General features: G+C 54.9%; 46 protein-coding genes and 1 pseudogene. 34 read left to right on the forward strand and 13 right to left on the reverse strand.

Annotated elements, in window-relative coordinates; translation table 11 throughout:
* Both QMX98_RS10825 and QMX98_RS10830 read right to left on the reverse strand, forming a co-directional pair.
* Positions 1-299 (reverse strand): DUF692 family multinuclear iron-containing protein (locus QMX98_RS10825; protein WP_282410753.1); only part of this gene is annotated, 299 nt, incomplete at its 3' end.
* Between the two features lie 18 nt (positions 300-317).
* Complete coding sequence (locus tag QMX98_RS10830; RefSeq protein WP_021703078.1) at positions 318-590, reverse strand: DUF2282 domain-containing protein; 273 nt, start codon at positions 588-590, stop codon at positions 318-320.
* A 342-nt stretch (positions 591-932) separates the two neighbouring features.
* Between QMX98_RS10830 and QMX98_RS10835 the strand changes: the two genes are divergently transcribed.
* From QMX98_RS10835 to QMX98_RS10855, 5 genes are all read left to right on the forward strand, one after another.
* Positions 933-1346: a DUF1109 domain-containing protein gene (locus QMX98_RS10835; RefSeq protein WP_282410754.1), complete on the forward strand. Its 414-nt coding sequence runs from the start codon at positions 933-935 to the stop codon at positions 1344-1346.
* 99 nt (positions 1347-1445) lie between these two features.
* Positions 1446-2921 (forward strand): site-specific integrase, encoded by a 1476-nt coding sequence (locus QMX98_RS10840; RefSeq protein ID WP_282410755.1) that lies wholly within the window; start codon positions 1446-1448, stop codon positions 2919-2921.
* Positions 2914-4848: a hypothetical protein gene (locus QMX98_RS10845; protein WP_143519838.1), complete on the forward strand. Its 1935-nt coding sequence runs from the start codon at positions 2914-2916 to the stop codon at positions 4846-4848. The genes QMX98_RS10840 and QMX98_RS10845 overlap by 8 nt, the downstream gene beginning before the upstream one ends.
* Entirely contained in the window at positions 4845-6887 is a 2043-nt protein-coding gene (locus tag QMX98_RS10850; protein WP_235378426.1) for an integrase, read from the forward strand. Before QMX98_RS10845 ends, QMX98_RS10850 begins: the two co-directional genes overlap by 4 nt.
* Positions 6888-6889: 2 nt before the next feature.
* Positions 6890-7318, forward strand: a complete 429-nt coding sequence (locus tag QMX98_RS10855) for a hypothetical protein (protein ID WP_033896464.1) — start codon at positions 6890-6892, stop codon at positions 7316-7318.
* Positions 7319-7373: 55 nt separating this feature from the next.
* Here the strand turns inward: QMX98_RS10855 and QMX98_RS10860 are convergent, their stop codons facing one another.
* Complete coding sequence (locus QMX98_RS10860) at positions 7374-7601, reverse strand: helix-turn-helix transcriptional regulator (RefSeq protein ID WP_033896465.1); 228 nt, start codon at positions 7599-7601, stop codon at positions 7374-7376.
* Between the two features lie 101 nt (positions 7602-7702).
* On the opposite strand from QMX98_RS10860, the gene QMX98_RS10865 reads away from it, so the two are divergent.
* The 18 genes from QMX98_RS10865 (at position 7703) to QMX98_RS10950 (ending at position 25412) form a co-directional block, all read left to right on the forward strand.
* Positions 7703-8296: a hypothetical protein gene (locus QMX98_RS10865; protein ID WP_282410756.1), complete on the forward strand. Its 594-nt coding sequence runs from the start codon at positions 7703-7705 to the stop codon at positions 8294-8296.
* Positions 8293-9687 carry a DEAD/DEAH box helicase family protein gene (locus QMX98_RS10870; protein ID WP_149415257.1) on the forward strand — a complete coding sequence of 465 codons (1395 nt, stop codon included), beginning with the start codon at positions 8293-8295 and terminating at the stop codon, positions 9685-9687. Before QMX98_RS10865 ends, QMX98_RS10870 begins: the two co-directional genes overlap by 4 nt.
* Positions 9688-10313: 626 nt before the next feature.
* Positions 10314-11312: an ATP-grasp domain-containing protein gene (locus tag QMX98_RS10875; RefSeq protein WP_033896469.1), complete on the forward strand. Its 999-nt coding sequence runs from the start codon at positions 10314-10316 to the stop codon at positions 11310-11312.
* A gap of 78 nt (positions 11313-11390) precedes the next feature.
* Positions 11391-12530: a trypsin-like peptidase domain-containing protein gene (locus QMX98_RS10880; protein WP_042561217.1), complete on the forward strand. Its 1140-nt coding sequence runs from the start codon at positions 11391-11393 to the stop codon at positions 12528-12530.
* 73 nt (positions 12531-12603) lie between these two features.
* Positions 12604-13731, forward strand: coding sequence for a phosphoribosyltransferase domain-containing protein (locus tag QMX98_RS10885; protein ID WP_042561216.1), 1128 nt, complete (start codon positions 12604-12606; stop codon positions 13729-13731).
* Positions 13721-14479, forward strand: coding sequence for a hypothetical protein (locus QMX98_RS10890; RefSeq protein WP_033896472.1), 759 nt, complete (start codon positions 13721-13723; stop codon positions 14477-14479). The genes QMX98_RS10885 and QMX98_RS10890 overlap by 11 nt, the downstream gene beginning before the upstream one ends.
* A complete protein-coding gene (locus QMX98_RS10895) occupies positions 14472-15566 on the forward strand; it encodes a cysteine protease StiP family protein (protein ID WP_042561215.1) in 1095 nt (364 codons plus the stop codon). Before QMX98_RS10890 ends, QMX98_RS10895 begins: the two co-directional genes overlap by 8 nt.
* On the forward strand, positions 15566-16516 hold the full coding sequence (locus tag QMX98_RS10900) for an HpcH/HpaI aldolase/citrate lyase family protein (protein ID WP_042561214.1): 951 nt from the start codon (positions 15566-15568) through the stop codon (positions 16514-16516). The genes QMX98_RS10895 and QMX98_RS10900 overlap by 1 nt, the downstream gene beginning before the upstream one ends.
* Entirely contained in the window at positions 16513-17271 is a 759-nt protein-coding gene (locus tag QMX98_RS10905; protein WP_042561213.1) for an HAD family hydrolase, read from the forward strand. The genes QMX98_RS10900 and QMX98_RS10905 overlap by 4 nt, the downstream gene beginning before the upstream one ends.
* 2 nt (positions 17272-17273) lie before the next feature.
* Entirely contained in the window at positions 17274-17861 is a 588-nt protein-coding gene (locus tag QMX98_RS10910; protein ID WP_033896476.1) for a TerD family protein, read from the forward strand.
* Positions 17861-19042 carry a TerD family protein gene (locus QMX98_RS10915; RefSeq protein WP_033896477.1) on the forward strand — a complete coding sequence of 394 codons (1182 nt, stop codon included), beginning with the start codon at positions 17861-17863 and terminating at the stop codon, positions 19040-19042. The genes QMX98_RS10910 and QMX98_RS10915 overlap by 1 nt, the downstream gene beginning before the upstream one ends.
* A gap of 45 nt (positions 19043-19087) precedes the next feature.
* Positions 19088-19537, forward strand: a complete 450-nt coding sequence (locus QMX98_RS10920; RefSeq protein ID WP_033896478.1) for a tellurite resistance TerB family protein — start codon at positions 19088-19090, stop codon at positions 19535-19537.
* Between the two features lie 44 nt (positions 19538-19581).
* Entirely contained in the window at positions 19582-20583 is a 1002-nt protein-coding gene (locus QMX98_RS10925; RefSeq protein ID WP_042562209.1) for a TerC/Alx family metal homeostasis membrane protein, read from the forward strand.
* A gap of 27 nt (positions 20584-20610) precedes the next feature.
* Positions 20611-21186 carry a TerD family protein gene (locus tag QMX98_RS10930; protein WP_042561212.1) on the forward strand — a complete coding sequence of 192 codons (576 nt, stop codon included), beginning with the start codon at positions 20611-20613 and terminating at the stop codon, positions 21184-21186.
* Positions 21187-21270: 84 nt separating this feature from the next.
* Complete coding sequence (locus QMX98_RS10935; protein WP_033896483.1) at positions 21271-21849, forward strand: TerD family protein; 579 nt, start codon at positions 21271-21273, stop codon at positions 21847-21849.
* Between the two features lie 166 nt (positions 21850-22015).
* On the forward strand, positions 22016-23023 hold the full coding sequence (locus QMX98_RS10940) for a hypothetical protein (protein WP_095668235.1): 1008 nt from the start codon (positions 22016-22018) through the stop codon (positions 23021-23023).
* A gap of 101 nt (positions 23024-23124) precedes the next feature.
* Positions 23125-24081 carry a lysozyme inhibitor LprI family protein gene (locus tag QMX98_RS10945; RefSeq protein ID WP_162184592.1) on the forward strand — a complete coding sequence of 319 codons (957 nt, stop codon included), beginning with the start codon at positions 23125-23127 and terminating at the stop codon, positions 24079-24081.
* 137 nt (positions 24082-24218) lie between these two features.
* On the forward strand, positions 24219-25412 hold the full coding sequence (locus QMX98_RS10950; protein WP_080896062.1) for a DUF4236 domain-containing protein: 1194 nt from the start codon (positions 24219-24221) through the stop codon (positions 25410-25412).
* Between the two features lie 57 nt (positions 25413-25469).
* On the opposite strand, the gene QMX98_RS10955 is transcribed toward QMX98_RS10950, so the two are convergent.
* The gene (locus tag QMX98_RS10955; protein WP_042561210.1) at positions 25470-26726 is read right to left on the reverse strand and encodes a VWA domain-containing protein; all 1257 of its coding nucleotides are present in this window, start codon (positions 26724-26726) and stop codon (positions 25470-25472) included.
* 327 nt (positions 26727-27053) lie between these two features.
* Entirely contained in the window at positions 27054-28307 is a 1254-nt protein-coding gene (locus QMX98_RS10960) for a TerD family protein (RefSeq protein WP_042561209.1), read from the reverse strand.
* A 418-nt stretch (positions 28308-28725) separates the two neighbouring features.
* Here QMX98_RS10960 and QMX98_RS10965 point away from each other — a divergent pair, with 418 nt between their 5' ends.
* The 6 genes from QMX98_RS10965 (at position 28726) to QMX98_RS10990 (ending at position 35160) form a co-directional block, all read left to right on the forward strand.
* Positions 28726-29985 (forward strand): hypothetical protein, encoded by a 1260-nt coding sequence (locus QMX98_RS10965; protein WP_042561208.1) that lies wholly within the window; start codon positions 28726-28728, stop codon positions 29983-29985.
* A 22-nt stretch (positions 29986-30007) separates the two neighbouring features.
* Positions 30008-30865, forward strand: a complete 858-nt coding sequence (locus QMX98_RS10970) for an SH3 domain-containing protein (protein WP_033896491.1) — start codon at positions 30008-30010, stop codon at positions 30863-30865.
* Positions 30866-30874: 9 nt separating this feature from the next.
* Positions 30875-32857 carry a hypothetical protein gene (locus tag QMX98_RS10975; protein ID WP_042561207.1) on the forward strand — a complete coding sequence of 661 codons (1983 nt, stop codon included), beginning with the start codon at positions 30875-30877 and terminating at the stop codon, positions 32855-32857.
* Positions 32858-32868: 11 nt separating this feature from the next.
* Positions 32869-34080, forward strand: a complete 1212-nt coding sequence (locus QMX98_RS10980) for a hypothetical protein (RefSeq protein ID WP_033896493.1) — start codon at positions 32869-32871, stop codon at positions 34078-34080.
* Positions 34081-34164: 84 nt separating this feature from the next.
* A complete protein-coding gene (locus QMX98_RS10985) occupies positions 34165-34641 on the forward strand; it encodes a hypothetical protein (RefSeq protein WP_042561206.1) in 477 nt (158 codons plus the stop codon).
* Between the two features lie 93 nt (positions 34642-34734).
* Entirely contained in the window at positions 34735-35160 is a 426-nt protein-coding gene (locus tag QMX98_RS10990; protein ID WP_042561205.1) for a hypothetical protein, read from the forward strand.
* A 127-nt stretch (positions 35161-35287) separates the two neighbouring features.
* Here the strand turns inward: QMX98_RS10990 and QMX98_RS10995 are convergent, their stop codons facing one another.
* On the reverse strand, positions 35288-35830 hold the full coding sequence (locus QMX98_RS10995; protein WP_033896496.1) for a DUF1523 family protein: 543 nt from the start codon (positions 35828-35830) through the stop codon (positions 35288-35290).
* 198 nt (positions 35831-36028) lie between these two features.
* A complete protein-coding gene (locus QMX98_RS11000) occupies positions 36029-37198 on the reverse strand; it encodes a lysozyme inhibitor LprI family protein (protein WP_179294960.1) in 1170 nt (389 codons plus the stop codon).
* Positions 37199-37435: 237 nt separating this feature from the next.
* Between QMX98_RS11000 and QMX98_RS11005 the strand changes: the two genes are divergently transcribed.
* Both QMX98_RS11005 and QMX98_RS11010 read left to right on the forward strand, forming a co-directional pair.
* Entirely contained in the window at positions 37436-37984 is a 549-nt protein-coding gene (locus QMX98_RS11005; RefSeq protein ID WP_017849609.1) for an antitoxin Xre/MbcA/ParS toxin-binding domain-containing protein, read from the forward strand.
* A 588-nt stretch (positions 37985-38572) separates the two neighbouring features.
* A pseudogene (locus QMX98_RS11010) lies at positions 38573-38815 on the forward strand (NrsF family protein); the annotation flags it as partial.
* Between the two features lie 11 nt (positions 38816-38826).
* On the opposite strand, the gene QMX98_RS11015 reads toward QMX98_RS11010, so the two are convergent.
* From QMX98_RS11015 to QMX98_RS11025, 3 genes are all read right to left on the reverse strand, one after another.
* On the reverse strand, positions 38827-39717 hold the full coding sequence (locus QMX98_RS11015) for an HD domain-containing phosphohydrolase (RefSeq protein WP_282410757.1): 891 nt from the start codon (positions 39715-39717) through the stop codon (positions 38827-38829).
* Positions 39718-39757: 40 nt separating this feature from the next.
* Positions 39758-41689, reverse strand: coding sequence for a methyl-accepting chemotaxis protein (locus QMX98_RS11020; protein WP_021703081.1), 1932 nt, complete (start codon positions 41687-41689; stop codon positions 39758-39760).
* Positions 41690-41895: 206 nt separating this feature from the next.
* A complete protein-coding gene (locus QMX98_RS11025) occupies positions 41896-42168 on the reverse strand; it encodes a DUF2282 domain-containing protein (RefSeq protein WP_021703082.1) in 273 nt (90 codons plus the stop codon).
* 215 nt (positions 42169-42383) lie between these two features.
* On the opposite strand from QMX98_RS11025, the gene QMX98_RS11030 reads away from it, so the two are divergent.
* Together QMX98_RS11030 and QMX98_RS11035 are read left to right on the forward strand one after the other, a co-directional pair.
* On the forward strand, positions 42384-42965 hold the full coding sequence (locus QMX98_RS11030) for a sigma-70 family RNA polymerase sigma factor (RefSeq protein ID WP_034011917.1): 582 nt from the start codon (positions 42384-42386) through the stop codon (positions 42963-42965).
* Entirely contained in the window at positions 42952-43086 is a 135-nt protein-coding gene (locus tag QMX98_RS11035; protein ID WP_282410758.1) for a hypothetical protein, read from the forward strand. The genes QMX98_RS11030 and QMX98_RS11035 overlap by 14 nt, the downstream gene beginning before the upstream one ends.
* A 504-nt stretch (positions 43087-43590) precedes the next feature.
* On the opposite strand, the gene QMX98_RS11040 is transcribed toward QMX98_RS11035, so the two are convergent.
* From QMX98_RS11040 to QMX98_RS11050, 3 genes are read right to left on the reverse strand one after another with little or no spacing between them, the layout of a single operon-like run.
* Positions 43591-44070 (reverse strand): hypothetical protein, encoded by a 480-nt coding sequence (locus QMX98_RS11040; RefSeq protein WP_003117290.1) that lies wholly within the window; start codon positions 44068-44070, stop codon positions 43591-43593.
* The gene (locus QMX98_RS11045; protein ID WP_003117289.1) at positions 44051-44695 is read right to left on the reverse strand and encodes a DUF6036 family nucleotidyltransferase; all 645 of its coding nucleotides are present in this window, start codon (positions 44693-44695) and stop codon (positions 44051-44053) included. Before QMX98_RS11045 ends, QMX98_RS11040 begins: the two co-directional genes overlap by 20 nt.
* Before the next feature lie 38 nt (positions 44696-44733).
* Entirely contained in the window at positions 44734-45732 is a 999-nt protein-coding gene (locus tag QMX98_RS11050) for a DNA-binding protein (protein ID WP_282410759.1), read from the reverse strand.
* Between the two features lie 183 nt (positions 45733-45915).
* Here QMX98_RS11050 and QMX98_RS11055 point away from each other — a divergent pair, with 183 nt between their 5' ends.
* Complete coding sequence (locus tag QMX98_RS11055) at positions 45916-46278, forward strand: hypothetical protein (protein ID WP_282410760.1); 363 nt, start codon at positions 45916-45918, stop codon at positions 46276-46278.
* Positions 46279-46393: the final 115 nt, after the last annotated feature.

A 46393-nucleotide genomic window follows, 5' to 3' on the forward strand; every position in this document is an offset into this window, starting at 1 on the left:
GTGGACCAGGCGAGGGGTGCGGATACCAGCGCCGATCGCACGTGGTCTGCCAGCCTGCGCAGGCGCTGGAGGTGCGGCGGGGCGGGGGCGGCGTCCGCCGCCAGGGACAGGGAGACCCCGTGCAGCGACAGCGGATGCCGTTCGCCCACCGCTTCCAGGTGGGCCAGGCGAGCACCGCCAACCATGTAGTTCTCTGGGTGGACCTCAAACCACAGCCCGGCTGCGCTGCAGTCCCGGGCGGCGTCGTAGTGCTCGGCCTTCAAACCAAGGCCGGCACCCAGTGGCATAGGAGCGTGCATGATCGGCGGCGCCTGCGCTCAGGACTTGATCGGCGTGAGCGAGCCCATGCCCTTGGGGGTCTTGATCGAGGTGCAGGTGCCTGCCGGGACGTTCTTCCAGGCATTGCCCTGGTAGTCGACCTTGGAGGTGCCGGCGCAGCTGGTGCCGGCACCGGCGGCGCAGTCGTTCTTGCCGGCCAGGGAGACGCCGTAGCATTTTTCCACGCTTGGCGTGGCCTGGTTGTCGGCCATGGCGGTGGATGCAATGGAGGCGAGGGCGAGTGCGGCGGTAGCGAGGGCGAAGCTTTTCATGGTGTATCTCCGTGAGAGGCTCAATGGCCGCCAGCGCAACGTGACGGTCCGACCAGTAATTCGCTCTGGCGGCGCACTTGGTTACAGCACATCGAATATTTCCTTCGACGTGCTCACGCTCGCCGCCTTGACGCCTGCCCATGCCCCGGGGGCGCGACCACCTGGTGCTACAGCGCGGGAAAATTCACCCAGGCTGTAACCGTTACCCCCTTGGCAGCGAACTACCTCCACAGGGCCTGGCCGGTGCCAACGGCACCGCGCTCGGCCGCACATGGCTTCGATGGCCGGGCGCCCGCTGGTGCCAAGGCCCGCTTGGCATCGGGTAGCAGAGGTAGTTGGACGATGAGGACTGACGAGCTGATTACCCTGCTGGCGACCGGTGTGCCGGCGGTCGACAAGCACCTGTTCGGCAAGCGCTTTGCCCTGGCGCTGGTGGTCAGTGTCCTGGGGGCCGCGTTGCTGATGACCCTGCTGTTCGGGGTACGTCCCGATCTGGCGCAGGTGGCTCGCTTGCCGCTTTTCTACGCCAAGCTGGCGTTGCCGGTCGCGTTGCTGCCGGGGGCGCTGTACCTGACGCGGCGCACCGCGTGTCCGGGCGGGCGGGTCGGCGGCGCCTGGGTCATGCTGTGCATACCGTTGCTGGTGCTGTGGTTGGCCAGTGCCTATACCCTGCTGGAGGCACCGCTGGCCGCCCGCTTGCCATTGACCCTGGGTAGAACCTGGAAGGGTTGCCCGTTCAAGTATTCCATAAGTTAGACCCTTGGGTCGAATCGCTTAACAAGAAAGACATTGACAAGAAGCCTTGATTTTTAGCGCTTAACATCTAGGGTTGACTCAGTCCTTTGAGGGTGAGTCATGTCCTACTCAAATCGGCGTTACGAAGGTCGCCTCGTTCTCATCCCTCACGCGCAGAGCGCCTTCGCGACCCTGCATGTCGGTATCCAGCCCGTTGACTCAATTAAATCGGTACTTGAAGGGGCTGAAACCAAACAGCTCTACCAGGTTGAGGAAATCGGCTCTTCGTTTACCTCGGGAGATATCTACAATCTCCCGTTTCTGTTTCATAAGGAAGGTGAGCCTTGGCATGAAGCCAATTCATACCTTTTATCCTTGATTGAAAATAAAACGTTAAGCAATAGGCCTACCGATGATCTGCGCCGTCGAGCCAGCAAATTATTAGACTACTTGATCTACTGTGAAAGCGAAGGACTTAACTGGCTCGACTTTTCGGGGCGTCGCCCTGTGTTGAGACCTACATATAAGTATTTTGCTCATTTGATAAATCATAGTGGGCGTAGTTCGGCAGTCGTAAATCAATACACAGGCGTGGTATTTGATTTCTATAGATTTGTTTGTGCCAATTGGCATGACATTGACTTGCAGCGAGTAGATACAGTCAAGGAGGTAAAATTTTTAATTAAAAATGCTTACGGGGCCGCTAGGGTGATTACGGCTGAAAAGCGTAGTCAAACTAAATCAACGGTTCCAGGAAGGCTGGTATCAATAGGGTATGTGCGAGAGGACAACGAAGATCTTCGTCCTTTGTCTAATGTTGAGCTGGCTGAGTTTTTGAAGGTTATTGAAGGTGAGGAGTGGTCAGCACTAGAACGTCTTATACTGTTGACGGCTTTGATGACTGGCGCCCGTAAGCAGACCGTGCTTACGATGCGGTTAAAGCATCTAAAAGGGTTCATTTCAGAAAAGCTGCAGTTAGATGGCACCTATCTGTTACATGCCGGTCCAGGCACAGGGATGGATACCAAGAAAGACCGTAGCCAACGTTTGCACGTGCCAAAGCAACTTGCTGAGGAGTTACGGGTGCTTGGAGATAGTCCGATGATGAGGCAACGGCGAGATAAGTTTAGAACCGCTCTGTCTTTATATTACCCAAATATACAGATAAAAGACGAGGATATGTACGTCTTTTTATCTGATCAGGGAGGGTGTTATTACATGGCAAAAGATGATCCGCGCTACCCTATTGTCAAATCTAGACCCATTGGCCAAGTCACAGACACAATAAAGCGAAAAATATTGCAAAAGACATCTGATAAGTACCCTCAGGACTTTTCGTATCACTGGTTGCGTGCGACTTTTGGGTTTCAGCTCTATCAAAGATTGCAGGCCCTTATTGTTGTGGGGCTTATGCGTCCAGGAGATGATATTGATTTTATAATGGAGCGAATGCACCACGCCACACGAGAGATGACAGAGCATTACCTTCAACTATTCAAGATGCTTCCTCAGAAAACTGTCGCGCAGGAAAAGTTTGAGGCTAGTCTATTTTTAGGTAGTTATTCAAGTTTTATACTGAGTGCTCAAGATGAATAGTCATGTTGATTGGTCATTTCGTGAAACAAAAGTCATCACGGTAGATGAAATCAGTCAGGAGCATGTGTTTCCGGAGCGCTTGCGTCTAAAGCTTGCCAATGCAAAGGGGTATAAGTCGCCTATCGATATTGGGAGTATCGCATATGCAACGCGAGGCGAAGCTAGATCGAGGGAGTTTGACAATGCCGGTACTATATCGGTTGTCGAGTCATCTCTTGTGGAAAGTAGGCGTGAGCTAGTGGTGAAGCTCCTCGATTCTCTAATAGGTTTGCGCGATAATTCGATAGTAACCCAGTTTAGAGTGTTGCACATTGTCGTGAATTGGTTAAATGCCAATGGTTATGTGGAGGTTTTTACTGATGTAAGTTGTGCATCTAGAGCATACGCTGACTACACATCTTATCTTAATGATTCAATCAGAAAAGGGGATTTTGCTCCTCAGCATGCCGCTAAATGTCAGAAGACCTTACAGTTCATAATTGGACTCCAGTTTTCATCAGTAGTGGATTATGTAGTTCGTAGTGCCGTGCCAATTGCTAGGCAAAGAAAAGCAATAAAGCCGCCTAGAGAATCCGATGTACACTTTTTTACGGACGTATGTATTGCCATTGCGCGTGATTACAGTAATTTTATTCTTGAGCAAGAGCCATTTCCATGCGTAGTCCGGATAAGAAATTATGAAGTTGTTAAGTTTCCCTCTAATGGTGGAATGAATAGTCCTTTTCGACAGGGGCATGATTGTTATAACGTGGCAGAAAGACGTGTTGCAACAGTCGAAGAATACATGTCCAAATATGCTGGAAGAGGTCAGACAATTAGGCTTTGTGAAGCAGAGCGTGCTATAGCAGATGCGCAGGCTAGCGTAGAATTTGCTAATTCTGAATCTCGTAATTATGTCCGGTTGCAAATGGCCGCCTTTGCTGTAAAAGCATATATTTCTCTTTTTATGTTGATGACAGGTGCATCACCTACTGAACTGGAACAGTTTAGTTATGAGGATGCTCTGGGGATTGATAAGTCAGTATTGAAGAAAGAATTAACGGCTGTAAAATTTCGTGCTAGAGGAAAGATGACCGGATATGTCTTAGGGCGAAAAAAAGGGTTAACACTGCTTCGAGAGTATTTTAAGTTGCGTGATTGGATTCTCAATGGAGAATATGTTGATAGATTGTTTTTCAAGATAAAGATTTCTAAAGGCGCTGTTTGTCTATCATTTTCTGATCTTGATGCCGGGGCTGCGGCAACTAGGTTTTACTCATCGATTTCGGGCGTTTTTGTAGATGGCAAATATCCAAAAATAACCTATAACAAGGCGCGTAAGCATAAAAGTTCCGCTCATCACGCGGCTAAGTACTCCCTGGAAACAGTTGCGCGGGCGTTAAATCATTCCAGTGGGGTGAATATTTCGTCGTACTCAGAAGCCACTGTTGAACAGCAGGAAAGTGAGTTTGGTACTTACTGGGATTCAGTGCGTAAAGCTGCTCAAATGGTACGTGAGCGAAGTGTTACAGCGTCAGATAAACTTGACTCAATTGCCGTTGGTCATTGTGACTCGTTCAGGTTTCCAGTTCCCGTCAGCGATACCGAAGCACCGGTGATTCAGCCGAATTGTCGTAATCAGTACGGCTGTTTGTATTGCACTCATTATTTCTGTCACGCCGATGAAGATGATATTCATAAGTTATTAAGTCTCCATTATGTGGTTAACGCTGTACGCAATACTGCTCAGGATAGTGGTCACGCAGAAGTACTCTATAAGGACTTATCCATTCGGGTCGAGTTTATCTTAGAGGCAATTGCAAATCGCTCGGAGTCTGTTTCGCAGTTAGTATCTGCCATGAGGAATAAAGTATTTAATCTTGGGGTGCTAACGCCATTTTGGGAGCGACGCCTGCAACGCTATGAAGCAATGGGGGTTGTATTTTGAGTGCCTCTGCGGTAAGTGGTTTATATGCCGCCATGGGTAATTTGGGTGCCGTTGCTCCTGATGCTGCAATGCTGGATATAAACTTTAAACCCTCATCTGAGTTTGTTCTGTGTCGAAATAAACATGGTACGCCAACGGCAATATATAAAGAGTGGATATGGGACTTTAATCCATATCGACTTGGAGCGACGAGGGTCACGAAGTTTAGATTTGATAAGATTTTAAAGTCGATTGGTCCCGAAAACAAAGCGTTGATCGATGAGGTGAAATACATTATCTATTGTCTTGCATATTTCGCAGGAGGTGGTCGTCTGGGGCGGTTGAGTGCAAAGACATTAGAGCAGCGCTGGGTGGTTTTGCGGAGCGCGGTGTTGTTTTGTTATGAGCAAATCCAAAAGCCTTTAGTTGGTGTGTTGTCCTTGCAACAACTTTTCAGTACCCCGGTCTATTTGGCAGCGTTTATTGCTGAGAGGGCGCAGCCACATTTTCCGCAAATGCTATCAGCTTTGCTTGCCAATTTAATTTCTGTTGGTGATGATCGATTGGGTTATCGCGTTATTAGTTCGCGTGATATTGAATTGCGTCGACATGAGCCTAATCAACATCCGGTTATTCCAACTAGGATCTATTTGGAGCTAATAAACGTTCTCCAAGATATGCTTGATCAGATTCACCGAGGCGTAGAAAGCCTGGAGTGCTTTGTATCTAAGTTTTGCGATGAATTCTATGGGCTCGCTCATGATGTTCAGAAAAGTCTGTTGCCTGGCGGAAAGGCTAATTACAGACCAATTATGACTGAGGTGCTTCAGGCTCATTGTCTGAATGAGGTTTTTTCTGGAGTTTTTTCTTGTTCTCATAAAAGAGGGTTGAGCCCTGCGCTATTGAAAATGCAATACATTGTAAAAAACGTAATTCACTTATACACAGGCATGAGAGAGCAAGAGGTGCTGCGCATGCAGTATGATTGTTTGTCTGATGAGATCTATTTAAAGGAGGTCGTTGATGATAATGGAGTGACTCGCGACTTGGCGAGATCAGTCTCAGTTCTGTCGACGACCACAAAATTTACAGGGTACAAAAAATCAGAATCGTGGTTCGCGCCGAGCGAAGTTGTCAAGGCTGTAAAAATTGCGCAGGCAATTTGTCGAGGACTAGCAAGTATCTATAAAATTGATGTGGATAATGACTGTCCATTATTTCTAAATCCCGCAGTCCTTCGAAAACGCAATACCGATGTTGGTGTGGGGAAGTTAGGGAATTTTTATAATAAAATTCCTCTAATAGAAGGTGTCAGGATTGAGCTTTCTGACATACAGGAGTTGGCGCAAACTGATACGAAGCGTGACTTTTACAGTGAGCCAGAGTTTGCGGTAGGTCGTTCTTGGCCGCTGACAGGTCACCAGTTTCGCCGTTCATTAGCTTTCTATGGTAGCAATAGTGGATTTATTTCGTTGCCCAGTTTGAAGTCGCAATACAAACAAGTGACTCTCGAAATGGCTCGCTATTACAGTAATGGGTTTCAAAATCTAAAGACTATTTTTGGATACTACGATCCGAAAAGTAATGGCTTTGTCTTGCCCAACTCGCATGTTGCGTTGGAGTTTCAGATGGGGATGCCGATGGCTGTTGCGAATCAACTGCTGTCCGATGTGCTGTTCAGGGAAGCACCATTGTTCGGAGGCACGGGGTCTTATATTGAGAAACAGAAAGCTCGTTTGAAGAATGGTGAAGTATGCATTGAGGATGTTAGGGCAGACACTTTGATTCGTGTGAAGAATTGCGAGATTAGCTATCGGCCAACTTTTTTAGGTGGTTGTTCTAAGGTTGGTCGATGTGATTATTTTTTGCTTGGTGATTTCACAGAATGTTTGATATGTGAAGGCGCAATAATACAGCCTGAAAAAGTTGGCCATGCCATTGAGGCTATGACTGAAGAGTTAACGCTATATTCTTATGGTTCGGGAGAATATCAAGTAGCCAATGGGGATCTTGAACGACTCCTGAGCTTTAAGGCGCGCTTTATTGATAAGGATGTGTAGCTATGCGTTCTAATAAAGTAGTTGGTCGTGGTTTGCTTGAGTGTGAAGAGGCGTTGCAGCGCCTTCTCGAAGGCAGGCCAGTTGTGGCGGAGCATGTAGGCTTATCTCGTTCGAAAATCACCGCGAGCATTGTAAGTTTCGAAGCCGGATTTGATCGTGGCTACCTCAAGAAATCTCGTAACGCACATTTGCCCATATTAGCCAGGATTGAGGCTTTTCGTGCAGAGGCAAATCGGGGGGGCAGTCATTCAAACACTAAAAAAATTGACAGTTTGGAAGATAAGCTTGATGCCTTGGCGACTGAATTAGCAACTGTTCGTGCGCAGCGCGACCGGGTCCTCACACAAAATCTACAGCTATGGGAACGCGTAAGGGAGTTAGAGTTGGCGGAGCGCCAAATCAAGCCTTTTCAGGTTAGGTTGCATCCTTAAAGTCAAGGTTTGTCTCTACCTCAATGAGGTTGCTAGGGGGCAATTCCTGACCTTATCAATCGCTAGCATCTTTGGCTGTCGGCAGAAGTGACCCTGGTTCACACCCTAGGCTCAAAGCAATCTGATAAAGCTTCTCGACCGTTATGTTTACCTCTCCACGTTCGATGCGCCCCATATAGCTACGATCAACCTTGCAGACGAGAGCTAGGACGTCTTGGGACAAGCCCTTAGCCTTCCTTGCTTCCCGTATCTTCGTTCCCAAGGCCTTCGCCAATTTCCCCATAGCTGCCTCAACCTGCTTGAGGCAGCACTATCGGGCGTTTGCGGACGAATCAGCCACGGACTATAATCCGTATTTTTGTTCGCGGAACTCTGGGTGCCTGCATGAAACATGATTCATTCGAATTCGACAGGCAGTTGTACGACTTGCTTTGCCAAGAAATACATCAGCGGTTCACGACTCGCCAGCTTCGAGATGCCTATGCAGCGACTCTAGACTTCCCTGGCTATGAGCTGGGCGCAGTTCGGATTTACGTTTATGAGCAAATCCGTCGACTGATTCGTGCCGGCTGGGTTGTGAAGTCGCCGAAACTCAGTAAGCGTGGACAGCTCTTCCATCTGTTGGAAAGGCCGGCCCATATAAACCTTGTGCTGGTTGCTTCCCGATTTCAAAGACCTGACAACTCATCCCCTTTTCACTCTGAAAGCGTTGAAGGTCCGTTGGTCGAGCTGCCAACACGATCAGCACAAAATGAATCGGACGACCAAGGCCGTCTTCAAGAAATGCTAAAAGAGACTCGCCTAGACCTCCTGTCCTCAATGGGGGAAACGGAGCGTTACAAACAGCTCTTTGAGGAGATCCCTGTTTTAAGAGCCCGGCTTCAAGGCGAATACCATGAGGTTCGAGACCGCAGCTCTCGGTTGCTGGGGCATCTTCGTGCGCTTGAAAACTCGCTCAAGGCAATTGCCGCGGCATGACAAAATCTCTTCGAGAGTGGCAAAGGGAATGTATAGAAACCGCGCTTGAGCACTATCGCGGTAACCCTCACTTCTTCTGCCAAGCAACACCAGGTTCGGGAAAAACGCGAATGGCAGCAGAGCTAGCCAAGGTGCTGCTCGAGCGCAATGAAATTGATTTGATCCTTTGTTTCGCTCCATCTCGACAAGTGGTAGATGGCTTCCGTCGGACGTTTGCCGAAGTGCTCGGGAGACGGCTTGATGGGTTAATCGGCGCTGTGGGTGCTGTGTGTACCTATCAAGGTATGGAGTATCGGGATGAGGCGTTTTGGAGGCTCTTCGATGAGCATCGTATATTCGCCGTATTTGATGAGATACATCACTGTGCAGGCCACGATGCGCTGTTAAGCAATGCTTGGGGCCAACAGATCATTCAGAGAGTTCAAGATCGCGCAGCATGCACGCTTGCACTTTCGGGTACTCCTTGGCGATCTGATCAAAAGGCAATCGCCTTGGCACGCTATTCCACGCCTGAGGCAAATCTTATCTGCGATTATCGATATGGATTGCCAGAGGCAATCGCGGACCAAGTTTGTCGATCGCCTCGGATAGTCATTCTTGACAATCAAATGGTTAGGTTTTCTGAGGCCGTTGCAAGCGAGAATACGGTCACGATTTTCCCAAACATAGCCAGGCTTTTGGCCGACTCTCCTGTGTCCTACGAAGATCTTTTATGTCATGAGGATATTCTCAAGCAGCTACTGCTCTTGGGGTGTAACAAGCTTAATTCGATTCGCGAGGTGAAGCCTGACGCCGGCGGCCTAGTGGTAGCAACGAACATTGAACATGCCCATCAGATCGCGGCTATGCTCCGGCACCAAGGTGAGATGTGCCAAGTCGTAACCAACAAGACTCCCAATGCTCAGCAGGTAATCAACGACTTTCGCTACAGCAGTTGTCCTTGGATAGTCGCTGTTGGGATGATCAGTGAAGGGACGGATATCCCTAGGTTACAGGTGTGCTGTCACCTGAGTCGGATCAGGACCGAATTATACTACCGACAAGTTCTAGGACGGATCCTGCGTCGTTCAACTACGACTGACAACGAAGCATGGCTTTACGTCCTGGCGGAACCAACGCTTCAGCAGTTTTCTGAGCGGGTAGCTGATGACTTGCCAGATTCCCATGCTGTGCTCAGCTTGGTACGGGGGGCGCCGAGTGACTCCGTCAGCTACGAGTTTGGAAGTGGCGATGCTGAGTCGAGGAGCGATCTGGAGATCGGGTTCGGCCTTATGCATCCAGATCAAGCTGGTCATAGCTCTTCAGCGTCTCTTAAAGACTTCGTGATTGGACCTGCATACGAGCTTAGTTTTTCGCAACACTACCGCACGCAGTTACTTCGAGTTTGTTAATCCCCGGCCACTCATCTGGTGCGCGCGAGCGGGTTTTGGCTTATGCGGAAATGGACCTTCACGGGTGTCCTCGTTTCATGGAATGTGGATACGCGGAATTTTGCCCAATCGCGTAGTTGTTGACCCTTTAGTCGCCGGACTCCAGGTGGTGGTATAGATTATCCCGGGGTCGATACTGGTTCAAAACTTGAGGACGGTACGGGGTGAGCTTCAGTTGCCCTGCAGCTTCATACGCTGAAATAGAATGTCTGTGGACGATTTACTTGATGTCGCTGCAGAATTGTTAGAAAAATGTTGCGATCGGTGCCCATTCTTAACTGGACTCGACTCGAAAATGACGATGCTGTTTGTTTTTCTCCGGCTGACCTCGCCTAGTTTTGCCTCACCACCACCGTCCCGAATTATTTTACGAGCGCAGGAACCGCATGCAAGCGGTCCAGTTTAAAAGCTGAAAACCGAAATTGTGGATGGGAGCTTGTCTCGTGATGACGCTCTCCTGGAACAACGCGCTGCATTGCCTTGACGCTACGGCCGGACTCGTTATGTTCCGGTTGAACTTATCGGATGCTGTCAGTCCCCGTCATCGGGTTTGACTGTCAGTGCACATCTACAAGTGAGGTTAAAACATGATTTGGTTTCTCGAAGGGCAGTCTAGCCAGCGCGACATTATTCAAGGTGCGCGTGATGCGCTGCCACCTGAGGTGAAGATTTTCGCCTCGCATCGCGACGATCGCCCTGAAATCACGGCCGGTGCAGATATTAGTTTCACCGAGCCTCGTGGTGCTGAAGAGCGGATCTCGTGGGTGATTTCGACTGCACGCACCTATGGCATCAAAGTAATCCTGGCAGGTCGATTGGGGGGTGTATTTGAGCAGGCCCGGGCTCGATTCGAGGAAGCTGGCCTGGTGCTGGTAACCGGTGGGACATCGATGCGAACCTTCGACCTCGTTGATGACAAGAGCAGGTTTACTGCTGAGGCAGAGCGTGCTGGCTTGGCTTGCGTGCCGGCGATCACTGCTACGAATGCTGAGGATATGTTTGCTGCTTACGAAACTCTTTCGGCGTCGGGTGAGGTCTGCGTAAAACCTGCAGTCGGCATCTATGGCCAAGGCTTTTGGCGTTTCAAAGAGGGTGCTGATCCCTTTCGCTGCTTTGCTGATCCCGATGCACGGGTTGCGAATTTCGCTACATACATGCGTGCTTACAGCGAAAGAGCAACGCCGCCAGCGATGCTTGTGATGCCTTACATGCCCGGGAGCGAGTGTTCGGTCGATATGGTCTGCGAGGCTGGCCGAGCGATCGCGTTCGTGGCCCGGAGGAAGACCGGCGTCCATCAGATTTTTGAAAACGATGGTGCAGCGGTTGAGCTTGCACTCAAAGCGGCCGAGCATTTCCAGTGTGACGGCATTGTGAACGTTCAGACAAAGGATGATGCGCAGGGTATACCCCACTTGTTGGAAATCAACCCGCGCTACTCTGGTGGCGTTGGTTATACCCGGGAGGCTGGCGTCAATTTGGCGGGCATATTTGCTACTCGCCGCCTGAATCTCCCTGAGCCAGCTACCGTTTGGCGGCCAGACGTACGTGTGAAAGGGGTCACCGTTGCAGCTGTAGTGCCAAAATGACATCCTGAGGCATCGAGAAACCTGAAGTTTGGTACCATTGCAGCGCGGTGGTTTTAGCACTCAAGGAGTAATCAAGGAATGATGGTGCTCGCGCCAGGCGTAAACACCGCGGTATCAGGTGCACGGAGTGAATGGACTCTGGAATGCGGAAACTCCTCGGCTTTCGGGGAGTACGCGGCGATTGCCATACTGCCGGTAAATGACAAACGCCAACCCACTGGTGAGGCTGCACTATTCCAGACTACACAGTCATGGATGGAGTGGAGCGGCGACCAAGCGAAGGTTGGTTGTAAGTTGAACCTGTCAGCCCTCCCGCCCGGCAGCGATCGGGTGCTTCTTATCGCGTACACATTTTCCGCAGCCGGCCCGGTAAGCGAGCTTCGTTCGTTGCATTTGCTTGTGGACGAACAGATCGAATACCGATTGGACCTTCACGATAACGGTGAAGCGGCGATCATCATCGGCGAGTTCTACATCCGTAATCAGCAATGGAAGTTTCGTGCCCTAGCTGAGGGTTCGGCTTATGGGTTGGCAGCCCTTGGGCGTCGGATTGGCATCGATATCAATGACGCTCATCCCAAAGGGCGCAGTCGTACAGGTGATCCTGATCGATCGCGCACGGGAGCAACCGGTACCGGCTTCGCTGTTTCGCAGAACCATGTGCTCACCTGTGCCCACGTAATCGAGGGTATGAGTGAGATATCTATTTCCTCCTTTGAGGGTCGTTATCGTGCGGAGCCAGTCGTAATCGATCAGCGTAACGACATCGCTCTCCTCAGAGTCATGGAATCCCCCACATTGAAACCAGTGTCCTTCAAAAAGGGCTTTGGCTGTGACCTAGGCGAATCTGTTGTTGCTTTGGGTTTCCCGTTGTCAGGTTTTGCCGGCGGCGGTGTGCACGTTACCCAGGGTGGTGTGTCGGCGTTGTTTGGCCTCCACAACGATTCAAGCCTTTTGCAATTTACCGCGGCCATTCAACCAGGCTCTAGCGGATCTCCCTTGTTTGATTCATCAGGTGCCGTAGTCGGTTTGGTCACGTCGACAATGCCTGATGCTCAAAATATGAATTTTGCGGTTAAGGCGTCGTTGCTCCTCTCCTTTCTGGATGCGTGCCGCGTCGATGCACCTCAAACATCCAACAGCAAGACGTTCACCACTGCTGAATTAGCTCGCTCGGCCCAAGCATCTATGTGGCGCGTCGAAGCCAAGAATTTTTAGCCCCTATTTTGACTTGAAAGCTGCGGACGAGACGTTAGGTTATCGACCTCACGCTAACCTAGGAATTTGTTTCATGGAAAGTAACGCAGTAACAAAAGCGCTAAGCGCACAACTGATGCGCGGGCGTCTCGATGTCACCGTCGATGCCTCACAGATCGACCCGGGCTCATTGTTCGGTTTCGCCGAGCGCCGTAATCCCAAGCGTGCGTTTCTATTCGTGTCCAAAGTACTGGGCCGCCATATCCCTGTGCGTCCTTCGATCATGAACGCGAGCTTTCACAGTCTCGCGGCGCAAATACCTGAAGATCTGCCAGGGCCTGTGCTCGTTATCGGCATGGCGGAAACAGCAGTTGGCTTGGGTGCCGGCGTACATCGTGCCTTCAGCGCGACCCGCCCTGACACCGTCTACATGGTCAGCACACGTCACCCGACGGGCAATGAATTGTTCGCCCGTTTTGAAGAAGAGCATAGCCACGCCAGCGCTCATCTCATTCATCTGCCTGTCGATCCCGATGTTCGGGAAATGATGTTGAATGCCCGTTCGCTGGTGCTGGTCGACGACGAAGCCTCCACCGGCAAAACTTTCATCAATCTTCACCGTGCGCTGGTCGATGCCGGCCTGACCCAGGTCGAGCGCGTGGTGACGTGCGTACTGACGGATTGGTCCGGCGATGCTGTTCGCAAAACCATTGGGGACTCGGCACATCAGGTATCGCTGTTGCAGGGTTCGTACACCTTCCACGAGGACGCTGAGGCGCCGCTACCGGAAATGCCGGCCGTTGGTACCATCGAGCCTGGTGAGTGGCCGTTGATGGCGGAGAGTGACTGGGGGCGTCATGGTATTCGCGTCGTAGAAGACACCCTGGCTCTGGACCTGAACGTCAAAGCAGGTGAGCGCGTACTTGTGGTCGGTACCAGTGAATTCGTCTGGCGTCCATTTCTGCTCGCTGAACGCTTAGAGCGTGCTGGCGCAGATGTGCATTTCAGTTCAACCAGTCGCTCGCCAATCGCTCTGGGCCATGCCATCGGTCACGTGTTGTCGTTCGCGGACAACTACGGTCTCGGTATCCCCAACTTCCTCTACAACGTGAGCCCCGGACAGTTTGATCGCGTCCTGATTTGCTCGGAAACACCTGTGCAGGCTGTGTCCGCCTCGCTGATTGAATCCCTGAACGCGGAGGTGATTGTCGATGGTCAATAAGCGCCCCCTCGCCCTGGTCGATCTCGACGACACCCTGTTCCAGACTGCTCGCAAAATGCCAGAAGGTTTGCCGCGGGTCACTGCGACTCTCGATATCGAGGGTCAACCCAATGGCTACATGAGCACTGTCCAACATTCCCTTGCCCATTGGCTCCTATCCACAACCGACGTGATCCCAGTTACAGCGCGCAGCGTTGAAGCATTCAGTCGTGTGCAACTGCCTTTCATGCACGGTGCCGTCTGCTCCCATGGCGGCGTGATCCTTGGTCCTGATGGAAAGCTTGACGAGGAATGGCAAGCACGCATGAGCGATGTTCTTGCTGACTATCAGGCTCGCTTGCCAGGCCTCAGTGAAGCAACCCTCGCCATTGGTAAGGAGCTTGGCATTTCCTTGCGCGGATGGGTTGTCGAGGAAGAAGGCCTGCGCCACTACGTGGTGACCAAGCACAACGAATCCAACGATGAAGTCCTGCAAACGGTACTCGCGGAAGTACAGGCTCGCGGTTTACTGGAAGGGATGCACATCCACGGAAATTCCAACAACCTCGCGTTCTTGCCGCTGGGCCTGTCGAAGGAAGTGGCCGTTCAAGAATTGTTGCGCCGTGATCGTGAGGCCAATGGTGAGCGTCCTGTGCTGGGCTTTGGGGACAGCATCACTGACCTCGGTTTCATGCAGGAGTGTCATATGTGGGCGACCCCTGCGCGTAGCCAATTGGCCAAGCTGGTTGGGGTGAAAATCCATGACTAAGGCCGTTGCGGGTCTGGTTACCGTAGGGAGCGGCAGCTATGCAGCAGATGATGTTCAGTTTCTGCTGCAGGCCGTTCAGATGGAAACCACTGATGTCTTGGAGAAGGAGCGTCTGATTCAGTCGAAGCAGAAGCACTACTCCGAAATGATCAGCCTGGAGAGTGCGCCGACTGACGTGCATAAAGCCCTATACGAGCGCGCACTTGAACAAAACGGTACCCGCATGGCCATGGACGTTCAGTCCCTGGCGCTGGCGCTGAGCGAGGCATGCACGGGTCCGTCAATTGTTCTCGTGTCTTTCGTTCGTGCTGGCCTGCCGCTCGGCGTGTTGTTGCGTCGGGCCCTGCTCGACATGGGTCGAGATGCGCACCACTACGGAATCAGCATCGTTCGGGATCGGGGGATAGATAAGGTCGCCCTCGAAGCCATCATTCAGGCACATGGTGCCGAGAACATCGTCTTCGTCGATGGCTGGACAGGGAAGGGCGCTATCTCTGGTGAGATTCAGCGCAGCCTCAATGGCGACTCACGCTTTCCTGAGGAACCTCGGCTTGTTGTGCTGGCAGATCCCTGCGGCCGGGCGTGGTTGTCCGCGTCGGCTGAAGACTGGGTTATCCCCTCCGGCATCCTTGGTGCGACGGTGTCTGGTCTGGTTTCGCGCTCCATCTGGCCCGCGAATGGAGGCCTGCATGGTTGTGTGGTTTACGACCATCTGCGTGAGCACGATTTAACCCGCGAGTTCATCGAGCAGATCGACGAGAAGCGAAAGGCGCTGGGGGCGGTTCCTCAAGCCTCGCCATGGACCGACACCCAGCGTTTTGAATTGCAGGGTGCAGCTGCGCACGTAGTCAAGTCGCTGGCCTCCCAGTTCGGCATTACCAATCTCAACCGAGTAAAGCCAGGTATTGCCGAAGCAACCCGCGCGGTACTGCGTCGCGTACCGGATCACGTCTTGGTTCGCAGCCGTAGCGACAGCGATGTTCAGTTGCTCATGCACCTGACTGAGGGCGCTGGGGTGGCTGTGGAAGAGGTCGGTGCTGCATTGGGCCCTTACCGGGCGGTTACCATCATTCGGAGTGTGAGCTGATGAAAGTCCTTTCTCCTTATGCCCTGGGGGCAACGCTCTACATGCCGGCCACACGTGCGGATCTGCTGGAAGTGGTTTTCCGCACAAAACTGCCTGAACTGCGTTCTCTGGTTGTTTGCTTGGAGGATGCGGTCGCGGAAATTGACGTCGACACGGCGTTGAAAAATCTGCATGGCCTGTTGACCGCGATCAACGAGCGCGGTGGGCGTCCGTCTGATGGTCCGCTGCTGTTTGTTCGCCCCCGAGACTCGGTGATGGCTGCCGTGCTGAATGAATGGCCATTGATGGCCCACGTCGATGGGTTCGTTGTGCCGAAATTGACCCTGCGCAACCTTGGAGATTGGGAACAGGCCGTTACAAACCCGGCGCTGTACCTCATGCCGACGCTGGAAACTACAGACGTGTTCAACCCAGGTGGAATGGTCGAGTTGGGCCAGGCGCTGAAGGCGAACCTGAATCAGCGAATTATCGCCCTACGTATCGGCGGGAACGACCTGATGGGAAGTCTTGGACTTCGTCGCAATCCCGCAACAACGCTCTACAGCACCCCAATGGGCTACGTGATCCCAATGTTGGCAGGCGTCATGGGGTCTCAAGGTTTCGCACTGACGGCACCGGTGTTCGAACAACTCGCGACACCGCATTTGCTGATGGAGGAGCTGGAACTCGACATCGCCCATGGCTTGGTAGGGAAGACGGCGATTCATCCATCTCAGATCAACACGATCCAGGACGCGTTGCGCGTAAGCCTCGAAGACCTCAACTGCGCCAGGATGATTGTCAGTGAAGTTGCTCCGGCAGTGTTCAAGCACAACGATGCCATGTGCGAGCCTGCGACCCATTACAAATGGGCGGTCAACATCCTTGAAAGAGCAGAGTGGCACGGAGTTCGGCAACCGGATGTAGGACCTATTGAGGCGCCTATCCGTTTGGCCGAGGCCGCGCGATGACAATGGGATTTGACGATGCTGGCGGGCAAAGGCGTCAGGTGCTGTCGGTTTTTGACTTCGACGGCACGCTGACCCGGCACGATAGCTTCGTCCCATTCCTGAAGTTTGCCTTCGGACCCCGGGAATTCAATCGACGCATTTTGCGGCTTGCGCTGCCAAGCGTTCGATTCCTGGCTCGGCGTTTGAATCGTGATGAGTTGAAAGCACAGCTGATCAGCACGTTTCTTACAGGCGTAGAAATGAAATGGGTGCAGGAGCAGGCCGTGAAATTCTGCGGGTTGTTTTGGGAACAGCTCATGCGCCCTTCAGGTTTAAAATCTGTCGCCGCCGAAGTAGAGGCAGGTGCAGTAGTTACTCTCTGCTCCGCGTCCCCAGCGTTGGTGCTCCAGCCGTTTGCGGATCGACTTGGCATCAAGTTGATCGGCACCGAGCTTGAGGCGGTAGACGGTCTGTTGACCGGACGCATGACTGGCAACAACTGCAGATGCGAGAACAAAGTACTCAGACTTGAGGCTGTGTATGGGCCGCTCGGCCAGTACCGGCTTAAAGCATGGGGTGACACCCGCGGTGATTTCGAGTTGTTGGCCGCGGCGCAAGAAGCACACTGGCGACACTTTCACCCCGCATGGCGCCGTCTTCGCCTGCGGGCAGATAGAAGCGGGAATTTGGGTGTGAGCAATGTCGCGCACGCTAACCTGCAAGTGGCGGTCAACCCTGATCGACACGCGAACACTGATGACCAACAAGGAGCGTAACCATGGCACTTACCCTGCAAAAACAGCAATCCATCTCCCTAGCTAAAACGGCCGGCAGTTCGCTGACCAGCATCAGCCTTGGTTTGGGTTGGGACCCAGTCAAGGCGGGCGGTTTCCTCGGCAAGATGTTTGGTGGTGGTTCCGAGATCGACCTCGACGCTTCCTGCATTTTGCTGAACAGCGATTACCAAAAAATCGACCTGGTGTGGTTCCGCCAACTGAAGTCCCAGGACGGTTCGATCAAGCACTCCGGTGACAATCGTACCGGCGATGGCGAAGGCGATGACGAGACCATTAATGTCGACCTGCAGCGCCTGCCAGCCTCCGTTAAGTACTTGATTTTTACCGTTAATTCATTCACGGGCCAGTCTTTTGAGAAGGTCGAAAAGGCCTACTGCCGTATCGTGAATGGCAGCAACAACACCGAGCTGGCACGCTTCAACCTTTCTGAAAAAGGTGGGCACACCGGCATCGTCATGGCGAGCCTGGCTCGCGAAAATGGCGACTGGGAATTCAAGGCGATCGGCACCACCACGAATGGTCGTACTGCTGACGACCTGATCACTCTGGCCGTTCAGGCGTTACGCTAATGGCTAATCTCGTACCTGGTGGTAATGCGCCGGTTGCCAGCGGCCAGCTTCGCGTTGATATCAATTACTCGCCTATCCCGGGGGCCGACATTGACGTATCGGCCTTCGCACTGGGCGCCTCGGCCAAAGTCCGAGGCGATGGCGACATGTGTTTCTATGGCCAGCCTCAAATTCTGGGTGGCGCTGTTCAGCTGACCGAATCCTCGGCTGGGCGCGCAGTATTTTCACTCGATACGAGTCGTCTTGAGTCTGCAGTTGAGAAAGTGGCGCTCACTGCCACGATCTACGAGAACAAGGCGAGCTTTGAGCGCGTGTCACAACTTTCGGTTGTGGTGACGGGTGGAATTGAAGCTCAAATCCCAACCGGTGGCATGAAGGAAACAGCACTCATCCTCGGCGAATTTTATCGCCGAAATGGTGACTGGAAATTCCGCTGTGTGGCCCAGGGCTTCAATGGCGGCCTTGAGCCGTTGGCCAAGCACTTTGGTGTAGAGGTCGCCGCACCAGCGCCGGCCCCTGCACCTGCACCTGCTCCAGTGGTACAAACGCCGCCGCCTGCTCCGGCCGCTGCACCTAAATCTACGATTAGTCTGAGCAAGGTCACCCTCGATAAAACACGATCGTCTATCAGTCTTGAAAAGACGGCAGCCGGTTTCGGCGAAATCAAGGTGAACTTGAACTGGAACAAAGGCAGCTCGGGCGGCTTCTTCAAGCGAAGCCAATCCGTCGACCTGGACGTTGGTTGCCTGTACGAGCTGCAAGACGGCGAGAAGGGCGTTGTTCAAGCCCTCGGGGAGTCCTTCGGCAGTCTCAATCGGGAACCATACATACAGCTGATGGGCGATGACCGTACTGGCTCTGTTTCCGGTGGCGAGTGGTTGCATATCAATGGCAAACAATGGAGTGAAATTCGCCGCATTTTAGTGTTCGCCTTCATCTATGAGGGCTCGCCTTCTTGGAAAGAAACCGATGGAGTGGTGACTATTTACATTCCTGGTCAGCCTGACATTGAGGTGCGTCTCAATGAAGAGGGTGGCCGTGAACCAATGTGTGCCATAGCGATGCTTGAAAACGTGAACGGTGCCGTTAAGGTCTCTCGGCGGGTGGACTTCCACCGAGGCCACAAACTCATGGACCAGGCTTATGGCTGGGGCATGAGGTGGACTGCAGGGTCCAAATAGAAATCATGGCGGGGTCATACGACCCCGCCCTTGGGGGAACACAACATGTTTGCATGGCTTAAGCAAAACGCAGCAGCAGCGCGTGAAGCACTAACTACCGAAGTTTCGAAGTTCAAGAATCAGAAATTTCTAGATGCGATGACCGCCAATTGCGCTCTCATCTCAGCTGCATCCGGCGGTATCTCTTCTGAGGAAAAACAGAAGATGACCGGCTTCATCCAAAACTCGCCTGAGTTGAAAGTTTTCGACATGGGCGATGTGATCAAGGCGTTCAACGCACACTGTGAAAAGTTCGAGTTCGACTTTCAACTCGGCCAAGCCGAAGCACTGAAGGTCATCGGCAAGATCAAGAACGATGCCGGCGCGTCCCGACTCCTGGTGCGCGTGGGCTGTGCCATCGGTGCGTCGGACGGCGACTTTGACGCCCAAGAAAAAGCGGCCTGCCGTTTGGTCTGCCTTGAGCTGGGCCTTAACCCAGCTGATTTTGAACTCTAAGGAGCGTTACTTTGGACACTCAAATCGGTTTCCCTCCGCTGACCATGGCGGTATTCGTCGGGATCGCGCTCGGCGCGCTTCTCCTCGACATGGTTACTCACCGCGGTGACAAGCCAATTTCCCTGGCTAAGGCTTCGATTTGGTCGATCTTCTGGATCGCTATCTCGTTAGCGTTCGCCGGCTTCTTATACGTACAGCACGGCCCTGAAGTCGCCAGCCTGTTTGTAACTGGCTACGCCCTGGAAAAAGTTCTGAGCGTCGACAACCTGTTCGTGTTCATGGCGATTTTCGCATGGTTCAAAGTGCCAGATGGCATGCGTCACCGAGTCCTGTATTGGGGCATTATCGGCGCCATTGTGTTCCGCGGCATCTTCGTTGCCATTGGTACCGGCCTGTTGGCTTTCGGTCCGTGGGTCGAAATCGTCTTCGCAGTGATCGTGGCTTGGACCGCAGTTATGATGCTGCGCGCCGGCGGTGATGATGAAGAGGAAGAGGACTACTCCAAGCATATGGCTTACCGCTTCGCCCAGAAGTTGTTCCCTGTGTGGCCGAAACTCCATGGCCATAATTTCTTCGTCAGCCGTAAGCAGCTGGAGGTGGAACTCCAGAAGCCTGAGAACAAAGGCATGACTCTGGCAGCAAAAGGAACGATTTTTGCGACCCCGCTGTTCCTTTGCCTTGTAGTGGCCGAAGTGTCTGACGTGTTGTTCGCGTTCGACTCTGTGCCGGCGGTGATCGCGGTTAGCCGTGAGCCCCTGATCGTCTACTCTGCCATGCTGTTTGCGATCCTGGGTCTGCGTACCATGTACTTCGTGCTCGAAGCGCTGAAACGCTACCTGGTCCACCTGGAAAAATCTGTAGTCGCGCTGCTGTTCTTCATCGCCATTAAACTCGGCCTGAACGCAACCGACCACATGTTCCACCATGGCTACACAATCGATGCAAACACCAGCCTGCTGATCGTTATGGTTGTACTGGCGATTGGTGTGGTTGCAAGCCTTGTCTTCCCAGGCAAGGAAGAAGCTCAACCTGAAACCGCTGAGTAACAGCCCATACCACAAGGAGTAATACCCATGGCGTTGACCCTACAGAAAGGTGGCAATCTTTCGTTGACCAAAACCGACCCGAGCCTGACCAAAATCTTGGTAGGCCTGGGCTGGGACCCGCGTGCTACTGATGGTGCTGAGTTCGACCTGGACGCCAGTGCGCTATTGCTGGCAGCAAATGGCAAAGTACGCGGCGAAGCCGACTTCATTTTCTACAACCAGCTGAAAAGCGTTGACGGTTCGGTTGAGCACACTGGCGATAACCGCACCGGTGCGGGCGATGGCGACGACGAAGTAATCAAGGTTGACCTGAGCCGCATCCCGGCCGACGTGGACAAAGTCGTCTTCATCGTTACCATTCACGATGCTGAAGTACGTAAGCAAAGCTTCGGTCAGGTCGGCGGTTCCTTCATTCGTATCGTTAACGATACGACCAGCGCGGAAGTCGTTCGTTACGACCTGGCAGAAGACGCTTCGACCGAAACTGCGATGGTGTTTGCTGAGCTGTACCGCAACGGTGGCGAGTGGAAATTCCGCGCTGTTGGCCAGGGCTATGCCGGTGGCTTGAAAGCTCTTGCCAATAACTACGGCATGAACTTCTAGCGCGTAGGTCGTTGATTTAATTAAATATTTTTCCTGATTGGCCTTGTATTAAAGGCCTTTCAACCTCACTAAAAGGAATCAAAAATGGCCGTATCTTTGCAGAAAGGTGGGAACGTAAGTTTGTCTAAAGAGGCTCCAGGCCTGACCGAAGTCACTGTAGGTCTGGGTTGGGACGCACGAGTTACCGACGGCTCGAAATTCGACCTCGACGCGTCGATCTTCATCCTGGGTGAAAGCGGCCAAGTCCTCGACGACGCCAGCTTCATTTTCTACAACAACAAAAAATCGGCTGACGGTTCGGTTGAACACCTGGGCGACAACCAGTCCGGCGAAGGCGCCGGTGATGACGAGCAAGCCAACGTCAAGTTGACCGGTCTGGCTGCCGCTGTGAAGAAACTGGTATTCGCCGTGACCATTCACGACGCTGAAGCACGCAAGCAGAGCTTCGGCCAAGTTGCCAACGCTTACATCCGTGTGGTGAACAAGGCTGACGGCAAAGAACTGGCGCGCTACGACCTGAGCGAAGACGCTTCGACCGAAACCGCCATGATCTTCGGCGAGCTGTACCGCAATGGCGACGAGTTCAAGTTCAAGGCGATCGGCCAAGGTTTTGCGGGCGGCCTGGCCCCTCTGGCTAAATCGATGGGCGTGAACATCGGCTAAGCCGGAAGGCTTGAGAAAGCCCCCGCGAACCGGGGGCTTTTTCTTGCCTACAGAATGACCTCGGAATGGGTCATGTGGGCGGCGGTTTGATCTCTTCAACATTAGGAACGACTGCTGGCGATCTCCACGGCAGTCCACCGGTTCTCGGGTTTAAAAGGATATTTGGATGGGCATGTTTCGTGGGGTTGTAGCTGTAGGTGTTTTGGTGTCCATGTCAGGCTGCGGAGCCTACAACGACTTCAAGGCCAACAACGCAGTTCAAGAATACAGGCAGGCATGCCTTGGAAATTATACGAACGAGTGCGAAAGCAAACTGGTCGACACGAACATTGTCATGCTCGAGCTCGCGCGCAGTAATATTGACCGGGAAAAGGACTCGATCGTGCAGGTCGTTGGCAAGGATGGATTTGAACGCTTCTCAAAAACCGCCAATGAGCTGATTGACCACCTGGTCGACCAACAAGAAAACAAACGTCCCGGTTTTTTTGCGCGATGGTTCCTGGGGGAAGCCCAACCGTTCGGAAATACCCGCAACCAACTCTTCGACATTTCAGACATGCAAGAACTGCGTGCCGCAGTGCTTCAAAAGGTCAGTGCCGGCATTAAGGCCACCAACGCTTCTGCTAAGCCTGCCGAGCCAATGTCTGAGACCGAGGCAATCTTGTTAGGTAAGGTTCCTCACACACCGACTCAGACTCCGGCCGCTCCAGTTACCTTTGCAGCTGAGCCAGCGAGCCAGTCCGTTGTGCCTGCAGTTCAGGCAAAGGCATTAGTGCCATCCGATCTTGCTGCATCTGCAGATCGGATGATTGCGAGTGAGATTGCTCAGGATGGCGGGGATGAATACAAGGACGGCCGTCAGATCATCTTTGCAGACTTGAATAGCGACGGCATCAAGGATGCTGTGGTGCTCTACACGATCGAAGGCCAGGGTGGTGGAAATGGCTACTTCCAAACACTTGCCGCGTTCATTGGCGGTTCGGCAGGCTGGGAGTTCCGTGGGAAAGCTGTAGTCGGCAATGGTGTCCAGGACATCCAGGTTGTTGACCCCCAAACCGTCAGGCTGACTGTTCTCTCCGTCGGTCCGGATGATGCAGATTGCTGCCCGAGTGTTCAGAGCACCGAAAACTACAAGTGGGACGGCACGACATTTCTTCAGGTCCCAACGTCGTAAATAAGAGCCAGACATCAGGCACCTAGGCGTTCGCATACGAGCGCGGTTAGGCAGGGCTCTGGCGAAACGCTGGAGCAAACAAAATGAAGGGAAAATCGAATATGTCGCGACTCAACATCGGCTCTGGCCTTTTCGTAATGTTGCTCACCCTAGTCTCAGCCCACTCAAATGCCACCAGCTTTGATTGCAACAAAGCTGCAAGCTTTGCTGAGAAATCGATTTGCGCAGATTCTGCACTCAGTCATCTGGATGAGCAGATGAACTCCGAATATGTCCGCGCTCTAGACGCAGCGCCGAACAAGGGACAGGTCCGTCAAGACCAACGAGACTGGTTGCGCCTGCGTGACAACTGCAAGACCGCCAGTTGCTTATCCGCATCGATGAATGAGCGGCTCAGTGCTCTATCACGCACCAAGGTTGATCTGCCATCTAAAGCGCCAACCTCCGTTGCCGCTACCCGGGTTGATCAATCTGAAACAAATGTGATTTCAAAGGCTGCTTCTTCTCCAATGGTCTCTGCCGTGGTGAAGTCGGCAGCGACGCGAAGTGCAGCGGATGATCATCAAGCGATCCTGAACTTGAAGATTGGCTTGTTCGTGATGGCAATGTTGCTGCTGGTCTGCATTTACCTGCACCGCCGGGGGACCATTACGATCTATCAGGACTACACCGACGCGCTTTGGACAACCTTGACTCCAATCTTGGGAATTGGTGCGTATTTCGTCGCGAGCGCCTGGCTCGAGGTCCCACGCAACTACTCCATCATTGCTGCCTGTGTCCTTGGTGGTCTTATGTCATTGCAGGTGCTTATTCAAACGTACAGAAGCAACAGCATCTGGTTTTTTCTTCTATCCCTCTTCGCAAAGGTCATTCTGCTGACCTTCTACCTCCTGATGATGGCCCTCCTGCTGTGCGGTGGTGCCCGCACCAAAAGTGAGGCCCGGCGGCGGCGCGGCTGGGCAGTTCTTGCCACGACGATATTCGTATTCCTCTCAGGCTGGATGTGCCGCAATCGGCAATTCAGTTCGATCGACGATTACATTGCCGGACGGGCATAAGTGATATATCGGTGGTTGCGCTATTGCCACAGGCGCGACCTCCGATGTAAATGGACGTCGAGCCTATCGTAGGGGCTCCGACCGATGCCGGCATTTCAAACAACAAAGAATCCAGGAATAAGGATCAAGGAGTAGTCATGGGATTTCGTTTCAGCAAGCGAATCACGATTGTGCCTGGCGTACGCCTTAACATCAGCGGGAAGGGGATCAGCACTTCAGTTGGCCCCCGGGGCTTGAGTATGACGATGGGCCGCAATGGCACCTTTCTCAATGCTGGGTTACCCGGTACTGGTCTTTCATACCGTGAGAGGATCGACCGGCCCAGTAGATCGAGTAGTTCCCAACCAGGTCCTGCCGGAAGCGAATACTCGGGCCAGGTAAAGGTCAAGGTAAACGACGATGGCACGTTGTTGATTACGGACATGGATGACATCGAGTTGCCGGCGGCTGTCGTCAAACGCGTCAAATCCGAGATGGCCGACTCCATTCAGGACTTGCTGACCAAAGCAGCTGATAAGGTCAATCAGGAGCTTGAATCCTGCCTAGGCGTGCACCTCCTGACGCCTCGGCCGGGGGCCATGCCGGTAATCCCAGCTCCATTCGCCATTGAAGAGCCCCGCAGGCCTGCTCAGCAAACACCGGGTTTGATGGATCGAATGCTCCTTCGCAGCGCGAAGATTGAGCGTGAGGCTGAGTCGGCGGAAGAGCAGTATCAACAAGACCTCGCGAACTGGCAGTCCACGCGGGACGCCCATGAACTTGAACGCACCGAAATCGAGAAAGCATTCCGGCTGGCGGCAAAGGGCTTCAGTGCTCAGATGGAACGTGCCCTGGACTATGTGTTGAGCGGCATTGCCTGGCCAAAAGAAACCCAAGTGGCCTATGAGTTCTCACAAGACGTTACCGGCGTCGCGCTCGATGTTGATTTACCTGATGAGGGCGATATCCCGCAGCGCAGCGCTGAAGCCCGGGGTAACGGCAAACTAACCTTCAAAAATCGTTCGGATGCCCAGGTACGCAGAGACTTTGTCGCGCTGTGCTATGGCTCTCTGTTTCGAGTTGTAGGAGAGGTATTTGCTCTACTGCCAGCGATCCAGAAGATCCTGGTGTCGGGCTACATTCAGCGTAACAACACCGCAACCGGTGCGGTGGATGATCACTACGTGCTCTCGGTCTTAGTAGGCCGAGATCAGTGGGATGCGATTGATTTTAATCGTCTGGATGCGATCGATCCTGCAGCGACCCTGAACGCGTGTGGCGCAGTGGTAAAGCTGGACCGCTCTGCGCGTTTTGTTGAGGTGACGCCGATGGATATGTTGGTCTTGAACTGAAGACAACCGCGGCGGCTTGAGCCGCCGCGGTGTGAGGCAGGGCAGTGCAGGAGAGGATTAGCGAATGATTCCTTCGCGCTTTGCCTCCAAGATCCACATCGGGAATTCCTGCATCAGCCGGTCGTACAACTGCTCTTCCGTCATGTCGTGAAGGTCATCCAGGGCAAAGAATCCGCAGTTGTCCACGACTCTCCCGGGCATGGTGTCCAGTTTTTCCAGAATGCCGTAATTCCGGCCTGCTAAACCAACGTATTGCCAGAAGATTCCCAGCTTCGCTGCATCCACCATCAGTTGCGTGATCTTGCGGTTTTCAGAAACGCCACCGTCGCTGATGAAAACGACAAACATAGGGGTTTTGTCTTTGGACGCCTGGAAGGATTCGATCACTTTTTGGATCGCTCTCGGTTCATCATTGTAACGCCGACCGACGTCCCACTTGGTCCAGCCATTGTTGTCGGATTCGACAAAGTTCTGGTAGTTGGTAAGCGTCACAGGTGAGAGTCGCAGTGGCCGTTCGGCGAATGTCCAGCACTCAAGTTCGGCATCTGTATCCATGGCTACGGCGATGGGCACAAGACGATTGAGAACTTCCTGTACGCGGCCGGTTTTGTATTGATTTCGCATCGAGTCGGTGACGTCGAGCACGAGCAAAACACGAGCTTTCATCCCAACCAAGCAGGCTTTCTCGAGGCTTACCTGTGCCTTCTTGGCCAGACTGACCAGTTCCGGCGCGACAGCAGCTACACGTTTCTCCAGAGAGATTGTGGAGGGAGATGGGGCAGGTGCTGGTGCCGGTGCAGCTTCTTCAGTAACTTCGCCGCCAAAGTGCCTCACGAGAGCGTCCAGGCCCTCAGCAAAACCCTGAAGGTTAGAGGCCAACCGCCACTCCCCATTCTTTCGGTAAAGCTCAACGATCATTACCGCTTTCTCGGTTGTGAACGTGAGCCCTGAGAACGCGCAGGTCGCTCCTATCTCACCAGCGGGGCTGATTACTTTGAAGTTGCCATTCCGGATGTCACTCATCGCCCCGGCACCGTCGATGGAGGCAGTGAAGATCAAGCGATCGATAGTGGCGGGCAGGATGGCTAGATTAATTTCAAACTGGCCACCCGCAGCAAGCTTCACACTGCTGCAAGGCGTAACAGGCTGATTGAAGAAGACCATATAGCGATCATCAGAAAGCTTGCCTTGGTCGTCGACACCGAAACAGACGAAGTCGACTACGCTGGGGCTTTCGATGTTGACCGAGAGAGTGAAGGATAGACCGGGAAGAATATTTGCCAGCGACATGCGCTGGCCTTGGGTGATCTGCATGCATGGTTCCTTTGTGACGATTAGAGCGCCTGATGATGAGATGGCCTTGGTGAAACAGCCGTATCTGCACCGGCGGCTGGTTCATCCGTCGGGTTAAACCTAACGGCGCTCGAAGTTCCTGCAAGTCTTATACGGCCAGTGAGGTCGCCGCGGGAAGTTCCTATGGGAAGAGCTGTTTTGTTCGAGGGCGCGGGGCGATTCAACATGGGTTTATGAGGCCGATGATGCTGGCATACAACCAAAATAGAAATCCCGCGGCGGCCGTGTGCCGTCGCGGGAGTACTGGTCAGGCATGAAGCTGCTTAAAGCGCCTACTAGCACGAAAGCTTAGACGTACTGCTTTTTGCCGCTCCTTTCGATTGGGCGCCCTTTGAATACGTGTGGGCCGTCCATCGTTAGCTCAATTTTGTCTCCCTTCCGAGTCAGCCAGGGGGTGGCTTCACTGCCGGCTTTGGAGGTAACTCCGGATGGACTTAGATGGATACCATCTTGGTCAATTTCGATTTGACCGATTACATAGGTGAACACCATTGAGCTGAAAAACCCGGACTTGAATTCGAATGCGCACTCTACGACCTGGTCGCCGTATTCCATCCGCATCTTTGGTTTTAGCGATGCCACCGAAACCGCACCGTTGTCTACTGCTGAATAAACGCTGCAGACCAGCACTACCTTGCCCCCCATGAGCTGCGAGATTGCTGGATTAATTTCGACGGTTTCAATACCTGGAGCGGAGGCGCTGGCGCAGACTACGTCACCGGTATGGAAAACGAAGGGATCGACGTCAAAAGCCCCACGCTTGTCAGGTGCCTGGATGATGGACATTCGCCCATCAGGACGAAGGATGCCAATCCGCAGATCGAGGTCGTCATTGTCAGATCCGTCGCCGTTATCAACCCACGTTGCGCTGACCCGAATAACCTTTGGAGCGGACGGCCCTTTTTCGAGGGACACCTTGTGGCTGCTGCCAGGTTTGTCCAGTTTAACCACGGTCTTGGCGATGTTGACGGGCTTTGGAGGCGGTGCAGGTGTCGCCGCCGGCGCGGAGGATGCAACGTCTTCAACTTCGATGCCATAAAACCCGCAGAGTCCGGCAAGACCTGAGGCGAAACCTTGCCATACAGAGCGCGCCTTGAGCTGGCCGTTCCGGACGTACAACTCAAGCACGATGATGCCCGTCTCTTGTGAAAAGGGCTCAGGTGCCAGTTCCAGGGTTTGGTCCCCGGCAATGACGATAGCGCGAAGGTCTTTGACTGCTTCGAAGCCGCCGGCGTTGCCGTCTTGCGTCAAAGTGATTGCGATCTTCGTGATATTGGACGGGAGTCGAGACGAGTCGAAGCTGATGCTGTGACTGACCGTGTCGCCATGAGCGATCGGGGGCGCGAATGTCGCCGCGCCTGAAGAGTGCACGGGTGCATTGAAGAAAACCATGCCGCTGTCATCCACCACCTTGCCAGTGTCGGTGACCAAAAACGCAGTAAGGTTTACGTCCAGGTTGTTACCTGCCGCATGGGTAACTTCCACCCGCCCTTGGGAGGAAGAGATCGTTGTGTTCTCGCCGGGTTTGAGTGACTGATTCAATTCATGCCGCCTATTCCATGGGTTTTCGCAATGCATTGTTCATGCGCTGCGCTTTCGTTGTTTGAGCGCGAACGCCGGCCAAGGGGAAAGATCCCCTCATTGGGACTGATCGCATTGATGCAGTTTAACGGCTTGGCCGCCGGCGACCGCCGAGACATCCATTCTCCATTTACACACCGTCTGAAACCCAGAATTGGAACGTGCGGGAGGGAATGTTGTGCCCGGCATTGAAAGTCCTCTCAGTCCCGTTAAGTTCTGATCGTAGGTAACGAAAACATCTGCCCGGCGTTCTGCATCGGAATTCGACGGGGCATTTTGAGTGGTGCCGTCTTCTGCTAGATGGCAATATGCTACATCTATTCGCGCTCCCCCTTATCATCCAGGGCCTGGCGTTTAATTTCTGACAAGGACCCGTTGGATGCTAATCGCACTTGTTGTTTTGAACGCCCTTTATTTGATCTGCAGTCTGCTGTTCAACGCCGAGCTGCTCAACTTCGCTGGCGCTGATATCCCCCTCCGAAAACTCGAAGTCCTTGAGACGTATAGCCAGATCCTGGCGGCTACGAGCATGTGCTTGCTGGTATGGCGAATCTGCTATCGACGTTACCAAGGCAAGGGGAGGGTGCTGTGGGTTTGGCTCGCAGCATCGACACTTGTTGTCACTCCGTTGACTTGGTGGTTTCAGGGGGCCGCTCCGGATTGGATCGCCGAGCAATTCCCCGGCTCGCTACGGGTTAGCAGCCTCTACGCATACGTCACCAAAAAGGGGTTGCTTTACGACTCCCTGACTATTCCGCAGATACCCTACAAGGCCTACAAGGACCAGGGAGAGGGCAAGGCTTTCATAGCAAACCTCGGCGTTCTGATGAGTGTTCAAGGCTCCTACGTCGAGCGCATCGACAAGAACTTCCAAGGCTTTTCAGCTGCAGTTTTTCGTGGCTACACCGTCCGTAATGGAGACGCGTTATACGAGCGGCTGCAAGAAACTGTCGTGCCCTCCATCAGTGACATCAGCAGGGCGTATGCACAGCTCGAAGGTTTTCGTGCAGGGGGAATTCCGGGGAGTGAGTGGCGACCGATCAAGTGGCCGAATGCTGGGGCAGATCTGGGGTACCAGCCGACCATTGACGAGTATGCCCGGTCAATCAATCCCGGTGTGCGGACACGAGATGCGCTGGCCAACACCACCGAGGTTCGCCACATGGCGAAAACCAAGCTCGGTCCTCTCTATGTGAAGGGCATGAACCTTCTGGCTACGCGAGAGCAGTACCAGGCTTATCTGCCTGGCATTGCCGACAACATGGCCTATGACGTCGCTCACACCGACATCCACGGCGCTGAGGGTTTGAACGTCCTCAAGAATATGTGGTTTATCCCCTTCTCCCTTCTTAGCGGGTTGTTCTTCGGCGGCATCAGTCTTGTGGTCTTGATCATCTCGGGTATTGAGGCGCTTCGAAGCCTCCCCGGGCGAATTCGCTTCGTTCGACCGGTCGCCGTGATTTCGATCGTTATGCTGCCTCTCGTTGTTGGCAACGCAATTGTCGATAGCCCCGGTTATAGAGATGCGTTCAGGAGCTTGGGCAAACAGCCAGTTGTGCTTGCCACCGTTTTCCATTGGGCCATGTCCTCAGAAGCAATGCTTTACAACATCACAAGGCCTCTGCTGAAAGCAGAGTGACCTACACAAAGGGAGAGTCACCGTGCGTAAAAAGTTTCTCGTTTCAGTACTGGCATTGGCCATCGCAGCATCAACCTCTGGCTGCGCTGAGTTGGGCATCAACAAGCAACAGGCTGGTACCGCAGTGGGTGTCGTCGCTGGCGCTGTCATCGGGCAGTTCATCGGGAAAGGCAACGGACGGATCGTGGCAACCCTGGTCGGCGGTGCACTGGGCGGTTACATCGGTAACAAAATCGGTGCAAAACTCGATGAGCAGGATCAGCAGGCCCTGGCGCAACGCACGCAAGATGCTTTGAACGCCTCGCCGAGCGGGTCCAGTTTGCCTGTGTCCTGGACATCGGCGCATTCCGGCGCTTCGGCGGAGATCGTTCAGGGCCAAGAGTTCACCCAAACCAAAACGGTTGAAGTGAAACGTGCACCTAAGATCGTTGCCGTCCCTTCGATGAAACTCATTAACGAGCAGTACGTCACCAAAAGCAGTTCGAACGTCCGCGCCGCGCCTGAAAAAGGCGCAGACAAAGTGGGTGGTTTGAAACCCGGCACCGAGTTCACTGCCGTTGGTTCGACAGGCGACTGGATTCTTGTCGGCCGCAAGGGTGTCACTGTCGGCTACGTCCACAAAGATTTGGTTGAACCAAAATCAGTAGCCGTTGCGAAGAGTGTGAAGCCCGCGGCCAACCTGGACGAGATGAACGTCGCTGCCGACAAGGAAACAAAGGCCTTCGATCTGGATTCGATCCCGACGTTGCCAACTCAGCAGGTCGCTGCTGAAACGTCTTGCCGGCCGGTGACCGTGAGCCTCAAAGCGGCCGACGGAAACACTGAGCAGGAGAAGAACACCTTCTGCAAACAAGCCAACGGCACCTGGGAACTCATCTAAGGGATCTTCATGAAAAACCGCGCACTCGCTCTCGTTGTAGTGGGTGCTTGCGGCATCGCGCCGCAAGCCTGGGCTCACCAGCTCGCCTACTCGAAGACAGAACAGATCCAGGTGAACGTCGATGGTGAGGCGACCACCTGGTGCAAACCAGAAGTGGCCATCACCATGCAGCGTCCAACGTGGGATGACCAGAAGCCGCTGAACACGCTTCTATCGAAGCTCCCGTATATTCTCGGACAGGAATGCCCGACGGCCAAGGTCACCTGGAAAGCAGTCGACGCAAAGGGGGCGGTTTACGCCACCGGTGCGGGCAATGCGACCAATCTGGGCCTGGCCACGCTGACTTCACCGCCTGCCGCTCCGGCCGCTGCCGCGCCCGCTGTTTCGGTAGCCCCCGTGGCTTCTCCTCCTACGCCACCAGCAGCTGGGGCGGCTGCGTCTGTACTACCAGCCGCCGCTGCGCCTACTGAGCCTGCCGTCGCAGCGCCTGTGGCTGCTGCACCGGCCCCAGCGCCTGTAACGGCACCTGTGATACCACAACCAGCACCAGAGGCTTCACCCGCGCCAGTGCAACCGGTGCCGGTGGCTCAAGTACCTGTGACGGTTGCGCCCGTTGCCCCTGTTGCTCCTGTAGCTGCCGTGGCCACAGTACCTGTGGAGGCAGCTCCAGCCGCCGCCCCTAAGCCTGCCGCTCCAGCTGAAGCGCCGGCCGCTGTTGCCGCCGTTCCTACCGGTGACTTCGGCCGCTCATTGGTGCTGGCCAACCAGAACCTGATGGGGATTACCGACGGAAGCGGATGCAAATGGGTTATCAGTAAGTCGGTAACTGATGAGTCCGATCCAAGTCTGTCCTTTGCGTCGACACCCGCCATGCCTTGCTCTGCATCAGGCTATGCCGAGGGGTCCTTTGACAAATTGCGTTGGGCGGTACCGAACACCTATCGCGGTGATACCTGGTCAAAAACAACCGTGCACCCGAGCGGTCTGATGTTCAACCAGGCACTGGTCCCAGCGGTGAAAGGCAAGGCGCTTTCTTTCCTGAATAGCCGGGCAGACCAAGCACTCTTTCAGGTGGGTGAACTGCCTGCGCGTAACATGAAGGTGTATTTGGCCTTTGAGCGCCCCAACTACCGTGTCCTGTCGCCGTTCTCCAGTGATCCGTATTACGTAGTGATCACTGCAGATGAGGCATTTGCTCTTGATGCGGTTGAGTTGAAGCGCGCTGTGGTTGAGGTCTACCAATTGGTGAAGGCAACGTCGCCAACGACCGTCGGCCTGTCGAACCTCTTCTTCGCCAAGAACTTCGAAGCGCTTTACCCCGAGGGATACGCGTCGGAAACCAAAGACAACATTCTCAAAACGCGTATGGGCGAGAACCGTGGTGAGTTTTACTTCGATGCTCGCCAAGGCAATAACTTCGCCCTGCGTCGCGAGGAGATCCGCATGAGAGAAGTACGTCGCCTGCAGCAGCAAATGGCTGAGCTGCACACACGCGTCTTGGAGCGTTACGAACAACTCAAATCCGGGATGAAGGAATTCGAAGGTCGGGAGGCTGAAGCGCTGGCGCAGATGGCCGGTATCAAAGTCACCTTCCCATCGCCGATCGCAATGCAGGACCCGAGCTCTTCAAAGTCCGCTGTGCCGATGATGATTCACGTCACCGGAAAGAGCGGCGACTTCTACGAGGTCGACTTCCCACGTAAGGGGCGTGTACAGGCTGATGCTGAACTGGAGAGCCAGTGGTACGTGCTGCCGGCGGCAAACATGACACCCTTCCTGCCGCTCGAAGACGGTCGCGCCGTTCCTACGTATCGCGTGTATACCGCTGGCGCGGCTGAGGCCTGCAAGCAAGACCACTGTGCTGACAGAGTGTCATTTGGTGCCGTACTGGCCAAGGAATTTCCTAGCGCCGGGATCGACTTCAACTGGACGCCTGCAGTCTCTCAGCAGCACGTGATTGATTGGCAGCAAGCATCTGCTCAAATTCAGTAAGGCAACCGACTATGAAAACGATGAACAAGAAGCACATCCTCATCGCCGCTGCGGTCGCCGGTATTGCGATTCTTGCGGCTGGTGTGGGGTTATCGAGCTCCGGCAAGAAGCAAGCGCTGCGTCAGTACGATGAGATGAAGGAACAGTACTTCCTCGAGAACGTCCTGAGCGAGGGAGATATTTCCTATTCCTTCTGGTCGGGAAACGTCACCGTTGAAACACCAGAAATCCGCCTGGTTGCAGCAGAGACCAACGGCGCAGATAAATTCCTGAAAGGGATTATGGGGCTGCTCGGTGGAATGGACTCCGGGGCAAAAGAGTCTGCCCTGGTCGAATGGTCACGGTATCTGCTTTCGTCCAGTACTGGTGGCGGTCGTGCCGGTGGCGTTTACTTGAAGGCCGACGCCCTCAAGGTTAGCCGCGAAGGTGATAACAAGAAGGGCGAGATTCATGTCCAATTGTTGGGCATGGACATGAGTACTCCTTACCTGTCGCACAAAGGCACAGATGTGGTCCTGCCTTCGGAAGTAGCGGATGAGATCCAGCCGCGCGCGGAGATGGATCAGTACGGAGGCGTGGTCAAGTCGCCCTACTCGTGGGGTAGCAATATCGTCCAACGTCTGCCGTTCACTGGTGCATTTATCACCGGCGCTACAGGGGAGTTCGGCACCAAAGTTGACTTGGACTTCAAGCTCACGCGCTCCAGCGACGGCGAAGGCTCGGTCGAGTTTGTAGTGGTGCATCGTAATGACGGCAGCGAAGTTGGCCGGATTGTGCGCGAGGCTAAATTTGCGTCCATCCCAGAGCTTGACGATGTCCAGGCGCAACTCAAGAGCGCGCTAAGTGGCTTCATCATGGGGGCTTACAGTACGTCCATGGGCCAGGCCGTAATTGCGGAAGCCGCAGGTGACTTTGCTCGTAAGACCAAGGTGGCCAGCTACTCGCTGACCTACAAGGGCTTCGACCAGTTAAAGGAGTCGTTCGACGAATTCAAGGCCGCTACCAAGCGTGAGGAGTTCACCGGCTTTTGCAATGAAACAGGCCTATCAGGTTATCAGAGTGACTTTGGAGTCAAGGGCAAGGATCACAGCGATTCGGAGTGCGCGATCGCTCAAAAGCTGGCCACCGATGCCAAGTTTGAAGAGTCCTACATTTTCAAGGAAGACAAGTCGTTATTTTCCGGCCTGTTCGTGAGCAAAAGCTTCACGCTTGAGACGAACTGATCACCACATTTCCTAGAGCCTGGAGTGCGGTCCGCCGTACTCCACGGTCACCTAAAAAAATCTCAAGACAAAGGCAGGCATTTCATGACGAACGTTTCCAAATGGGCAATCACGGCGCTCTGCTCGGTGCTGCTGGCCGGTTGCGGTTCAAGCCAGGACAAAGCTGAAGAACTGGTCAAGTTGATGGGCATGGACGTCCAATACAAGATGGTAGTGCAAGTCGCCACGTCGGGTTATGCATCCAAATATCGCGAAGTCGCGCCAGAAAAAATCAAGGCCGTGATCGAGGACAACATTTCCCAGGACCTACTGAAAGACACCCTGGTCCAGGTCTACGCAGATCACTTTGATGCCGACGAACTCGAATTGATGATCGAGGCCAGCAAGCATCCGGATCAGGCGATGAAAATTATCATGGGCTCTAAGGACGGCATGAAATTGGCCAAGAAAACCATGGAAGTCCAGGTTGATCTACAGCGTGATATGGCCAAAGCGTTCGAGGATCGTGATGAAGACATCGTGGACGAGTTGGACGACCTTCAGAAAGAAGCTCGCGGCTGATCTGTCATTTGCCTTCTTGTGCCCGAACCACGGTTATCGAGGCGGCAATTACGAACAGTTTCAGGTAGCGTTTGGCAATTAATGGAGGGTGGGATGAGGCTATTTTTGGTAATGCTGCTGGCGCTCAGCGGCTTCGCTCACGCCGGTTGCGGCAGCATCAACAACGACGATCAACGCGCCTACTGCTACGTCAAAGAAGGGAATGGGAGTTGCGCGAGCATTAAGGACGACGATCTGCGCGCTACCTGCTATGTGGAGGCCGGCAATGGCAGTTGTGCGAGTATCCGTGATGATGACAAGCGCAAATACTGCTACGTGAAAGAGGGCAACGGAAGCTGTGCAAGCATCAACAATGACGACTTGCGTAACGCCTGCTACGTCGAAACAGGCAACGGCAGTTGCGCGAGTATCCGCGACGACGACCAGCGATACCTGTGCTACGCCAAGACTGGCAATGGCAGTTGCGGGAGCATCAAAAACGATGACATGCGACGTCAGTGTGAAATGGTAAAGCGCTGACTGGCTTGCTTTAGCCTAGCCGTAACAAGGAATCGCACCTACAAAAAAATGCCAGTCAGGTAACTGACTGGCATTCATTCTGCGGTTAACGAATCTTCCAAGCTGAAAAGGCGGGTGGTTCAACTGTTCAACCCAGTACTTCGCCCCTGGTCTTGCGCTTGAATCGCCGGCGCATGAAAAACACCACAAACAAAATCAGTAGCGTGCCTACGCTGAGGAAGATCGTGTTGAACCAAGGAAACGGCTCTTCGCGACTGTTTGTGGCTTCGATGTCTGTGATGTTTGGGAACACGGACAAGATTTGAATGCGCCAGCCGTAGTAACGGATCAGCGCCAGTTGCTGGGCATCTCGTGAGTAACCCTGAGCCTTTGCCTGAACGTCGGCCGAATCAAACTTGAAGTACCACGGAAAACTCCAGCCGGTGTCGTCGTTTCGGTAAACTTTTACCACTTTCGATGTTGGGTGTTCAGTGTTAATGAAATACACGTCCCGGGTCGGGCCGTCGGCCGGGTTTTCAGCATTGATGACGCCGTCATCGTCCACACGTTTTACCTCAACGCCGGTGATGGCCACCACGTCGTACTGCGGCAAAACATAAAACAGACCCAGTCCCGCACCAGTGATTACGAGCAAGAATGCGCCGACAATCACCCCTTTAATCCACTTCATTTATGTGCTCCATTTTGATCGTCGAATTCTGCCCCAATTTGATCTTGGGTATTCACCTTTGACCGCTGGGGTGCTACTAAACTTGGTTAGCAAATGTGTAGGTGCTGCAGTGATAGTAACGTGGCACAAAAAAAGCCCAGGAAATCTCCCGGGCTACTTGTTTACTAAAGCACGCGATCGCGTTCCGATCGCCCTGGCTTATGCAGGTGCTGTATCAAATTCCAGGCATTCGGAAAGTGAGGTGAACTCAGGTCGCCGGCAGACCCAGGCAGTAAAAGCGGTGTAAGCCACCGACAAGCCTGTGATCAGAGCCATCGTTTGCTTCTTCTCTCGACTGTTTCTAGCAGCAGCACGCGCTTGGGATTCACCTTTGCGTCTGGCACTGTTCGAAAAGAGAGACGCGATCAGCATTCCAATCAACGCGTAGAACACTGTGATGAGAGTGAGCTTGGCAACAATAACTAGGGTGATACTCAGAGCTCCCTGGTTTGTCCGGAAGGTCGCGAATACGGCATATGCAATGGCCAAGATAATCCCGGTACCCAACGCTATCCCTGAGACCAAGCCAGGCATTTCAAGCCAGCGAAGGATCAGAGCCGCAACCGCTCCGATCGCGGGCAGCGCATTCGTGATCGCAGCATCGGTGTAGTCGGTGTAGATCGTGGCAGCCTCTGTGTGGTGTCTCCAGATCGCCAGGCAGGTGATCAAAGATCCTATCAAGAGCGTGTATTTCCATGCCGGGCCTGCCCAGAAGGCCTGCCACATGCGTAGCACTGCTGGTTTCCCAGCTACAGGCTGAGCAGGGCGCACTTGCTGTGCCGAAAACACATTGGCTGGGCTCTGAGAGGAGGGCGCCGGTTGCACACTTTGTGATTGTGTTTGAGCCACCTGGTGCGGCTGAGCAGATTGCTGTTTTTGTTGACGGAATTGTTCCTGAGCGATCCGGTACTGCTGATCTCTTTGTGAGTTGGCAAGATCCTCTGCCTGGCGCTGAGCTTCATACTCATCCTTGCGCAGCTTCTCTTCTGCAGCGTATGCCTTACTTTTTTCAACGCGTGAGTAACTATCCAGAAAGGTGACACGAGCTCCCAAGGTTTGATCGAGACACTTCTGGGTGGTGCACTGGTCTCGCACCGATAGCCATTCGCGTTGTGATTGCCGTAGCTCATCCGGGTGTTCCGTTTCAGCGAGGGCTTTTTGATAGGAGCGCGCCAGAATGCTGTCGACGCCACTCAGATAGCCGTCATTACAGATGCTGGATTCCGCAAAATTTGCGGCCTTAGAACAATCAAAGCTTGCTGCTATTGAGTTACAGGCCACTAATGCCAGCGTAAATGCGAGAGCGTTGCGAAACATCATCCGGTTCATCCCTAATTCCGTTATCCAGTGCCCAGCAGGGCATAGTGGTTATCGGCCGGGCATGTGAATACGTGAGGAGAACCTGCATGCTCGTGTGGACGCGTCAGTTGAAGTCTTGAGCAGCAACATTTCCTTCCCGGGGAATTTTTGTTGTCAGATGCCGACGTTGACAGGGCTGTACTACCAGCCCATATTTCCTAGAAGAACGTCACCCGTCGTGGAACATGGCCGGTCAAGAGGCGACCTATGTTGGCTGAATTGCTGCCTAAACCGGTGTACCGTCACTACCGACGTCATCTTGGAGTTTCACTTCAAATTGGCGTAGGGGCATCAGAGCAAGAGAACCACGAGATTATCGCGGCAGGATTCGCAGCCGAGAGATTCAAATTGCTTAGCGAATCTGGCGTGTACGACGCAGTCGCCCTTGAAAAGATTATGCCGGTTGGGACCCTTAACGCCCGATTGGCTCGCCGACAACGCTTAAATCTGGACGAGAGTGATCGGTTGTTCCGACTTGCACATGTGACAGCAATGGCAGAGGCGCTGTTCGGAGACGTCAAAAAAGCCCAGCGCTGGCTGAGCAAGCCTAAGCAACGTTTTGCCAAGGAACAGCCCCTCGCACTGTTATCCACTACCCAGGGCACTCGGATGGTCGAGAAACTGCTGATTCAGGTTTGCCGAGGGGATGGTCTTATAACGGGTGCACTGATCTTTGGTGGCAAGTCGATGAGCCACGCTACATCGGTTTTACAGAAACCAACTCTACAAGGCGGTAATTCTTCCTGGCCGCTTTGATCGCTTTCTGTTCTGCGAGACGCGTACTGAGCGTATCCTCCTCATGGACCATTGTGTGCTTCCTACCCTCAAACTCATTACCGACCCGCAGCGTGACCCTTAACACGGGGGTGAACGCTTTCACCGATCTTCTTTTTCTCCGCAGCCTTCACTGGCTGGATGTTCGAGTTATCCGAAAGATTGTCATGTTCATGTAAGGCATGAGTCTGCGCAAGTGGCTGCACCGCCAAACAGCGCTCGGCGCATATCTGCTTCAGTGAGGTCGTGATTTTTGTATATAGCCTCGGCGTAGGTTTGAACTCGCCGCTAGTGCTTGGCTCGGCCGCAAATTGTCGTAATTCTCATCGGCTTCGGCACTGCCTTTTCAAAGGCACGTTTGCATTCACCCAAATAAAACTGTCAATGTTTGGAGGCGTTAAGAATCTGAGGCCGGATGCCTCTGTCAATCCTCCACTTTTGGCGTTCCTGATGCGTCAATATCAGGCGCAAACATTGACTGTCAATGAGCAGTTCACTGACTCAGTGGTAAAGCCCAATCTTGCAGGCCTACTGCTGTGTCAATGGTTAGAGACGTAGCTGATACGGGTGATCCTGCTGCTCTCGCTCCCCGGTATCGTTGCCTTTTCCTGGGCGCTGCGCGGCCTGGCGCCCACCCGGCTGCCCCTGGCCGGGGCGGGTGCCGGTGCATTGGCCGGTACGCTGGCCACCCTGGTCTATTGCCTGCACTGCCCGGAAATGACCGTGCCGTTCTGGGGCGTCTGGTATGTGCTGGGCATGGCCCTGCCCACCGCATTGGGGGCGTTGCTGGGGCGTTGTGTGTTGCGCTGGTAGGGGCTGTCGGCTCAGGCCGGGCCACGGGCCGGGCTGAATTGCCGGGCCAGGCGGGCGAGCAGGTCGGTATCGGGTTGGGGCGCAAGGTCGTCCGCGCTGCCGGTTTGCCCGGTTGCACGCAGTGCCAGGGCAGCGTCCGGGGTGGGGCGAACCAACTCGTAGCCGCTGGCGCACGAAGGGCAGAAGACATGATCGCCCTCGACGTGAGCCTGCTGTAGGACCACGGTAGGGCCGCACATCGCGCAGCGACGCAGGGGAATGCCCGCGTCGGTATGCCCCATTACGGCGTCGAGCAGGCCCTCGTGCCCCAGTTCGATGAACAGGCGGCCATAGTGCGTATTGAACTGCGTGCCGAGGTTCTGACCGATGATGCCCAGCGCCCTGTCCAGCGGCATGCCCGGGCGGTAGGCGCGGGAGCTGGTCATGGCGTCGAAGGCGTCACAGATACCGGTAATGGCGGCCATCGTGGAAATATCCGCTGCGCCGAGCCCGTGGGGATAACCGCTGCCGTCTGGGGTTTCGCGGTGCGAGGCCACGGCATCCATCACCAGCGCGGCTATCGGATGGGTTTCGAGCATGCGCCGGCCGATTTCCGGGTGCGTGCGGATCACCGCGTATTCGTCATCGTTCAGCGGGCCGGGCTTTCTCAATATGGCATCCGGGATGCCGACCTTGCCCAGGTCGTGAACGAAACCACCCAGGGCAAGGCGCGCCACCTCCGCTGGTGCGAAGCCGCTTTTTTCGGCCAGCAGCGCACAGTATTGGGCAACGCGCCAGAGATGGCCGCCGGTGTAGGGATCGCGGGCTTCCACGACCCAGGCCAGCGTCAGCAGGCTGGACAGCAAGGCTTCGTCGATGACAGGGCGCGCGGGGCGCTTGCCCAGCAAGTGGAGAATGTTCATAGGCGTTCCTTGGTCGGGCCGTATGGTTTCAGTCGAATGCCTAGAACGTGAAGTGCCGTATCAGCTCGTTCAGTTCTGCGCCCAGGCTGGAGAGCTCCTGGCTGGCCGAGGCGATGCGAGCACCCGCCTTGGTCGAGTTTTCGGTGATGCTGCGCACGGTGGTGATGTTTTCGTTGATATGCTCGGAAAGCTGTGTCTGCCGGTCTGCGGCGACGACGATCTGTTGGTTGGCCGCCTGGATCGACGCCACCGACTCACGGATTTCCTCGAGTACATGCCCGGCGCTGTGCGCAAGCTGCACGCTGGTGTGGCTCATGCTTTCGCTGCGCTCCATCAGCGTGGTGGCTTCCTGGGTGCCGGTGTGCAGGGCATGGACCAGCGCTTCGATTTCCCGCGTGGAACTCTGGGTGCGCTGCGCCAGCGCCCGCACTTCATCGGCGACCACGGCGAACCCGCGCCCCGATTCACCGGCGCGGGCGGCTTCGATTGCGGCATTGAGCGCCAGCAGGTTGGTCTTGTCGGCGACGTCACGAATCACGTTGAGTACACCACTGATGCGCTCGCCATCATGGCGCAGGCGGGCCATGGCCTGGTTGCACACCTGCACATTGCTGGCCAGGGCTTCGAATTGCTCGACCGCTTCTCTGATGACCCGGTCGCCCTCGACGCTGCGGGCTTCGGTGGTGATCGCCAACTGTGAGGCCTGGCGCGCGTCCTCGGCCACATGCCGGGCGCTGGCGACCATTTCGCCCATGGCCGTCGCCACCTGTTCGGTCTGGTGGCGCTGGTCGCTGAGCCCGGCACTGCTGCGGGTCGCCACGCCCGACAGGTCGGTCGCCGATACCGTCAGGCGTTCGGTGCTCGCACCGATATGGCCTATGATCTGCCTGAGATGACGCGCCATTTCCCGCATGGCATCCATCAACTGACCCAGTTCATCGTGCAGGCGATGGTCCAGGTTGCCGGTGAGGTCCCCGGCGGCGATGTGCCGTGCCAGGGCCAGGGCCCGATGCAGTTGCGGCACGATCTGCCGGGTGATCAGCCAGGCGGCGCCGAGGCCCAGCAGCAATGCCAGTGCCTGGGCCACCAGCAGTTCGCCATGGGCGGAGCGCACATCGGTATCGCGCCCCTGCACCTGTTGCTGGTAGGCGATCGTGGCGAGTCGTTGCAGCTCCTCGGAGTGTGCGAGCAGGGTCTGCTTCACCGATTCGCTCTGGCTCACGCTGCTTTGCAACTCCTTTACCCGGTCCTGGTAGGCCAGCACGGCCCGCAACCCTTCCACCAGTTGCGCCTGCAGGGTGTCGTTGGGTAGCCGCTCCCACAGTTCATTGCCGCGATTGCGTATGCTGTCGGCGGTCTGGGCCACCCGCTGTTCGCCTTCGGCTGTGGGGCGGGCGATGTAGCTCTGGACCTGCTCGCGCAGCCGGGAAATGATGGTTTCGAGCTCAACGATCATGCGCGCCCGCTCGATGCTCTGCGGGTCGCCGCCCGGCAGCAGGTCAAACAGTGCCTGGCGGACATTGCCGAAGTGCTGCTCGATGGCCTCGATGGCGGGGAGCATGGCCTTTTCTGCGCTTGTCGCCTGGTGGCGTGCCGTTACCAGCTTGTCGAATGCTTGTTCGTAGTCTCCCGCCACGGCGCTGATGTGATCCAGGGTTTCGCTGGCCTCGGGGCCCAGGCTGGCGCGGATTTCATTCACCCGCGCACCCAGCTTCTCGACCTCGCGGGTGTAGGCCTGGGCAGCACTGCTCTGGCCATTGCGGTCGAATTCGTTTTCCTTGAGGCGAACCGCCGCGATCAGGGTGGCGAGAGAGGCACTCTCGACCAGCGCTTCGCTGCGGTCGGTCAATTGATTGATGCTGCGCAGGGCGATCCCGGACAGCGTGATCGATAGCAGTAGCACCGCGCCAAAGCCCAGGGTCAATTTGCCATGGACTGACTTACCGAAGAACCGACCCACTACGGCGAACATGCTGAACGCTCCCTGATCGTTGAAACGGCCTGGCGCGTTGCCTGTCGTATCGGCAAGGCGTCAGGGAATACACAACGTTGGTGCTTGCATCCCGCCGGGCTGCGGCCTGCATGGGCGCAGCGTGGTGACGGGCAGGCGGTGCTAAAGCGGTGCGCCGGCCACGCCACGCATCGGTGCCGTGCGGGCGTGGTCGGCAACCCCGTGGGTCAGGACTTGATCGGCGTGAGCGAACCCATGCCCTTGGGGGTCTTGATCGAGGTGCAGGTGCCTGCCGGGACGTTCTTCCAGGCATTGCCCTGGTAGTCGACCTTGGAGGTGCCGGCGCAACTGGTGCCGGCACCGGCGGCGCAGTCGTTCTTGCCGGCCAGGGACACGCCGTAGCATTTTTCCACGCTTGGCGTGGCCTGGTTGTCGGCCATGGCGGTGGATGCAATGGAGGCGAGGGCGAGTGCGGCGGTAGCGAGGGCGATGCTTTTCATGGCATATCTCCGTAATGGACTGGATGGCCGTCAGCTCGGTGTGACGGTCCGACAGGTAATTCGTCGTAGCAGTCGATACGGTTACAGCGCGGCAGAAAAATGTTGAGATTTCTTTCGGTGCACCTGCGCCGATTGAAACCTTTGGCGTTGCGGCCGATATGATGCAGTCTGGGCTCAATGAAAAATATCCACCTGCGGTGTAACTAAGGCGGCCAATGGAGCGAACTACAAGCTATGAGGTCATGGCCACGCGCGAAGAGCGCCTGCAGTCATTGCTTCTGGGTGGGTTGGCTGGCGACGAGGCCGCATACCGCGAATTCCTCACCGCGCTCAGTTCGCACCTGCGCGGTTTCCTTCGCCGACGCCTGGCGCAGCGCCCGGGAGAGGTCGAGGACCTGTTGCAAGAGGTACTGCTGGCCGTGCACAACGCAAGGCACACCTATCGCGCCGAACAGCCGCTGACCGTGTGGGTGCAGGCGATCGCCCGCTACAAGCTGGCCGATCACTTCCGTGCGTTCGCCCGCCGCGATGCGCTGTCCGATTCGCTGGACGAAGACATGTTCGAGGTGGAGGATAGCCGCCCGGCGGAGGCCCGGCGTGATCTGGGCAAGCTGTTACAGCACCTGCCCGAGCGTCAGCGTCTGCCCATCATTCATGTGAAACTGGAAGGCCGTTCGGTAGAGGAAACGGCTCAACTGACCGGTCTTTCCAGTTCTGCGGTCAAGGTAGGTATCCATCGCGGCCTGAAAGCGCTGGCGATGGTGATCAGAGGTAAACAGAGCCATGAAAACGGATGACCTGATTTCCATGCTTGCTGCGGGTGAGCCTGCAATGGACAGGCTGGCCATGGCCAAGCGTTTCGCCCTGGCACTGCTCGTCGGCGGTGTCGCGGCAGTTGTGGGGGTCATGCCGAGATAAAGGAAAATTAGGACATACGCGCTGCAACTGATTGTATTTAAATATCTTTCTAGCGTCGCTAAGTTACTCAGGATGGGCTTTATAGGATTTTATAGTCAATTATAGAATCGGCTCTGAACGCCTGATTGAAGTTATGCCGAGGTAAGGGGGGAATCAGGGGTATGCCGAGATGAGGCAAAAATTAGTGCATTCGTTCTGTAACTTGCTGTATTTAAACGAACAGAATGGAAGTCCTGCTCAAGCGAAGGCGCGCTTAGCGCAATGGCTTCAGCCTGATACCGCTGAGGATCAGTTCGGCCTGCTGCGAATTAAGTAGGCCGATCTGGAGTTGGCAAAGGCACCGGGGTGTCGGTATCAAGGCTCTGAGCCCAGGTCTCGACCAATGCGTGATCGATCACCAAACCCTCGCTCACGTCGGCTAATGCCTCGCGTGTTAGATCAGCGAGTCGTTGGTCGTCATTTGTTGAGTTGGCCATTCCGCGTCCATTTTGCCGTGCCCTGCTGCTAGCTTACGGGCGTTGGCTCTGAATAGCCCGTCTTCACGCCCTGGGTGGCGGCGTAATGGCGGGTTTGGAAAGCCAGGACATCCTGCATCTGCTTGCTGACGTCCTCTTCAAGCCCCCATTCATAGGCCAGCTTGTCGAGTTGGTAGCGAGAGACAAGCTGGGTCGCACGAGGTGAGCGTTCTGCTGGTTTCAGGTTCGACCAACTGCTGACAAAGCCTTTTAGGCGCGCGGCTTTGTCCGTTGATACACAGGGAAAGCGACGCAGCAGGTCGACGAGATAGAGGGCACGCAGCTTCTGTTCAGGCTCGCGCAGCTTGCTTGCCACTTCACGCTGCAGTACTGGCACGAGGTCGCGCTCTTCGTACCACAACTGCTTGGCAAGCTCCACAAGAGCATCGGACGCAACTTGGCTAAGACGCTGCTGGGTGACAGTCTCCAGGAGCGTGCCAAAGCTTTGTTTACGATCCAGACGTGGCATCTCGCCCATCCTCCAGGTACTTCGCTATGACCAGTTTCAGGCAGCCTAGCATTGCGCTTCGGTTGCCCACGGCATAATCGATTGCCTCTGTTGCCAGTGTAACAAACTGGCCGACATCGACACGGCCACATTCGATGAGCTGTTCGATATCATATTGATCGTTTTCCGTAAAGCGGCCGAGCTTGGAGATGGCCAGATCCACGCCGGCGGCAACGAAGATATGCAGCGGCTGCTCACCCTCGAAACCCTCCATCGGGATGGCGCGCTCGCGGTAGTCCTCGTGCAGTGGCCCGAGGGCATTGGTGTAGTTCTGGTCCAGGTACACCTGCAAGTCGCGGCCGTCGCCGTCCTCATAACCCTCTGGCGGTGTGTAGACGGCCATGATCTCGTCCTTACGCAGCACGCGGGCCGCCTCGATCTCCGCATCGATGTCCGCACTACCACGCGCATGGGTGAGCAGGTGCACCGCGCAGCCGCCGAAGACGAAGACTTTGAGCGAGCCTGGCGGATTGCCATCCAGTAGCGGCAAGGCCCGGGCGAACAGATTACCAATGGCCTGGCCCAGTGGCGTAGTCAAACGGACAGGTTCCGCAGCCCCCTCATTGGTAGTCTCAAGTAGTGTCATCTTCACCTCCGCTCAGCGCATAGGCTCAGTGTGCCGGTTCATGTGCTACATGCGCCATCGCTGTTCGCAAGCGGTGCCCCGAGTAGCTTCAGCTGTGTAGTGGCTTCGACCAAGCGCTTCTGCAGGCCCTGCGTCTGCTGCGCCTGAAGCGCGGAGGCTTCGCTCAGCCGGGACACCTCCTCCTGCAATGTGCGACAACGCTGATCAAGGGCTTCATTCGTGCGTTCGGAGCCGGCCAGCGTGCTCTGCAGAGCCTCCAGGGCCTGAGTTTTCTGCGCCACTAGCTGTTGCTGTGCATGTCGCTCTTTTTGCAACTGCCGCGCCTCGGTGAGCAAGCGTGCATTGTCGCGGTTCAGTTGCGTCAGCTCGTCCTGCTTGATTATCAAGGTCTGCTGCAGTTGCCGCAGTTCTAGTTGCAGTTGTTGTACCTGCGACTCGTGTCGGCGTTGTTCCTGCTCACGCTGTTCCTTGCTGGCCTGTCGGTAGTGCTCCAGGGTGTCGCGCGCATGTCGGTGTTTTTCCTCCAGCGAGTGGATCTGTGCGTCGCGATCCTTGTGCCGCTCCTCGAGGTCACGATTAGCCTGCTGTAGGCGGGCGTTCTCGATCTCGGCCTGTTGCCGTTGCTCGCGTGCCTGCTGCAACTCGTGATGAGTGGTCTGAAGCCGTTCCGCGTCGAGCGCGGTCTGGCCTTCCAGTTGTTGGATGCGGCTTTCGGCCTGTCGAAACCGATGCTGGTAATCGAGCCGTTCGCGGGTCAGTTGTTCGCGCTCCAGGGCCACCGCGGCCTGCGCCTCCTCCTCTAGCTGATCTGCCAGTTGGCTGACCAGATTGGCCAGCTGTTCGCTGAGCGGGATCGAAGCCGCATCCCGGCCGCGCTCGGCGTCTTCGAGCTCTTTCAGGTAGCGGTGAATGGTGGTCTTTGAACCGGTGTTGCCCAGCTCGATGCGCACCGCATCAATACTGGGGTGGGCGCTGCGGGCGAGGAGGGCATGCCTGGCTTTCTGCACGACAGCTTTGTTGATTCCACCACGGGCCATGACGGAGCCTCCTAACGATTTCGTTCTGTGGTACATACCATGTAGATACATAGCACTTTATCAAGAATTTCCCTTATTTTCTACCAATAATCTAGAATTGGGTAATCATGAATTATTTAATCAGATGGGCAAAAACGGTCGCTTGACAACCGTTTTCCAGTACACAAAGGGCAATCTCGGGCGATGAAGGATGTCGGTCGCTATCTGCAAGCCGGTACGCGGGAAAACACTCGCCGCAGTTACCAATCGGCCATCGAGCACTTCGAAGTGACTTGGTGCGGCTTCCTGCCCGCCACCAGCGACAGCATCGTGCGCTACCTGGTGGACTACGCCGACACCCTAAGCCTTAGCACGCTCAAACAGCGCCTGGCCGCCCTGGCCCAGTGGCATATCGCCCAGGGCTTTCCTGATCCGACCAAGACGCCCACGGTGCGACAGGTGCTCAAAGGCATCCGCACATTGCATCCGGCGCAAACGAAGCAGGCTGCACCGTTGCAGTTGCAACACCTGGAGCAGGCGGTTCACTGGCTGAATCAGGGGATGTAAGCCGGAACCCCAGAAATTTCCGTCACCCTAGTTGGGTGGGCTCAACACTCGTGTCACCAGCTACCTTCTGGAGAATCGAGCTCGGCCATCCCTCCCTGGACGGGCATCGCTCGAC

Source organism: Pseudomonas sp. PS02303 (assembly GCF_029959925.1).
GTDB classification, from domain to species: domain Bacteria; phylum Pseudomonadota; class Gammaproteobacteria; order Pseudomonadales; family Pseudomonadaceae; genus Aquipseudomonas; species Aquipseudomonas mandelii.

Excerpts from the sequence above, each read along its gene's own strand:
- QMX98_RS10965 (WP_042561208.1), top strand. The coding sequence starts at position 28,726 with ATGCTAATCGCACTTGTTGTTTTGAACGCCCTTTATTTGATCTGCAGT.
- QMX98_RS11000 (WP_179294960.1), bottom strand. The coding sequence starts at position 37,198 with ATGAACCGGATGATGTTTCGCAACGCTCTCGCATTTACGCTGGCATTA.
- QMX98_RS11045 (WP_003117289.1), bottom strand. The coding sequence starts at position 44,695 with ATGACACTACTTGAGACTACCAATGAGGGGGCTGCGGAACCTGTCCGT.
- QMX98_RS10845 (WP_143519838.1), top strand. The coding sequence starts at position 2,914 with ATGAATAGTCATGTTGATTGGTCATTTCGTGAAACAAAAGTCATCACG.
- QMX98_RS10900 (WP_042561214.1), top strand. The coding sequence starts at position 15,566 with ATGAAAGTCCTTTCTCCTTATGCCCTGGGGGCAACGCTCTACATGCCG.
- QMX98_RS10835 (WP_282410754.1), top strand. The coding sequence starts at position 933 with ATGAGGACTGACGAGCTGATTACCCTGCTGGCGACCGGTGTGCCGGCG.
- QMX98_RS10945 (WP_162184592.1), top strand. The coding sequence starts at position 23,125 with ATGTCGCGACTCAACATCGGCTCTGGCCTTTTCGTAATGTTGCTCACC.
- QMX98_RS10855 (WP_033896464.1), top strand. The coding sequence starts at position 6,890 with ATGCGTTCTAATAAAGTAGTTGGTCGTGGTTTGCTTGAGTGTGAAGAG.
- QMX98_RS10890 (WP_033896472.1), top strand. The coding sequence starts at position 13,721 with ATGGTCAATAAGCGCCCCCTCGCCCTGGTCGATCTCGACGACACCCTG.
- QMX98_RS10935 (WP_033896483.1), top strand. The coding sequence starts at position 21,271 with ATGGCCGTATCTTTGCAGAAAGGTGGGAACGTAAGTTTGTCTAAAGAG.
- QMX98_RS11040 (WP_003117290.1), bottom strand. The coding sequence starts at position 44,070 with ATGCCACGTCTGGATCGTAAACAAAGCTTTGGCACGCTCCTGGAGACT.
- QMX98_RS10860 (WP_033896465.1), bottom strand. The coding sequence starts at position 7,601 with ATGGGGAAATTGGCGAAGGCCTTGGGAACGAAGATACGGGAAGCAAGG.
- QMX98_RS10975 (WP_042561207.1), top strand. The coding sequence starts at position 30,875 with ATGAAAAACCGCGCACTCGCTCTCGTTGTAGTGGGTGCTTGCGGCATC.
- QMX98_RS10895 (WP_042561215.1), top strand. The coding sequence starts at position 14,472 with ATGACTAAGGCCGTTGCGGGTCTGGTTACCGTAGGGAGCGGCAGCTAT.
- QMX98_RS10985 (WP_042561206.1), top strand. The coding sequence starts at position 34,165 with ATGACGAACGTTTCCAAATGGGCAATCACGGCGCTCTGCTCGGTGCTG.
- QMX98_RS11030 (WP_034011917.1), top strand. The coding sequence starts at position 42,384 with ATGGAGCGAACTACAAGCTATGAGGTCATGGCCACGCGCGAAGAGCGC.
- QMX98_RS10840 (WP_282410755.1), top strand. The coding sequence starts at position 1,446 with ATGTCCTACTCAAATCGGCGTTACGAAGGTCGCCTCGTTCTCATCCCT.
- QMX98_RS10950 (WP_080896062.1), top strand. The coding sequence starts at position 24,219 with ATGGGATTTCGTTTCAGCAAGCGAATCACGATTGTGCCTGGCGTACGC.
- QMX98_RS10930 (WP_042561212.1), top strand. The coding sequence starts at position 20,611 with ATGGCGTTGACCCTACAGAAAGGTGGCAATCTTTCGTTGACCAAAACC.
- QMX98_RS10980 (WP_033896493.1), top strand. The coding sequence starts at position 32,869 with ATGAAAACGATGAACAAGAAGCACATCCTCATCGCCGCTGCGGTCGCC.
- QMX98_RS10870 (WP_149415257.1), top strand. The coding sequence starts at position 8,293 with ATGACAAAATCTCTTCGAGAGTGGCAAAGGGAATGTATAGAAACCGCG.
- QMX98_RS11005 (WP_017849609.1), top strand. The coding sequence starts at position 37,436 with ATGTTGGCTGAATTGCTGCCTAAACCGGTGTACCGTCACTACCGACGT.
- QMX98_RS10995 (WP_033896496.1), bottom strand. The coding sequence starts at position 35,830 with ATGAAGTGGATTAAAGGGGTGATTGTCGGCGCATTCTTGCTCGTAATC.
- QMX98_RS11035 (WP_282410758.1), top strand. The coding sequence starts at position 42,952 with ATGAAAACGGATGACCTGATTTCCATGCTTGCTGCGGGTGAGCCTGCA.
- QMX98_RS10915 (WP_033896477.1), top strand. The coding sequence starts at position 17,861 with ATGGCTAATCTCGTACCTGGTGGTAATGCGCCGGTTGCCAGCGGCCAG.
- QMX98_RS10910 (WP_033896476.1), top strand. The coding sequence starts at position 17,274 with ATGGCACTTACCCTGCAAAAACAGCAATCCATCTCCCTAGCTAAAACG.
- QMX98_RS11015 (WP_282410757.1), bottom strand. The coding sequence starts at position 39,717 with ATGAACATTCTCCACTTGCTGGGCAAGCGCCCCGCGCGCCCTGTCATC.
- QMX98_RS10880 (WP_042561217.1), top strand. The coding sequence starts at position 11,391 with ATGATGGTGCTCGCGCCAGGCGTAAACACCGCGGTATCAGGTGCACGG.
- QMX98_RS11020 (WP_021703081.1), bottom strand. The coding sequence starts at position 41,689 with ATGTTCGCCGTAGTGGGTCGGTTCTTCGGTAAGTCAGTCCATGGCAAA.
- QMX98_RS10990 (WP_042561205.1), top strand. The coding sequence starts at position 34,735 with ATGAGGCTATTTTTGGTAATGCTGCTGGCGCTCAGCGGCTTCGCTCAC.
- QMX98_RS10830 (WP_021703078.1), bottom strand. The coding sequence starts at position 590 with ATGAAAAGCTTCGCCCTCGCTACCGCCGCACTCGCCCTCGCCTCCATT.
- QMX98_RS11050 (WP_282410759.1), bottom strand. The coding sequence starts at position 45,732 with ATGGCCCGTGGTGGAATCAACAAAGCTGTCGTGCAGAAAGCCAGGCAT.
- QMX98_RS10875 (WP_033896469.1), top strand. The coding sequence starts at position 10,314 with ATGATTTGGTTTCTCGAAGGGCAGTCTAGCCAGCGCGACATTATTCAA.
- QMX98_RS11025 (WP_021703082.1), bottom strand. The coding sequence starts at position 42,168 with ATGAAAAGCATCGCCCTCGCTACCGCCGCACTCGCCCTCGCCTCCATT.
- QMX98_RS11055 (WP_282410760.1), top strand. The coding sequence starts at position 45,916 with ATGAAGGATGTCGGTCGCTATCTGCAAGCCGGTACGCGGGAAAACACT.
- QMX98_RS10865 (WP_282410756.1), top strand. The coding sequence starts at position 7,703 with ATGAAACATGATTCATTCGAATTCGACAGGCAGTTGTACGACTTGCTT.
- QMX98_RS10920 (WP_033896478.1), top strand. The coding sequence starts at position 19,088 with ATGTTTGCATGGCTTAAGCAAAACGCAGCAGCAGCGCGTGAAGCACTA.
- QMX98_RS10940 (WP_095668235.1), top strand. The coding sequence starts at position 22,016 with ATGGGCATGTTTCGTGGGGTTGTAGCTGTAGGTGTTTTGGTGTCCATG.
- QMX98_RS10955 (WP_042561210.1), bottom strand. The coding sequence starts at position 26,726 with ATGCAGATCACCCAAGGCCAGCGCATGTCGCTGGCAAATATTCTTCCC.
- QMX98_RS10885 (WP_042561216.1), top strand. The coding sequence starts at position 12,604 with ATGGAAAGTAACGCAGTAACAAAAGCGCTAAGCGCACAACTGATGCGC.
- QMX98_RS10905 (WP_042561213.1), top strand. The coding sequence starts at position 16,513 with ATGACAATGGGATTTGACGATGCTGGCGGGCAAAGGCGTCAGGTGCTG.
- QMX98_RS10925 (WP_042562209.1), top strand. The coding sequence starts at position 19,582 with ATGGCGGTATTCGTCGGGATCGCGCTCGGCGCGCTTCTCCTCGACATG.